The organism is Pseudoalteromonas sp. SG45-1 (assembly GCF_014164135.1).
Lineage (GTDB): Bacteria > Pseudomonadota > Gammaproteobacteria > Enterobacterales > Alteromonadaceae > Pseudoalteromonas > Pseudoalteromonas distincta.
Genome location: NZ_JACJEP010000032.1, coordinates 1 through 42,694, shown reverse-complemented (window position 1 = coordinate 42,694; position 42,694 = coordinate 1). Strand labels below are relative to the sequence as shown.

The window sequence follows — 42,694 nt, the reverse complement described above, 5'->3', positions numbered from 1 at the left end:
CTTGCTTTTGCTTTTCGGCTTGCTTAGCTTTAGCACGCTCTTTTTGCTCAATGGCACGTGCTTTTTTAGCTTCTGCCTCGGCTTGCGCTTTTTCTTTCTCTTTAGCTTTACGCTCTTGCTCTAGCTTTTTAATATTACGTGCTTCTGATTCGCGTTGCTTACGTGCATTGGCCGCTCTGCGTTCTAAATCACGGATACGTTTATCTTCAGCACTTTTTTTATCTTTTTCTTTCTTTTGAAGTTCAGCAATTTTTTGCTCAACTTGTTTTTGATCAACTGTAACGGCTGATACCGCTTTATCTGGCGTAGGTATAGCCGAATTAAGCGTTACTTCCATTACTTTAGGTGTTGGCGGATGAATATTTGCAGAAGCATACAAAAACCCACCAATCCCTAAATGAAGTACTATTGATTTTACTACTGAACTATTCATACAGCTACTTCCCCTCAAAGGATTCAGTCATTAATCCTACTGATGGTACGCCTGCATTTTTCAAAAAATCCATTAGTAATAATACTTCTTGATACGACACCTTACCCGAGCCTTTAATCATTACCGGCACGTCAGGGTTTTTCATTAGCTGTAATTTTATAACCGCCGCTACATCCAGTGCTTCCATAGGCTCTTCAGGATCAGTACCTACACTCACGTAATATTTACCTTGTGCATCTATTGAAGCAATAATAGGCGGAGTATCTTTAGTATCAACTAAATCAGACTCTTCCATTTTAGGTAAATCAACTTTTACACCATGCGTAATAAGCGGTGCTGTAGCCATAAATATTATAAGTAGTACCAACATTACATCAATGTAAGGTACTACATTAATCTCTGCGACCGGACGGCGCTTTTTACGCTGATACATTCGCTTGTGCCTCTATTTGTGTAGCTGCTTGACGGTGTAAAATATTAGCAAACTCTTCCATAAAGTTAATATAGTGAGACTCAAGCTTTTCAACACTGTTTGAAAAACGGTTATAAGCAATAACAGCAGGGATCGCCGCAAATAAACCCATAGCAGTCGCAATAAGTGCCTCTGCAATACCTGGTGCTACCATTTGTAATGTAGCTTGCTTAACTTCACCTAGTGCTATAAAGGCATTCATTATACCCCACACTGTACCAAACAAACCGATGTACGGACTTATAGAACCTACTGTTGCTAAAAACGATAGACTAGATTCCATTTTTTCAATTTCACGAGAAAGCGCAACACGCATAGAGCGGTGCGTTCCTTCCATAACAATACTCGCACTTTGAAATGTATTCTTTTTATGACGAGCAAACTCTTTAAAGCCTGAAGTAAACAAAGCTTCAATGCCTTGAGACTGACCGCTGCGTGACGATATCTCGTTATATAATTTGCTTAAATCAATACCCGACCAAAACTTTTGCTCAAATTTCTTAGCATTTATTAGCGCATCCGATATTGCTTTTTTACGTTGAAATATAATTGTCCACGACATTACAGACATGGCAACTAGCCCTAACATTACTAATTGAACAAGCAAACTTGCTTCTAAAATTAGATCTAAAAAATTAAGCCCTGATCCCACGTTAAACTCCTAAATAATTTCAAAATACGGCAAATTGGTTAATTTGTGTAAATATGACCGCTTACACGGCCAAAAGTTGCATCTAGTGTATCTAGTCCATTTCAAGCTGACAACGGTATTGCTATGAATAGGCAACAAAAAACGTTAAAAAAACAGCTTTAGTTAGCATTTCCCTTTGCCTCAGTATTTTATTTAAACTTTAAAACAAACTCGCTAACTATAAATATGCGTAAATATATACATGAAACGTCATAAAATGCGCCGTTTATTCAAAATAAGAGCATAAACACTCAAAACCTATAAGCCTCACCTCCACGTAATAGTAAAACTAATACCGAGCTATAACGAAATAAATTACTTAAGTTATAAATTTCATGAGCTTATAAATTTAACGATTAATTAACGCACAAGATTCAAACAACAATAAAATTCACTAAATTAGTTTTTCTAATCTGAAAATACAAATTTTCTAGTTTGAACAAAAAAGTAAACTTACGTATTATTCCCCCATACCGAGCTAGCGCACTGAATGAGATAGTTTCATTAAGCCAAGTTCTTAGTAATAGGATATTTTATCGTATTACATTGTTTTACTCTTTCTGGATAAAACCAAATTTAGTAAAACGTAGTTCCCCTGGATTACTTCCTTCAACTTGTTGTTTGCCCGCATTTTTTGCGGGCTTTTTTTTGCCTGCAATTTAGTGCGCTACATATTTTATTTATAAACTAATAATTGCCCTACCTAATTTACAATAAGTAATTCGCTTACTAGTTTGAATGGTACGCAGGATAGCCTCGCGAGTCTTAACGCCCTGTGAATTAACAGTTAACTATAAAGCGTATTAGTATTTTGAAATAACATTTGCAACAGTGTGTTGAGGTTTTGAGTATAATAATTTGAAACAAAGGGATACTGAAACAATTACCTGCTGCGCTATAAACCACAGCAAGTAAAGTATATAGGCTAGTCTTTTTTAGGAAGTAAACCAAAGTGATGGTATGCACTGTCAGACACTATGCGCCCGCGTGGAGTACGCTGAATAAATCCTTGCTGGATTAAAAATGGCTCTATTACATCTTCTATTGTTTCGCGCTCTTCACCAATAGCAGCCGCTACATTGTCGAGCCCTACTGGGCCGCCCATAAATTTTTCGATTATGGCGAGTAAATATTTGCGGTCCATATAATCAAAACCACTTTTATCTACGTCAATCATATCAAGGGCTTGCTTAGCTACATCGGCGTTTACTGTGCCGTCAGATTTTACTTGAGTGTAATCGCGTACACGGCGCAATAAGCGGTTTGCAATACGTGGTGTGCCGCGCGAGCGCTGGGCAATTTCGGTAGCGCCATCGTCACACATTTCTAAACCAAGATAATGTGCAGAGCGCCCTACTATGTGCGATAAATCTTCTACAGAATAAAACTCTAATCGCTGCACAATTCCAAAACGGTCACGCAGTGGCGATGTAAGCGAGCCTGCTCGTGTGGTTGCACCAATGAGTGTAAATGCAGGTAAGTCTAATTTAATAGAACGCGCAGCTGGGCCTTCACCAATCATTATATCAAGCTGGTAGTCTTCCATTGCGGGATACAGTATTTCTTCAACTTGCGGGCTTAGCCTGTGTATTTCATCGATAAACAGTACATCGCCCTCTTCTAAATTAGTAAGTAGAGCAGCTAAATCGCCTGCTTTTTCAAGTACAGGGCCTGATGTTGTTTTAATACTTACGTGTAACTCATTGGCTACAATATTTGCAAGCGTGGTTTTACCAAGCCCAGGTGGGCCAAATATTAATAAATGATCGAGCGCTTCACCACGGGTTCGGGCAGCTTCAATAAAAATTTCCATTTGCTGCTTAACATGAGGCTGGCCTCTGTAGTCGGCTAAAAGTTTTGGTCTTATTGCACGATCTATAGAGTCTTCATTTATTTTTTCAGTCGCATCAATTAAGCGATCCGCTTCAATCATGGGTTACTCACAACATAGATTTTAAAGATTCTCTAATAAGAACCTCAGTAGACATATCGGGTTTACTTATCGATTTTACTGCTTTTTGAGCTTGTGGCAATTTATAACCTAATGCAAGCAGTGCCGATACGGCATCATCCGCTGCATTATTAGCAATTGTCGCATCGCTCATTGGCTCTATTACTGCGCTGTCACTAAATGGCGTAAATAAATCATTGCCCCAATCTTTTAGTCTGTCTTTCATTTCGAGTACTAAACGCTCGGCTGTTTTTTTACCTACACCGGGTAATTTAACAAGCGATGTTGAGTCTTCGTTATTTACACAACTTACAAATTGTTTTGCCGACATGCCCGATAAAATAGCTAAGCCAAGTTTTGGCCCTACGCCATTTGCTTTTAATAGCTCTCTAAACAAGGCACGTTCAACTTTATTATTAAAACCAAATAATAGTTGAGCATCTTCACGCACTACAAAGTGAGTGTAAACAATCGCATTTTCACCAATTTTTGGTAAATCGTAAAAACAGGTCATCGGCATTTGTACTTCGTAACCTACACCACTTACTTCGAGTAATATTTCTGGTGGCTGTTTTTCGACTAAAATACCATTTAAGCGGCCTATCATAATTATTTCCTTAAACGTCCTCTAACGGTTTTGCTTGCGCTGCCCGCTAGTTTAATTAAATTTTGTTCTGAGTGGGCGTGGCAAATCGCAATAGCGAGTGCATCAGCTGCATCGGCCTGTGGCGTACCGGGTAGTTTTAAAATATTTTTTACCATGTGTTGCACTTGTGTTTTATCTGCGCCACCGTTGCCTACTACTGCTTGCTTAATTTGCCTAGCTGAGTATTCAAATACGGGTAAGTCGGCCATTGCAGCGCCAACAATCGCAGCGCCTCTAGCTTGGCCTAGTTTTAAAGCTGAATCGGGGTTGTGCGCCATAAATACTTTTTCAATGGCAAAGGTTTCTGGCGAAAACTGCTCAATAAGCTGTGTAATGCCTTGGTAGATCATTTTAAGCCTAACCGGAAAAGGATGATCGGCTAACTTAATACAGCCACTGCCTAAGTATGTAAATTTAGAACCTTGATGGGCAACAACACCATATCCGGTCAAACGTGAACCAGGATCGATCCCTAAAATGATGGCCAAACAGCGCTCCATTGTTATTATTTTTAAATTACGCTAATAATGCCAGAGCACTGTATAAATTACCAGTACAAAGAAAAACAAAAATGCCCACGTACTAGGTGGGCATTTACAGGAGCATGTTAGTTTAAGCTTACCCTAGGGCACGCACTAATCCTTGGGTATTTTGTTTAAGTGTTCGGGCAATCATTAAATAGCCTAAACCAGCCACAAATACGCCGCCAGCTACCGGACCTATAATCCATATATGTGGGTGTAACTTACCTGCTAAATCAAACATTTGTTGCTGCACAATCAAAAGCGCTATATCACTAAAAAATGCAGCCACTAAACCAGCTAAACCGCCTAGTAATAAAAACTCATACAGGGTCGCGTTTTTAATTAATCGGCTTTTAGCCCCAAGCGTTCGCAGTATTACAATTTCTTGCATACGCTCACCTAAACTAGCTTGCACTTGCGATATAAGTACAAGCGCGCCACACAGCACAACAATTGCAAGTACAAAGCCAATGGCGAGCGATACTTGCGAAATAGTAGTTTGTATTTGCTTAACAAAGTTATCAATATCAATGGCTGTAATAGTAGGGTAAGTACGTAATAACTGGCTAAAGTCACGTTTTTGATCTGGATTTATACGTACCGACGAAATATACGTCGCCGGAAAATCTGCAAGTACATCAGGGCTTAAAATAATAAAAAAGTTAGGTTTAAGCGTGGCCCAATTTACTTTGCGCACACTGGTGATTTTAGCGTCGAACGACTGCGAACCAATTAAAAATGTAAGCGTATCGCCTATCTCAACATCTAATCGCTCAAGCATCGACTCCTCTACTGAAGCCTCAGCCATCGCATTTTCACCAAACCACGTGCCTTGTGTTACTTCATTTTGGTCAGGCACATCTTTAAGCCATGTAAGGTTTAGCTCACGACCAATACCTGCACGTGCTTCTTCGTCTTTTTTCTCGTTGTCTTGCAGCGATACAGAACGTGCTACCAACTCGCCGTTTACCGCATTTACGCGCCCACGAATAGTGGGATAAAACTCTGATACCTGAATATCTTTTTGAGCTAAATATTCATTAATTGGCTCAAGCTCATTTTGCGTAATATTAACCAAAAACGCATTAGGCGCGTCGCTTGGAAGTTGCGACTGCCAATCAGATATCATGTCGTTTTTAAGTACCACTAAAAACAGCAGTAATTTAATTGCTAACGAAAAACTAATTAACTGTACCGCGTTCACATTTGCACGCTTTTGGATAGATGCAATTGCAAGCGACCAACTATTACCTGGCTTTAATCCTAGCTTTCGACCACCACCAAATATTAATTTAGATACTAAAAACAGCACACCAATTAGCGCAAGTGTTGATATAAACAAAATAAGCGTTATTTTTATGTTGTTACTAAATAACCACATTAATAAAAACACAGTTAGCGCACTCATACCTAAATGCACACGACTTACTGCCAACTTGTCACCTAAGTTACGGCGCAGTACTCTAAGCGGCGGAATATCAAATAAATCAAATAACGGTTTAATAGAAAACATAACGGCACAAATTACGCCAGTGCTTATAGCCACCAGCCAAGGTTTAAAGCCACCCAAGGGTAACTCTGTGCCCATACTTTTTGATAAGTAACTTGTTGCTATTTCTTGCAAGCCATAACCAATTAACAGCCCAATACTTACCGCCATTGCACATACAAGCAATAAATGGAGCATGTATATTTTGCGGATCATTGAACGGCTACCGCCTAGCGTTTTCATCATCGCTACTGGGTCGTATTGGCGTTCACAATAACGTTTTGCTGAAACAGCTATAGCCACTGCGGCTAAAATAATACCTAATAAGCCGGCTAGTAATAAAAAGCTCTCTGCGCGGTTTAAGCTGTTTGAAATGGGTGATTGGCGGTCTTTAACGCCATACCATTGTTGGTTTTCTTTCATTTGTGGTTTAAGCCACTCGTAAAAGCTATTTATGTCGGCCTCACTACCTGCATAAAGTTGGCGGTAATAAACACGACTACCCGGCTGCACAACTTCAGTTTTTGCCACATCGTCAATATTAATAAGCACACGGCGGCTACTCGAAAATACATTAAATGGCGCGTCTGGCTCTTCTACAATAACTTTTGAAACATTAAATAGTGCCGCGCCAAGCTCTACTTGTGCGCCTATATCAATATTTAAACTGTAAAATACCGATTCACTTAGCCACACATTACCCGGCGTTGGTCCGCTATTAGCAACTTTAGTTTCACCGGTTAGGGTATCTTTAACTTTTAACTGCCCTTTTAGCGGGTACGCATTAGATGCCGCTTTTACTGAGCTAAACTGCATTTCATCATCGGCAAACAACATAGTGTCGAAGTACACCATTTGCGCCGTTTTTAAATTTTGGCTCTGTGCTTGAGTAATAAAAGCGGTGTCCAGAACATGGTCGCTTGCAAGTACACGGTCTGCTGCAATAAAAGCACTGCTTTTTTGCGCAATACTTTGCCCTATTCGCTCAGTAACCATAGACAATGTAAGCACGGTTAACACAGCAAGAGCGATAGCTGCGCTTATAACCGTGAGCTCACCACGGCGAAATTCTCGCGAAAATAACTTAAGCGCTAACTTAACCCACATTAGCAACGTCCTCTACTTGGCTTTTTACCAGTAAACCCGCTTCTATTTGAATAATGTGCTCACATTTTTGTGCAAGCCCTTCATCGTGAGTTACCAAAATAAGCGTAGTACCGTGCTGAGTATTTAAATCAAATAATAAGGATTCAATCATTTTACCGTTTTTGCTGTCTAAATTAGCCGAAGGCTCATCAGCAAATAGTATTTTAGGTGTACCAATAAATGCTCGCGCAATAGCAACACGCTGCTGTTCACCGCCAGAGAGTTGCGACGGGTAATGATCAATTCGATGGCTCAAGCCTACTTTTTCAAGCAAAGCAATTGCTTGCTCTTTTGCATCACTTTCACCAGCGAGCTCTGCTGGTAGCATAACGTTTTCTAGTGCCGTTAAGCTTTGTACTAACATAAACGATTGAAACACAAATCCAATTTTAGCCGCGCGCAGTGCAGCACGCTCTTCTTCATCTAAATTGTGTAATGGTTCACCATCTAAAAATATTTCGCCGCTGCTTGCGGTATCCAGCCCCGCTAATAAACTGAGTAACGTTGATTTACCAGAGCCCGACGTGCCAACAATAGCAACAGACTCGCCATGCTTGACATTAAAGCTGATGTCGCTGAGGATGGGCAGCTCACCTTCAAAGGTAGAGACTACTTTAGACAAACCATTAACCTGAATTATATTTAATTGAGAAAGCGCTGACATATGACTCATTCAATCCTTCGTTTAGTATTCATTTTATTTTTAGTTATCAAACCGCTGAGCGCAGCAGCCGACAACACGATTTTAATACTCGGTGACAGTTTAAGCGCAGCCTACGGACTTCAACAAGAAGAAGGCTGGGTAAAATTGTTACAAGATAAATACGATGACGAACAAGCCGACATTGAACTTATCAACGCCAGTATTAGTGGCGAAACATCTGGTGGAGCCCTACGCCGTTTAGATGCATTGCTTGAGCAATACGAACCCACTCATGTACTTATTGAGCTAGGTGCTAATGACGGTTTACGTGGTTTCCCAGTTAAAAAAATGCAAACTAACTTAACGTCTCTTATTCAAAAAAGCCAAGCAGCTAATGCGATGACCGCCTTAATGGAGATTTACATTCCCCCTAATTACGGCCCGCGTTACAGTAAAATGTTTACTGACACTTTTTCGCGCGTTAGCGAAGAGACAAATGCGCATTTAATGAACTTTTTTATGCTAGATATTGCCAGCCAATCTGATCTAATGCAAAACGATAGTTTACACCCTAACAAAAAAGCTCAGCCATTAATACGAGATGAGATGTATGACTCGATCAAAAAGTGGCTAAATAAAGACTAGCTAATTAATACACCGCAAGGGCGCCTTTTTAGGCCTCTTGCGTAATAAACACCCAAACAAACAATCGCTTATTGATTTTTAAAAAAATACACGTACTATTGCAAACAACGTCGGTATGTAGCGCAGCTTGGTAGCGCACTGTCATGGGGTGGCAGGGGTCGAGAGTTCGAATCTCTCCATACCGACCAATTAACTACACCTATATCAATAAGTTAAACTTCTCTTCAAAATATAGCCAAAATCCATCTGTTTTGATTCTACAATTTATCCGTAGCACTATCTTATTTATCTAAGCGCACTTAATAAAACTGAGTTTAGCTGGCTAGTTTTGTGGTTTTTGAGGGGGTTATATTTAATTGTTATTAACTTGAAGTGGCCTTTGTGGAATCTATATGAAGGCATTTGATTTCAATTTATTGAAATTAAAATAAAAAAGCGCTCTAAGCGCTTTTTTATTAAAGTACTAGTGCTTGCGCCCTACACCATTACGTACCATATCTTGCCCTGTTTGGAATACATCTTCTGTAATACCGCGCGCTAAAAGTAATTTTTGATTATCGTCAAACACGGCTACAAAACGACTACCATCACTATTGTTTGTTGCCATACCAACGCCCGAAACACCCTTAAGGCCAAGACCGCCGTTTTCTACATTTAATAAAAAGCTTTCTAATTCGGCTAGACTAGAAATTACATCATTTTCTTTATTCATTTTGACACTCTTTTAGTAAGGCTTTTAAATCATTATGGTGGCTATTTTATAGAGAAGAGCCAAAAACTTAAACCCTTGGCTCAGGTTAGTCACTAAATCGATTTTATAGCTAACTCTAAATTGCTTAGCGCACAACCAAACTCTTTTGCATTTACGCGATGATACTGCGTGTCACTCGTTGCTGTAAGGCTAATTATAAACTCGTCTTGTTGGGCTACCGCACTTTGCTCTTGGCTTAGGCACATCGCTTGAGTAAGTGAACGCAGTTTTGAATTTGTTAAAATTGAGCCAAAACGCTGCACTGGCAGTGGAGGTATTTTTATAGCGGGTAACGCTTCATCTATTGTGCGTGCGCTTAATGTAAACGTATTATTGGTAATTTCAATTACACTGCTTGTAGGCCAGTACGAATAGCTATAGCTCTTACTCCCAGGTTGGGCTTTACCTTGGTTAGCCAAATGCACTACACCACTTTTGCCTATTACGGTTATTAAGCTACCTTCTGGCGATTTAATAACAACTAAGGCTGTATTTTCATCAATACCAAAACCATGTCGAATCTCTGTTTTAGTATTTTTCACTTCGTTTTTATTTAGCGCTGCTGCAAGCCTAAATGTACGGTTTTGTTCGCTAAATTGAGTATCTAGTACACCAAAGTTAAAACTGCCCAGCCCACCAGCATTAGTGTTATTTTCACTTTTACGAAGTGCCTCAAGGCTTGTCGTATTTGTAAGCATGCCCGTCACTTTACTTTGGATTGCAGCACCGGCTCCTTCACCTACAATTACTGGGCGAGTTTGCAATGCTTGCGTCCACGGGTATGGGTTATTGTTTTGATCAAATAATACCTTGTGAGTTAATGCTGTATTACCGCTATTAAACATCACACCGGTACTATTTTTAATAAGTGATACAAGTGCATTAGTGCCATTTTTACATAAAGCGTATTCGGCCTTTGTGCGATCGGGATAAATCACTTCACGGTTATACACATTCATTAATGTATTTCTAAGCGCAGGTAATTCATCGCACGAGTTACTCGTAATCGCTTTAGCAAGCGCTGGCGTTAGTGCTAACCATTGAGTGTTTATATTTGATTGTGCCAAAAGGCTTAGCGCTACATCTGCCGACTCATAAGGGTCGCGGCTCGAAGCCGTAATAGCAAGCATGGTTGGTTTTGCGTTATTAACTTTTAAACTGCCCGACACAAATTGTAAAATATTATTAGTCGCAACCTCATTATTAAAATCGGTATTTACTTGCTCTTTTACACGCTCACCGTTTTTATTAAGTAGCGGTACTTCTAGCATATCAAATACAAAGTTGTACTCTTGCTGAGTTAGACTTTCTAATTGCTGATTATTTATATCGCGCCACTGCCAGAGTAAATCTGTTTTTGATACGCTATTTGACGATTTACTTTGTATGGCTTTAAGTGTTTTTAATACAGCCGTTTTTGCCTCAACATTATTATTAGGCCAATGCTGCGCGATGTTTTTTATTTGAGAGCTGCTAAGTGTATATAAATTATGTGACTTACCATCAATAACAGGCTCTTTTTGGCAGTTATTAAGCTTGGCGCTAGTACAGGTAGTAAGCTCTGACCCCACTAAAATTAAAGTTTGGCTTTGCTCTTGAGCCACTGCATTTATTGAAAAACCGGCACCGAACAATGCCACTACCATACCCAGTAACTTTGGCTGTTGATCACGTAAAAATGCACATATCATAATGTAAACTCTAATATAAATAATAAAACTAATGTGCTGTAGTTTAACAGCTAGCCACTAGCGCCTAAATATATTTTTATAAATGTTAAATAATTCAAGTCTCTGAAAAACGTTCGGGTTAAGCACTGCATTTAAATACATTGTTTAGTTTGCCCTTCTGTCTTTGTAAATATTATCTAAACAAATTTAAACGGAGCATTTATTGACCAATTTCATTGTTTAAATTACGGTGGTGAATTATTTTATGTAACTGGGGTGAAATATGGACTTTTCTAATGAAGAGATAAATTTTTTTGCTGAGTTATTTAAGCCCAATACAAAGTCACATGCTCACAACAGTCACGTTTTAACGTTACAAAGTTCAGTACCAGCCAATATTGCTCACTTACTTAGTAGCGCTAATTTAACCCTGCTCGCAGAGGTTGCACACTATCAGTTATGGTTTCCGTTAGACTTGAAAATTGATAGCGCCGGTATAATCAAACCGATTTTAACCGCCCCCGAAGTAATAGACACACAAGGCACACTGCGCAGTTGGCGCTGGAGTGAGCTAAATATTAAAAGCCAAGGGTTTAAAATTGAATCAATATCAAACACGGGGATGTTTTTAAAACCCCTCAGAAAAGGTAACCATTTAAATAAGTCGCAGCACATGGAATTTATTTTACCTAACAAACAAAGTATTTCGATGGAAATAGAACCCGTAAGGCAAAGCACGCAAGGTATAGCCGCTAAAATAACGCAAATTCATAGCGGTCAAGAGCAATTAAGAGCTTACCTATTTGAAGAACATAAGCGTCAACATGCTAAATTATACGAGAATGGCCAATTAGTTGAGCAGCTAATTTAATAGGTGTTTACTCCGATATACTTGCATTTAGTTGGCTTTATTTAACCCCCTCTCAATGTTAATCTGTACCCTTATTAATAAATCATAAGGATATGACAATGCCAGGTGCTTTTGCGCACATCACTGCTGTTAATATTGCAACGCAAACCAAGTCACTCGCTAAAATGGATATGCCTAAAAAAGCAAAGCTTATTTTAAGCCAACGCCAAGCATACCTTGAACTAGGCTGTGTAGCCCCCGATTATCCTTACTTAGCTGTAGCGCAGCCTGGCCAAAATGCGTGGGCCGACCTAATGCACTATGAGCACACAGGCGATTTACTTAAAGCCATGATTGAACACTGTAAAACACTTGAAGGTGAAGCATTTGAGAAATGTTTTGCCTGGTTATGCGGTTATATGGCCCATGTTGCTGCAGATATAACAGTGCATCCGGTTGTTGAATTAAAAGTAGGCCCTTACGCGCAAAACCAAACGGCGCACCGTACCTGCGAAATGAATCAAGACGCGTTTATTTGGCAACGTTTAAACTTAGGTGAGTTAGGTTATGCTGACCGCGTGCAACAAAATATTGGATCTTGTACTAACAAAGACGATAATTTTGATACCGATATTGCAAAAATTTGGCGACATGCTTTATTAACGGTTCACCCAAGCTACGCAGCACAACACGCTCCTAACTTTAATTCATGGCATAACGGTTTTCAGCTTGTAGTAAATAATGTTGAAGAAAGCTATCGATTATTTGCCTGTGCACGCCATGTTGCTGCTGATTTAGGCTTGTTTTATCCTCGCCCAAACGAAGTAGACCCCACTTTTATTGAACATCTAAAAACGCCGCACGAGCCTATGCATTACAACGATATTTTTGACTTTGCCGTTAGTAACATTCAGCACTACATAACCATTATTGCCAATGCCGTATTTTTAGATACTGATTACAGTGCAATTAAAAATTGGAACCTAGATACAGGCTACGATGAACACAACACGATGACGGTATGGAGCAAATAAAATGAAACACTTACTTTATATAAGCCTCATAGTATTACTTAGCGGTTGCTACACTCCTAAAAAAAACAATCCAGAAGTGATGGCCGACTTAGCCTCACAATTAAAAGATATTGCTACAGCCGTTGATGGCACACTAAAATTTAGTGAAACACCCTATTCAACAACTGATGAATTGTTAAAAGCCGCTGTTAATAACGATTTAAGCAAACTTGCACCTTTTGGGAAATACACGCTTATCGTGAACGTACAAGATGATAACGCAGTGCTACTTTTATGTGATGCCAATACTGCTTTAATTGAAGATGCAGGCTGTACTGCTCAATCAGATATACAGCATTGGGGAGCAGGAGTTATTCATCAGTGTGAAATAACTATAAACGCCCAACAGCTCTGTAATTAGGTAATAAAATACCTGCTATACATTTAAAGTTGAGCCGTCATCTCTTTGGGGTTAAACACTAAGCCATGGCGGCTAACATGCTCTGCAAAATTTTCGGCTGACATTGGTTTCGCAAAGTAAAAGCCCTGAAATTCTTTACACCCCATTTGCGCCATTATTGCTACTTGCTCTTGGGTTTCTACTCCTTCGGCTACACACTTAATATCAAGCTCTTCACACATAACGTGCACCGCTTTAACTAAACTTTTTTGACGCGTAGAACTTGTTACTTGGCTGATTAATGAGCGATCTAACTTAAGTTTGTTAATAGGGTAATCGGCAAGGCGTGCAATATTAGAATACCCCACTCCAAAATCATCAACCGAAATAGTAAAACCCCACGATTGCAGTGTTTGCATAAGCTTTAGCGAATGCGCTTGGTTTGCCTCAAGAGAGGTTTCGGTCAGTTCTAACTCTATTTGAGTTGGCTTTACGTTGAAGTCGGCAAGGTATTTAACCAGTTTTGACATAAAATCGGTTTGGCTAAAATCAATTAGAGATATATTTATTGCCACCGGCACACTCGGTAAACCCGCCTTAGTCCAATTGGAAATTTGAGCGCAGACTTTTTGAATAATCAGATCGGTTAACCTACTGACCATTCTGTATTCTTCGGCAATAGGAATAAATACCACTGGCGACACATTACCTAGTATAGGACTGTTCCAACGCGCTAAAGCTTCAAGCCCTATACATTTACCCGTTGCATCTACTTTAGGTTGATAGTGTACCGACAAATCGCCCTGCTGAAGCGCTTCATCTAATAACATCGAAATTTCGTATTTTTCGATAAAAGCTTGTGATTGTTTTTCGTTATAACCACTTAGAGGCATATTACAGTTTGCAACTTTAAGTGCTTCGCACGCATTGCTAAGTACTGTTGTGCTGTTTTTTCCGTGATCAGGATACTTTGCAAAACCAAATAAAAATGATTGCTGACACTTAGTGCCAAACACATTATAAGTTTTATCTAATGTATTTTTTATTTGCATTAATAGCTTATCTTCAAGCTCGTTTTGCGAGTTTGCGCCAATTATAAAAGCAAGCTTTCCTACTCCTATATGGGCACACAACAACGGCCCATCTGCCATCGCCTTTAAACGCTTGTACGCGTTAATAAGTAATGCTTGAGAGTCGGCTTTAGTGAGCTTTAAATTTAAGTATTCACTATTTGCACTTTGGGTAACAACGATAAAAAAACCTTTTTGGTATTTGCTTGTTAATCTGTCGCATTGCAGCTCAAACCATTCTCTATTAGGAAGTTTTGTTTGCGAGTCTCTAAAGCGTAAACGTTTATTTTCTTGTTCCATCATCGATAAATTTTGTTTAATGAGCTGTTCTTGCGTGCAATCGTAAAAGTCGTATACACGGTAGTTTGTACTCATTGTTATTTGTTGGTAGCAGGCTTTAAAATAGCTTTTTTTGTACTTCACAATTTTATTTTGAGCATTAGGGGCGTCAAAAACTAAAGTAGGAAATAAATGAGAAAGGTTAACGCATTCTTCTTTTAATTCTTTTTTTATACCAAACATATCAATAGCGTGTTGATTAAAATCAGTAATGACAAGATTTTCGTCAACAATAATTTTGGCTTTATTTGATTCGGTGAACAGGCTTCGATAAAGCTCATTTTTATCTTTAAGGTGTGTATTAGCGCTTATCATTGTTTTGTTTAAACGCTTAGCAGCCACAATTGTGCGTGCGACAGCAAGGGGAATACAAATGTTAAAAAATAAGAATATTAGCCCTGTAATGTATAAGCTGGCATCGGGAAGTTGCTGAGCAATGCCAGTTAAGCCCGATACATCAACGTTATTGATGATCATATAAAACGGTACAATATTTAATACGCCATAAGCAAGGGCTGTTCTATAACCAAGTAGCATAAGTGCGATTATTGGGCAGGAATACATATACATAGAGCCCACTTTAGCAAGTTCTAGGTCTGTTAAAAATAAGTTCATTGACACGCTAGCAGCTACAATGGCTATTAAAAGTACATGAGCGCTGAAGTGATAAAAACGCTTACTTGCTATAAGCAAACCGCATACGGTCGCAAAAAAACTGCTTGTTAATACAACAATATAAATTAAGTTAAACTCAATAGCGCTTGCGTACGTGTGGCACACCACAGCAAAACATAACACCATTACTAATGATAGAATAATGCGCAGTGCACTTACTCGCCAATTAGCAACCTGATCAGGGGCTGAATAGTGATCGTTTAATAAAAAGAACCTATTGAAAAAATGCATAATAAACAACAGTTAAAGCTCATTCTTCTATTAGACATTGATAACTTGTTAAAATCAATCAAATGAATATAATTTCTATTTACATTGTTCTATAAAATAGACAGGTGTAAACCTGCTCGTTAGCCATTAAACATTCATTTTTCGAGTGTTTTTACAGTTATCCTCTTTAAGCGCGAAACCACTGCACCCTAAAAATTCACCGTGCTTAGATTTACGTTTACGCATTTCGCGACCACACTTTTCACAAATTGGATGCTGCGTTTTACACTCTGTATTCACACATTGTGAATACGTGCTTTTATCAACTGATGGGCTACTACAGCTTTTACACACTCGTAGTTTAGTTTCGCAAATCTGCGTATTAGTACAGCTATAATAATCACCATACTGACCCGTTTTTGGCACAATTAATCCGTCGCTGCACGTATTACACTCTCTTTGCTTTAGTTGCGACTTGTTAAACAACGTGGAGCCGATTTGAATAGGATAATCGTCATTTACTAGTTCTTTTACAAACGCTGAGCATGCATAAGGGTCTGCAATTAAATACGCTTTATGTTTTGCGCGCGTAATACCTACATAAAGCAAACGCCTTTCTTCTGAGTGAGTGAATTCATCTTGCACTGGTAATAACGACTCCACCAGGACGTTATTTTGATTATCGCTAGGAAACCCTAATTTACCTTGTTCAAAACCAATAATAATACAGTAATCGGCTTCAAGCCCCTTAGCGCTATGCAATGTCCAAAAATAAAGAGGGTTTGTATGCTTTTTATCTTTTAAATGCTGCTGCACGCTATTTAACATGTATCGGTATCGACTAAGTATGGCAATGCTCGCTGATGCATCGTTTTTTTGAATAGTGCTTATGCTCTGCTGTACTTTTATTTCTATCGATTTAGTGCCTTGGTATAAATCGTCTAACAAAATAACTTGTGGTGTGGTTACTTGCGTATGTGTGCTGATCTGCTTTTTATATTGCTCAGGGTTTTGCATTACAAAGCGCCCCGCTACATCACTAATACTATTGTTATATCTAAATGTTTTTTGCAACATAGTAAGTGAGTGGCTGCCCACTAATTCATTAAAGCGTGTAGTAAGCGCTAAATTACCACCCGAGAACCGATAAATTGCTTGCCAGTCATCACCTACCGCAGTAAAGCGTATTCCTTTGCCATATTTTAATATGGCATTTAAAAAAACCATACGCGCACTTGATATATCTTGAAACTCATCAACTAAAATGTGGCTCCATGGAATATTAAAATCTCCGCTTACTATCGCCTTTGTTGCTTGAATAATCATGTCGTCAAAATCAATGGCATTTTGCGTGCTTAGTTCATTTATATAAGCGTCATGAATTTGCACTAACAAGTTTGCATATTGTTGATAGTTTTTAATACCACTTTGCTTGATGCGCTGCGCTATTTGCTTATTACTTAGTTGCTCCACTCGAATAGCTTGTAAGCATTTTATGTACTTATCAATGCCTTGCTGTAACTGTCCTGAGTTATTTAAAGTATGAAATATTTCGTCGTTACTTAAAGGTGTTAATTCAACATTATGCTGCTTTAATTGTTTAGCGAGAGTTTGCTCTAGCTTTCCTTCTACCCAGTTGTAATGAAAGGTTTCGAGTAAAGTGGTGCCATTTTGTTTATGTAACTTACGCTTAAATGCAATTTGCTCGTTATAGTGTTTTTTATCTATATCGGCACGAGTATTCCCTTGCCTATCAATGCCAAAGTGCTCTAAGTAAATATCGTATTGAGGTATATAAAAGTCTGGTTGGTATTGCCCACTTAGCTCTGCGCCTTGATTAAAGTGATAATTCACCTCATAACTGTGCGCCACGCAATTCAAATGTAGCCAGTTTGAAATAAGCACTTCCTGATAACTTTTTACTTTATGACCCGCAAGGCTACGGTATTCGTTATCGCGTACGTACCGCTCGTACTGTGCATTATCTTTAAAGCTAAATATATCAATCGGCTCATGGAGTAAATCTACAAATGCTTTTAAAAACTGTGGCTCGGTTTGTATTTTTTTACTTACCCACCCAGTTAACCAACTATTTAATTGAACTGGGTCGGTTGCAAATTTTGACAATTCGATTGGCTTTTTAGCACTTTGTAATAATTTAAGCCCAAGCGCATGAAACGTTAAAATAGTGGGTGCTTTGGTATGCAATTTTGCATACGTGGCGCGTTTAATAAAGCGCTCTTTAAGCTCATTTGCTGCTGTTTTATTATAGGCCAGCACCAAAATTTGCTCAGGCTTGGCAATATCACACGCTATTAGATCTAACGATTTTGCGACCATCACAGATGTTTTACCTGTGCCTGCTGCCGCTAATACTAGGTTTTTATCGTTATCGCGTATAACCGCTAAGCGCTGCTCTGTTGTTAATGGATTTGACTCTACTTGATTAAAAAAGTCATTTTTAAGAGTTAGCTGTTTTTTTTCATATTTATGGCGCAGCTGTGCGATTGCATCGTGAGTATTGGGTGTGGAGCTCAGTATATTTAAAAATTTAATACTGCTTGGCGATAAGTGTTGTTGCCATGTATTTGTACTTTGAGCGTATTGTTTAGCAAGTAAAAATACATCGTTATTAAGTATTTTCATGGAACTATCACGTAAAAACTCATCTAAAGCATAACGCTTTAGCAAAGCCTTGGCGTTATTTACTTTTTGCTCAAGCATGGCTGAAAATTGCGTATTAAGGGCGGTATTTAAAGACTTAGCTTGTGCTTTGTTTAAAAAGCTAATTGATGTATTGCTACTATCGCACAAATTAATTTTGGCGCTAAATAAACGATTTTTAAGTATTGAGTAATTATCAAAGTCTTTAATTAAAAATGTCCGTGCGGGAGCACTTCTAAAATGCACAACAAGGCGCTCTTGCTCAATAGTTACGTGTTTAATACGGGTAAAAAAACGGCCTAGCCAACTTGGAGTAGCAATATACTGCGCCATAATACTCAATATGAAGATATGCTTTGACTTGATTGTAACATACTCTTTTATATTGCATTTAACGCTAAATAGTAGTCATTTATAAAGCAACCTCTTAGCAGGCTGACTTTTAAAACTTAATGTTATCATTTTACTCACAACCATTAACAATTTTAAACATTTACAGATAGTGTGTTGTGTAACAATGCACAAATACACTTAATATATTTACCAGGTATATCCGCAATTAAACAATTACTTATAGCTAATTCAGTGGTTAAAAGGAGCTAACATGCTTAAAAAGTGCATTACCACAACTGCTTTAATTTTATTATTATGCGCCTGTACAACAGAAACAGAGTCGAATTTAGTAAAAACAAAAGGAATTTGGGCAGGCTTTGAACTGATTTCTGACGGTAACCGCACGCGTGTTAACGCAGAGCTAAATGCGGGAGATGCTAATGGCTCAAACATTATTTTAAGCGATAGCGACTCATTGCAAGCTGTTGTTAATAACACTGCTATTGTACTTACAAAAGATACCGACTTTTTAGACGTTGATTACCAAGCGTATATAAATGCTACTGATGATAACCAACAGTTTGATATAAAATTTAAACGAGACGATGGCATAAATGCGAATTCAGGTGTGGAACTACCTTTAAATTTTATTATTTTAACCCCGAGTAACAACCAAACTTTTAGTATTAATAGTCCCCTTACAGTTCAGTTAGATGGCACTGATCCCAATAGTACTAGTCAAGTAGAACTTAGCAGTAGCTGCACTAACAATAATAATGAAACACTTTTACAATCAATGCTTTTTGCGCTTGGCACTTCGCGCCTTGAAATAGATTTGCAAAGCTTAGATATGTTTAGCAGCTCGCAAGTAGATCAAAGTAAAACGTGTAGTTTAACAGTTAGTGTAAAGCGTGAACGACTAGGTAGTATTTCGGGTGAGTTCGCAAACCAAAGTTATATTAAAGCCCAGCAATCACGCGCTATTAAAAATATGACTTTAACGTTTTAATTTGCACGCTAATTTACTCAGCGTTAAGCTACGCCTTTATTAAGTAATTTTACCAATTGTAATTGCCCTCCTTATTTATAGGAGAACAAATAACAGTTGATATAAAGGTTTATTATGACTAACAGCACATACCCTATTGGCACACTAGGCAAAAAATGGAATAACAACGATAAAGCCCAGTGGTTAGCACGCCAAAACATTAAACGCAGTTACCAAAACGAAGTCGTAACGCTAATTAATGACCTTAAAAGCACCTTAGATATAGAGCAATACGGCGAGCTTAATTACGCCGCTGGTACTTACCCATTATATATATTAAAAACGCCTAACTTTAATGCCAATAAACCAACTGTTTTAATCACAGGTGGTGTACATGGCTACGAAACCAGTGGCGTACATGGCGCACTTAGATTTGCTAAAACATCTGCTATGCAACACTCAGAGCAGTTTAATATTGTTGTTGCGCCCTGTATTAGCCCTTGGGGATATGAAACTATAAACCGCTGGAACCCTGATGCTATTGATCCTAACCGCTCATTTTACGAAGGCAGCCCAGCACAAGAGTCAGCAGCTATTATGGCGTTTGTAAAATCACTCAATGTAGACTTAGTTGCTCATATTGATTTACACGAAACAACCGACAGCGATAACAGTGAATTTAGACCCGCACTTGCTGCCCGTGAAGGCACAACAAACACTAATTGGAACATACCTGATGGGTTTTATTTAGTGGCCGATACCAATAAGCCTGAGCCTGAATTTCAAAAAGTAATTATCGAAGATGTAGCAAAGGTCACGCACATTGCACCGAGTGATGAAAATAACCAGCTAATAGGCGTCCCTCAAGAGCAATTTGGCGTTATTAATTACGCAGCACGCGATTTAGGTTTGTGTATGGGCTTTACAGATGCACCCTATGTAACCACAACAGAGGTATACCCTGATAGTCCAACAGCCACAGATGAAGAATGTATTTTGGCGCAAGTAGCGGTTATTAAAAGCGCCCTTAACTATATTAAAGCACTTTAATAAGTTTGCAGCCGCTTGTACCCTATTGGCTGCTAAACTAAATTTAGATAAAAAGCTAATTTAGGAGGTATTAATGGAATACAAAAATGAAAACGGACACGTTAATTTATCGCTTGAAAATAATATAGTTATTGCACAATTTAGCGGAAACCTAGAACTTGAGCTTTTAAGTAATTTTAAAACAGCGCTTTTTGAAACCATTCAATCATTTAAAGGCGAGAAATGGGGTTATATAAGTGACTCATCAAACGTTGTAGCTGCAACCCCACAGGCCGAGCAAGAAATGGTAGCCATAAGCCACAGCATGCAGCAAAACAACTGTTTAATTAGCGCGTTTGTGCTTACATCACCTATTGCTATAAGCCAAATGCAACGAATAATGCAAAACGCCAAAAGAGACGTTACTTTCAAAGATTGTCTTTTTGATAATCTAGAATCTGCAAAGCATTTTATTTTAAATGAATTAAACAATGACTTGAGCTAGGTAGAGCTCAAGTCGTTGTTTATATAGAGCTTATATACTGTACTAATTTTTATAAAATTGGCTGTCTTTGGTTATAGTAATGCTGGCATCTTCTTGCGCTGTTACTATAAATTGTAACTTACTCACTTTGTGCGCAATATTGTAACCATCGGCTGTTACAGTAACGGGGACTCTTTTCATTGCACCTGGCTGTATAAGTGTAGAACTTGGACTTGAGAGTGTTGCTTCTGGCAAGCCCTCTATGGCAATACTGTAATGCAGTGCTTGCTGCGTTTTATTAATAATAGTAAGTGTATAAGGGTTTTCTACCAAGCCCTCGTAGTTCACTCTATAAAGCGCATTCCTATCGCGTAGTACTGAGGCTTCTATTGGTGTGCGTTGCAGCATCCATGCAAACATAGAAATGATTAACAAAGCCGTTAATGCGCCGTATCCTATTAGTTTTAATCTAAATGGATTGGTTTTTTTGCCTTCCATTTGTTTTTCGCTGGCGTATTTAATTAAGCCTTTTTGATAACCAAATTTCTCCATGGTATCGTCGCAAGCATCAATACATAAGCCACAGTTTATACATTCATATTGTAAGCCATTTCGAATGTCTATACCTGCAGGGCATACCTCTACACACAAGTTACAGTCTACACAGTCACCTAAGTTAAGCTCTTTTGGATCAGCTTTGCGTTTACGTGGCCCTCGGCTTTCACCGCGCGTGCTATCATAGGTTACAAGCAACGTATCTTTATCAAACATAACAGCCTGAAAACGAGAATACGGGCAAGCAATCGTGCACATTTTTTCGCGTAAAAACCCTGCATTACCGTAAGTGCAAAAAGCGAATAAAAACACCCAAAAGCTCGTAATACCTGACCATTCAAATGTAAGCATTTCCATATACAAACTTTTTGCTGGAATAAAATACGCCATAAACGAGGTGGCGGTTAAAACTGAAATAATAATCCACGCACTGTGCTTAGTTATTTTTTTGCGCCAAGTACTTAGCGTCCACTGAGATTTATCTAATTTAATTCGCTGATTTCGAGTGCCTTCTATGCGCTGCTCTACCCACGAAAACATGAGCATCCATATTGTTTGCGGGCAGGTATAACCACACCAAACCCGACCAAGCCAGTTGGTTACAAAAAATAACGCAAAAGCCCCCACCATGAATAGCAGGGCTAAAATCATAAAATCTTGAGGAAGGAGTGTTAAACCAAAAATAGTAAAGGTTTGCGTTGCCACATTAAGCAGCACAGCTTGTTGACCGTTATATTGGATCCACGGTATTGCAATAAAAGTGAGCATTAGCAGCCAACCTAAATTACGGCGTATGCGCTGAAAAAATCCTTTTTGCTCGCGGATATAAATTGGCCCTTCTGTGTTATAGGGCTTAATGATCATGTCTTCTTCTTTAATATCAAACTTCATAGTACTTGCTTCATAATGACGGGTGTTACGCAAGCATTTGCAACTTTCAGACCAAGCTGAAACTTAAATTACTTCATTGATATTAAAGAAATTATTTCAAAAAAATAAAAAGCAACCTCGCGATATAAAGCGTACTTCGCGATATATCACGAATTTTTAGCGATCCCTAACTTTCGCATTTTTGAGCGTAGTGTACTCTCAGGTAAGCCCAATTTAACTGCCGCTCCTTTATCACCTGATATTTGCCAGTGCGATAACGCGAGAACAGAGGTTATATGCTGCTTTTGCGCTTCATCGAGCGTAAGTGAAGGATTAATAACAACTTCACCACCCGCTTGCAAAGGCTGACTTAGCTGAAGTACCGCTTGATTAGATAAAATAGCTTCACGTTCAAGTACATTTTGCAGCTCTCTAATATTGCCTGGCCAATCGTAAGCCTGCAGCTGCGTAATTGCTTTTTTACTTAGCCCTTTTAAGTTTTTCCCGAGCCGTTTATTTAGCTGCGCAATCAAATTAGCGCATAAATAAGGAATATCTTCTTTTCGATCTTTAAGGGCGGGTACTTTTATAGGAAATACATTGAGCCGATAATACAAATCAATTCTAAACGTGCCTTTTTGTACCATTTCCCACAAGTCGCGATTAGTCGCTGCAATTACTCTAATGTTTACTTTTAGCGTGTTGCTGCCACCCACACGCTCAAACTCTTGTTCTTGCAGGACTCTCAGTAATTTACTTTGCGCCTCAAGTGGAAGCTCTGCTATCTCATCTAAAAACAAGGTGCCTTTATCAGCAAGTTCAAAGCGCCCTTTACGGCGGTCATTGGCACCTGTAAACGCGCCCTTTTCATGACCAAACAATTCCGATTCTAGCAAGCTTGGGGTAAATGCGGCGCAATTTACTTTTATAAAAGCTTGTTCGCTACGCTTGCTTAGTCGATACAAATTACGGGCTACTAATTCTTTACCCGTGCCATTTTCGCCAAGTATAAGCACTGTGCTGTCGGTTTCACTTACCAGTTTTATTTGATCTAACATGGTTTGAAATATATGGCTTTGTCCAACTAGCCCTGAGTCTTGCCAGTCTTCGTTGAGCTCTGCAATTAAGTAGTTGTTTTCATCTTTTAGCTGCTCACTTAAGTGCTTTACTTGAGTAAGTGCCTCTTGCAGTGCATTTTGTGTTTGCTGTTGCAGTGATATATCGCGAAATACCGCTACAGCACCAATTAACTTATCATTTTGATAAACCGGTGTTGAAGTGTATTGAACTGCAAATGAGCTACCGTCTTTACGCCAAAAAACTTCATTTTTAACTTCACGACGCTTTCCGTCAAACATGGTGCAGTAAATTTGGCATTCATCTGCGGGATAAGGTGTGCCATCAGCATGAGTATGGTGATGATATTGGTGTATTTTTTTACCTAATAGTTCCTCAGCGCACCAACCTGTCATGCGCTCAGCGGCAGGATTAACAAACACCGCATTACCCGATAGGTCAAAACCGTATATGCCCTCACCTACTGCGTTTAGCAATAATTTAGGATCGTTTAAAAATTGTTTTATCATAAATACACCTCGCGAAATATCGCGAGCATTATGACAATTTTATACGCTAAGTGCACTCATTACTTAAAGTGCACTTACGCGTAAGTTAAAACGCTATAAATAGTGCTTAAATAACGTTTTTACATCTATTTTTGCACCTAGCCTTGCGGCTATTAAATAAAGTCCTGCAAGTTTTCGGTGAATAAATAACGCATCAACGGGCGGTGTATGCCATTGTTGAGATTGCGCACTAAGGGCAAGCCCTGCATTTTTAATTTTGAGCGCGAGTTCGCTATTTTTAAAATCAAATTCCCCTTCTGCTCTTAGTGGCTCGCACGCCATTAAAAATAAATCAATGACGTTGTTTTTATACTCATCAACTAAGTCATTTTTAAAATAACCTATGTGTGATGCCGCTTTAAGTACACCTTCTCGGTTGTTTTCGCTACCCGCTTTAAATAAGGCTAAGTACGCTAAGCTAAGCTCGGTTGATATTTCTCGCGTTGCACCAAAATCAAATAAAACAATTTTTTGTGTATCAAGCTGATAATGAAAGTTGGCAAAGTTAGGGTCGGTTTGAATTAATTTAAATTCAAACATTTCTTTAAAAAACAAATCAATCAGTTGCTCTGCAACAAAGCTTTTTTGACTATCTGGTAGCTCTGTAATGCTCTCAATAGGTTCTGCTTTTATATACTCCATAGTTAGCACTTGTTGTGTGCTGTGCTCTGGATATACGTTGGGTACTTTAAAGTGGGGATTAGTTGCTAATGCATTTTTATAACGTATTAAGTACTGAGCCTCACGTTTATAATCAGCCTCAGCTAATAACTGTGCCTTAGCCTCACCAATAAGTGGTTTAATATTAAGATCTTTTGGCAATAATCGAGAAATCGTTAATAACGAAATAACGTTATCGACATCACTTACTACACTTTTAGCAATACCAGGATATTGAATTTTAACAGCAAGCTGATCGCCATTTTCTTTATAAGCTAAATGAACTTGCCCTATAGAAGCCGCTGCAAAAGGTCTTAATTCAATATGAGAAAAACGCGCTAGCCACTCATCCCCCCATTGCTCTTTTAACACTTCAACAAGCTGCTTATGAGGCATTGGATTCGCGTCTGAGCGCAGTAAAGCAAGTAACTGAGCCAATTCAGGACTAAGTAAATCACCGGCATCCATTGAAAGCAATTGCCCCAACTTCATTGCAGCGCCACGTAAATGAGATAGCTGTATAGCTAGTTTTTCAATGTTTTTAGGTTGTAGCAGTAAGCTTTTATTGTCCCAACCTTTACCTGTTAGCGCGCTCTTAGCGCCATCAACTAACATGTTGGTAGCAACACCTGTGGCAAGTGAGCCTAATTTTGCAAAGCGAGAAAGCCTAGAAGTGGGAACAGTACGAGGAGCCGCCATAATATTAAAACCTAATTAGCCTGAAAGTCAGGCTAATTAATACGTCTATTATAAGTAGGTAGATCTACTTATAGACGAGGTACTAGCTTAATTGCGCCTTCAACCACTTTCATATCAAGTGGAAGCTTACTAAGTAGCATCATTTTAGGGTCATCCATATTTAGAGTATAAACAGGGTTAACCGCTAAAAAAGCATTAATAACATCCATTGCTTGGCTATCAAGTGCACCTAAATTACCTTTGAAACCACCAGCATCAACACTCGAATCAAGTAATTTAATATTACGTAAAAATACCGCTTTTTTCTCACTGTCGTAAAATGGGCTACCTTCAATTTGTAGCTTTAAACGCACTGGGTATTTAAGTGCGAATGCATTAATTTCAGCGCTCGAATCGGCACCAAGCACAACAACATCGCGGTTATCAGGCCCAATATTTACACTTAAATCGTTTACATCAAACTGAACCGGCAAACCCATTAAGCTTACTTTTTCACTTAACTTTGGTAATTGCTTACCCAGTACAGACTCAACCTCAGAGTTAGTAAATGAATATACTGATATGCCTTGCGTGGTATTACAGGCAGTTAAAAATAACGCTGCAATAATAACTAAAATTCTCATGAGAACCCTTTTGTTTATGAATTAGTGATACATAAAAAAGCCGCTATTAAAGCGGCTTAGTAAAATAGTAACCAGCACATATTGTGCTGGTTCTAGGGAGTGTTGACCTTTGTGGATTGAAATTTGTTCAATCTAGGGTCGATTTAATCGCGGCGTGAGGTTTGTAACCTAGCGGGCTAAGTCAAAACCGAGCAACAAAGAGTTAATCGTCCCTAGAAAGAACCCAAAGGGCAGCGCATGTTTGGCATTTATGCTGCGTTATCGCCTATTTATGGGGAATAACCACACTACATAGACACTGCCTTGCCTAAATACCAAACAGTCTGCTGCAAATTCAACCACGAAAGGTCAACACCCCCTAGTGTATTAAGCTGCAAGTGTCGCTTTAAGTCGCGTTAGTGTGTCAGGTTCAACTGAACCGTCACTGAGCGCTAATAACTGTTTTAAATAATAGTTTAAATCAGCATGATCGCCACGATGTTTGTCATCTAGCATGGCTACTTGTTCTGCCATTCTAAGTGACTTATCGGTTGAACTTACGTTCGCTAGTATTTCCATACGAGTAATAAGTTGCTCTTTACTTAATGTTGTTTTAAGCGGTGCTTGATACTGACTTGGTAACGCTTCATTGTTTTCAAGTGCAGTAATTAATGCATCTAAATTAGCTTGCTCAGATTTACTTGTAAGCAATGCAAGTTTATCTTCAATAGCAGCTAGTAGCTTAGTAACCTTTGGCGCTAACGATCTAAATTGCGTGTACCCTTTCACTTTTGTTTCTAGGTCGTGCAACTGCGCTCTTTGATTAACATCACTAAGTGCTGCTTCAAGCTCAGCAAGTTCTGCAATTGCTTGTTTATCTGACTCGTTTTGCTCGAGTTTTTGCTGCTCAAACTCACTACTACGCTTAGTAAATGTTTCATCGTTATACTGACGAAACTTTTGCCATAACGCATTTTCAGCTTTTAAACCAGCAAAGCCAATGGTTTGCCATTGCTGCTGCATTTGCTTCAACTCTTGGCAGGCAGCGGCTAAATCATCGCTTTGTGATAATTGCTGCGCTTTTTCTACTAACTCATTTTTAAGTGCTGCATTACTTTTATGAAATGCGTTTAATAAAGCCAGTACTTGTTGTTGCTCATTTTTATAACGATCGTTTAGTGTACGGTATGTTTTAGGGTCAACTTTACCCACACTGCGCCACGCTTTATTTAAACGATTGTATTGGCTTTCATATTGTTTCCAATCAAAATCATCCTCAGCAGTTGGCTGTAAATGGAGCGCATGCATGTCGTTAATAATACTTTCACGCTGTGCTTTTGATGCTTCACGTTGCACTTCTTGCTCTGCGAAGTAACTACGGCAAGGCGCAAATAACAACTCGATTTGTTCATCAAACTGCACACCTTGTAGCTTTTCTTCATCTGTATCTAAACGACCTAACTCATTCCAGCGTTTACGTAGCGCTTTTACTTGCTCTGCGCGTTGTTGTGGGTCTGTACACTCTTCGCTTACTAATGCACTTACTTCTTCTAATAAAGCTTTACGCTTTGGTGCTGCAGCGTATTTTTGCCAATCTTTCGCATCTGCAAGTTGCGCTTCAAGGTCTGCTTTTATGTTCACAAGTGGCTGCTGATATTGCTCAGTAAGTGTATTAAATAACTCTTCAAAGCCTTTAAACACGCCAAAAGCAACATTAAAACGACCTTCTTCAATTAGGCGCTTAACATCACGAGCTTTGCGCTTTGCTTGGCTTTGGTTTTTTTCAAGTGGCTTAACTAGCTCATTCATTGATGCTAAAAATTGCTTTTTATGCCCATTTAACTGTGTTTTAAAGGTACTTTGCAGTGCGCCATCTAAAATATTCAAATGATTACGCGCTGCTTTAAAGCCATTATTAAATTCAGTTAGAGTTGCATCGTATTGTGCTAAATCCTCTGCTGGCTTAATTTCGCATAATGCTGCAAAAGCGAGTTTGTACTCTTTAATAGCCGTTGTTAGCTCGGGTAACTTAGCAACTTGAGTAAATAGTTTTTCTAACTTGCTTACAGCGAGTTTTGATTGTGCATTATTAGCAAGTTCTGTTTCGCTAATAGCTTGCTTAGCTTGCGCTACTTTTGCATCAAGCCAATCTTGTTGAATTTGCTCTGGAGTTTCAAGACCAAGCTGTAAGGCATTTTCAATTTCTTCACCTAAAGCTTCAAGTGTTGCAAGTGCTAATAATTGACGCTGTTGTTGCGCTAATTGCTGCTGCTCTTTGTCATGTACCGCTTTTAGCTGTTCAATGTGTGCATCTAACTTAGTGGTAATCGAAGTGTATTTTTCATCAAGAAGCTTTACACGTTCATCACTTAACCATTTGAGCTCAAGTGCTTGCCACTGGGCCATTAATTCGCCGGCTTGTGAATTTACAACACCAAAATCTGTTTTTTCACGTAAAGCATTTAACTTAGCTAAAATAACACGTGTTGAACTTTCAACCTGAAGTGGCATTTCAATTGCTAAACGCTCATTTTCAATATGCGTTTCAAGAGCTGTTTTTGCATCACCTTTTGCATGTTTTACTAATGGCTTAATTAATTGATGGGTAATAACAAGTTCAACTAACTGAGTTTGTAGCTCTTCGCTACCTTCTTTAAATGCTTTTTCTACTAATTTTGGATTTGCTAAACGTTTTAATAATTTAACGCGTACTTGCAGTTCTTTTTCTGCAAATGCTAACTTTTCGAGTGTTTTAACAGGTGCAAAACGCTCTATGTATTCACTTTTGATTTGCGCTGTTAGTGTACTTTCGCTATTTAAAACAGCATTAGATATTTGCAGCTCTGCTATATCTTTTAATGCTTGATCTTGTTTATACGCTTTCCACCATAGCGGCAAATTGTTTACCTTTTGCAGCGCTTTACGGCGAATTTCAGCTGAGCTATCTTCAAGTGCTAACGTGTTTAATATGGTTGCATCACGTTCAATGTCTAATTTTTCGATAGCATCAAGACGTACTTGTTGCTTTGGGTGTTTCCACTTAGGTGTAAAAAGGTGCTTAAAGATCATGTTCACTAAACCTAGCTATTTCGTTGTCTGATTTGAATTCTTTTTGTAGTTGAGCTTTTGTCTTTTGGATCATTTCACCATTAGCACCAATCGTAAATTGCTCGTTTGATTGAGCCACCTTTGCTTGATACAACATAACCAACTGCACTGTTTGTTGCTTTTGTTCATCTGATAAAACGGTACCGTCTGGCCACTTGCCAGTAGAAGCACCGTATTGTAAGCGTTCGAATAATTCGGGAGTAATATTTTGTACAAGATTGTCGATGTTCATGTCATTTTTTCTTTTTTAGAGTCACTAAAATAATACGATTTATAAGGTACCAGATACAGCCTATGCCTATTGCGGCAGTGTAAGCATACCACTGAAGTGTTTCTTCTTGCGGTTGTAAAAAGTACAAGCAGAAAAAACCACCTAAAAATAAGATAAGCGCCAAAAAGGAGTGATTTATAAACATCTGCTTTTTTTTAATTCGCTGTTCGCGCTGAAGTTGTAAAACTTGCTCGTCGTTTAGCTCTGCAATGTTGCTTTCGCAATGCGGACATTGCTTATGTTTATCTGAAATTGATTTTGCACATTTTGGGCAACGAATAATCGCCATACTTCTCTCCATACTACGCATAAAAAAAGCGCCTTTCGGCGCCTTTATTGTACTTGTTTTATTTCTCGTTGTCTTTTTTGAATTCAAACCAACAACTGATTTAGGGGCTATAATTTTCTAAGTTGCCCACTAAGTTTAATTACTCAGCGTCTTTTGACTGTTTCTCTAGACGCTTTTCCCAAAACGAGGCGTTTTTAATCCCTAATTTAACTGGGTCAAATGTGATTTTTCCGCCTTTTTTCTTCTGATCCTCATAATCGCTCAAACATAACAAAGCTGGCTTAGCTACAAAGAAAATAGCTAAAATACCCAATATGTTAATCCAAGCCATTAAGCCAACGCCAATATCTCCAATAGTCCAAATATAACCTGAATTATTAACCATACCGTATGCAACCATGAACATAATCACAAATTTCACAAGGACAAGCGGGATATTGCCTTTAAAGTAACGATTTAAGTAAGCAATATTTGTCTCTGCAATGAAGTAATAAGCAAGTATTGTGGTAAAGGCAAAGAAGAATAATGCAATACCGACAAATGCTTGTCCAAAGCTGCCAAATACACTAAATAAAGCCATTTGAGTAAAGGCTGCTGAGCCTACTTCAGTCGCTGCATCGACATTTTGTACAATAAACTGTCCTGCTGGTAAATCACCCACAACATTATATTGCTGCGTTATTAAAATCATTAATGCTGTTGCAGTACACACAAAAATGGTATCAACATAAACCGAAAAAGCTTGCACTAAACCCTGTTGAGCTGGGTGATCAACCTCTGCAGCGGCTGCAGCATGAGGCCCACTACCTTGGCCAGCTTCATTAGAATATATACCACGCTTTACGCCCCAACCAATAGCGGCACCAAAACCAGCCTGTGCAGTAAATGCATCACTAATAATTAAATAGAATATATCAGCTACTTTATCTAAATTTAAAAATACCACGATTAATGCCAGTACTATGTAACCCAGTGCCATAAATGGCACTACTACTTGCGTAAAGTTTGCAATACGCTTTATACCGCCAAAAATAATAAACGCTAAAACAATAAGGATGATTGCTAAAGCGACTAACTTAAAGCTACCTACGTCACCAAAGCTAGTAGTAACCATGTTGCCACTGCCAAACACTTGGGTAAACGCATTACCTACTGCATTTGCTTGTACACCAGGTAGAAATACACCACAGGCAATAATCGCCGAAACAGCAAATAAAACAGCTAGCCACTTTTGCCCTAAACAACGGTCAAAATAATACGCTGGGCCACCACGGTATTGCCCGTCTTCTTCTGTTTTATAAATTTGGCCTAAAGTAGACTCTGCGTATGCAGTGCTTGCACCTAAAAATGCAACAACCCACATCCAAAAAATAGCACCTGGCCCACCAAAACCGATAGCTGCTGCCACACCTGCGATATTACCAACGCCTACGCGTCCAGACAATGATACTGCAAGGGCTTGAAAAGATGAGATACCTTTATCAGACGTGTTAGGACTAAATAATAACTTACACATTTCTTTAAAATGTCTAACTTGAGCAAATCGAGTTAATACTGAATAAAACAAGCCTGCGCCTAGGCATAAATAGATGAGTGCATTACTCCAAACAACATCATTAACAGCACTTACAAAAGCTTCCATGGATATCCTCTATAGTTATATTTATTATTTTTAATTACGAGACTCTGCTTTAGCTACTACGCTACATAAGCTTTACGAAATAAGGTTTTACCTCTCCCGTCCCGACTCATGATTTAATTAATCTTAACTTAAGTAACCTAACTTTGTTAACACTTAATTTTCAAAATATATAATTACACACTTGGCGAAAGGCATTACATCTGTAGTATTTAAATGAAAGTAGATTGATTTGTACCGATACGGTGATGATACGCAGCGAAGAAGCGTTGAAAACGTTTTAAGAATAAAGCTGCTATATGATTATTATTTTTTATACAAAGGGTTTTATTAAAAGCAAAAAGGGTATCAAAACTATTGATACCCTTTTAGATAAACGTTTTATCTTAAATCATCAACAACATTAACAATAGCCGCTAATGTATCTTGACCAAATTGATACGAACGACGATCTGACCAGCCGTAATCTGGATCAGGTAAATCGTTGTTGTCTTTAAATGGCATTTCAATTGTGTACGTTAATGCTTTGAATTCTTCAGCCGTAGCTGATGAACCTACCGTTAGGTTAGCTTGACCTGGCTCATCTTTTGGATAGCCATGCTCATCTTGAAACTCAGGTGTAATAGTTAAAAGCGCAGCTTTAAAGCTATCTTCTAAGCCTTTTAAGCGTTCATCGTAACTTGGAATACCTTCACTGCCTGCCACAAAGTTATATGGGATAGCTTCATCGCCGTGTATGTCTAAGTGCATATCTAAGCCAGCTTCGCGCATTTTATTAAGCACTAAGTAAACCTCAGGGCTATTTTCCATGCTTGGTGTTTGCCATTCACGGTTTAAGTTAACACCTTTAGCGTTAGTACGAAGATGTCCGCGTGCGCTACCGTCTGGATTCATATTAGGCACAACGTAAAAAACTGCTTTTGATAGAAGCGCAGCTGCATGTGGGTCTTCGTCATCAAGAAGTTTGTGCAGTAGACCTTCAACATACCACTGCGCCATTGTTTCACCTGGGTGTTGACGTGCTGTGATCCAAATGGTTTTCTTGTCTTCACTTGGCTCACCAATTTTAAGCACACTCATATCGCGGCCATCGAGTGTTTCACCAAGCGTTATTAATTGGCAAGCGCCTTGGCTTTGTGCCCAAGATAATAAATCTAAATGGCGGTCGTAACTGTATGGCGCAAAGTAAGCAAAATATACGCTGCCGCACTCTGGTTCAATTTCAAAGCTTAATGTGCCATTTTCATAGCTTGATGGTACACGAAACCATGTTTGGCGGTCATATGATGCAACGGCTTGGTACCCTTCCCAACCATCTGGGTAAGCTGATTTATCAAGCTCATTAATATTTAACTTATGCAATTGGTAAGGTGTTGTTTCAAGACGAAAGTGAAACCACTGATAAAATTCAGACTGGTGATCTTTATTAATTTCTAATTGAATATTTAAAGGATCGGTGGCTTCAATAACTTTGATATTACCACTGTCGAAATTGCTGCTGATTTTCATGAAAAAACCTTTAGGTTGAATAAGTTTATCTGCTTATTAATTCACAGAACTGACATTATTTTATAAATAGTAAAACGAATGTGCATCTTCTTAATTAAAGCCTATCACAAGGCATACGCTTTAAAAATAATACACGACCAAAAAAGCCAGCAACATGCTGGCTTTTAAGTCACTGCAAATAAATTAGCGAGGTAAGCTTGGGAATGACACTTCGGCCATATCGCGCATACAACGAACTACTTGGCAGCTGTAACCAAACTCATTGTCGTACCATACATATAAAACGATACGGTTATCTTCAACAATCGTTGCTTGTGAATCAACAACACCTGCGTAACGGCTACCTACTAAATCGGTAGATACAATTTCCGTTGATGCGGTGTAATCAATTTGGTCACGTAAGTCTGAATGAAGTGCTGTATCGCGTAAAAATGCGTTTAGCTCTTCAACTGATGTGCTTGTTGCTAAGTTAAGATTTAAAATAGCTAGCGACACATTAGGTGTAGGTACGCGGATTGCGTTACCTGTTAACTTGCCTTCAAGCTCTGGTAATGCTTTTGAAACCGCTTTTGCAGCACCTGTTTCAGTAATTACCATATTAAGTGCTGCGGCACGGCCACGGCGCTCTGCTTTGTGGTAGTTATCAATAAGGTTTTGATCGTTCGTGTACGAGTGTACAGTTTCAACATGGCCATTATTGATACCAAACTTATCGTTCAATGCTTTAAGCGTTGGTGTAATTGCATTGGTTGTACAGCTTGCTGCACAAACAATTTTATCTTCAGGTAAAATATCTTTGTTATTAACACCATATACGATGTTTTTGATATTGCCTTTTGCAGGAGCTGTTAATAATACTTTTGCAGCGCCCTTACACTCTAGGTGCTGGCCAAGGCCCGCTTCGTCTTTCCAAATACCGGTGTTATCAACAATTAATGCATTGTCGATACCGTATTGAGTGTAATCAATTTCGCTAGGAGAGTTAGCGTAAATAACTTGAATGTAGCTACCGTTAGCTTTAATTGCATTGCGTTCTTTATCAATCGTGATTGAGCCATTGAATGGACCGTGAATTGAATCACGACGCAGTAAGCTTGCACGCTTTTCAAGATCCCCATCTTTACCACCACGCACAACAATAGCGCGCAAACGTAAATCTGAATATGGACCTGATTTTTCAATTAATAAGCGCGCTAATAAACGACCGATACGACCAAAACCATACAATACTACATCGCGTGGCTCTTTCGCTGGTGAGTCTGTTATTTCTGCAAGTTCATCTTTTACAAACTCTTCTACTGAACGACCTTTTGCGGCTTCAGTGAACAAATAACTATATGCAAGCTTACCAATATCAATACGTGCTGAGTTTAATTCCATTTTGCTGATAGCTTCTAAAAATGGGAAGCTTTCGCGCAAACGTAATTTAGTGCCTTCAAACTGAGCAACGGTTTTGTGAGATTTGATAATATCGATAGTACTGGCATTTACGAGAGGACGGCCATATACAGCGATTTCGATACCACGATTACGGTAAAGCTTACCAATGATTGGTTGCATGCTTTCTGCGTAATCTTGGCGCTCTTGCCAACTATTTGTGTATTCTAACTCGTGAGATGAGGTCATTTTATTTACCTAAGTTTATCATTTTGAACGGATAGCCTTTAAAAATGCACTATATTTTGAGAGTAATGCACTTCAGGCAGGGCTATTCTAATTTAAACTGAAGTTATTCTCTACTGTTAGGCGTTAAATGATTGCGTTAGAATAACAAAGTAAATATTCATTTGGGGTTAAGGAATGCTTAAAAAAGCAAGTGTACTATTGGGTTTGCTAACATTGGCAGGGTGTGAAGAGCCGTTAACACTCGCACAAGTGTGCAAAGAAACACCTGGTTTTTGTAGCGACTTAAACAAAGACAGTCACTGCAAGGATGAGCGTTCTGATGTAATTATCAAACGCTACATAGAATACAAAGACCCTACTGATGAAAATAAATACCAATTACTCAAGGACTTTGAATCTTATAACCAATGCATAACTTTGGCCGCTAAAATTGAACATATTAAGTTAAAAGCTAAAAAAACGTCACGTATTGATGGTCAATTAACGAGTATCAAAGAAATGACTCGGTTATATCAAGATACCCAAAATACAAACCACCCAGGTTTGCTCTACTACCAATGGTCACGAAATAACAACCAAAGTGCGTTGACTAAATTATTGGCTATAGAAAATGATAAAAGTGTAACGCAAAGTGCCGAAATGCAATTTTTTTTAGCATCGTACTATATTAAATTTGATGATGAAAAAACCATTGATTTACTTTATAAAACTCTAGAGCTCAATAAAAAAGACAACATACCGAATCCGGAAGTGTATACATCACTTATTAGTCTTTTTTATAAACATGATAAGTTTAAGCACGCATATATATTTTCTAAAGTAGCGCAAATGTCGGGGATTGAAAATATTGATGTATTTGAAATTGAGCAGAAATTAGTCGCAAATGGTAAAAGCTTAGATAGCCTAGATGTACTTGCAGAGCAAACATTTCAGCAAATAATGGCAGGTGATTTTGTATCTCCTCGAGAGTTTTAATTTATAATCGCAAAAATAACCTAATACCAATCTGCTTATGTATGGGGTCTATTTAACGTTAAGGAAATTACGCTAGAACTAGGCAAAAATCTTGTATCTAGTTGTTCTAGATAAAAATATTTTAACGACGTTATAGTGTTATTTAATTCGTTAAATTGATCAAAGATTTATGCAGGTTGGTATAATTTAATAACTAGGTTATTCAGGCAAATAAAAAGGCAGCTTACGCTGCCTTTTTTTATTTTGCTTTGCTTGTGCCCACTTCTACGCGGGTTTTAAGCTTTTGACCTGGTCGAAAAGTCACCACGCGACGTGCCGAAATAGGAATATCTTCGCCTGTTTTCGGGTTGCGGCCTGGTCTTTCTTTTTTGTCTCGAAGATCAAAGTTACCAAATCCAGAGAGCTTAACTTGCTCGCCTTTTTCTAGCGCTGAGCGGATTTCTTCAAAAAACGCTTCAACTAAATCTTTGGCATCTTTTTTATTGATCCCGAGCTTTTCAAATAGGTGTTCAGCTATGTCGGCTTTAGTAAGCGCCATATCTAGTCCCTCAACGATGCATTAAACTGTTCGGCCAATTCGGCCACCACGTTATCAACTACTAGATTGATATCTTTCTCTTCGAGTGTTCTATCAACCGCTTGCAGTGTTAGAGCAATCGCCAAACTCTTATAATTTGGCTCAATACCTTTGCCCTTATACACATCGAATAAGTTTAGGTCAACCAATTGATTTCCGCCAACTTTTTCGATCACGCTTAAAATGTCGCCAGATTTAACGCTGTCTGCCACTAAAATCGCGATGTCGCGGCGATTTGAAGGGAATTTAGACACCCCTTCGGCTTGCGGTAAATTTCTTTTTTCTATTGCTGACATTTCAATTTCAAAAACAAAAGTTGCGTTGTTGATATCTAACGACTTTTGAGCTTGAGGATGTAAAGCACCAAAAAAACCAACCTTTTTACCATCAACATATATTACTGCTGATTGACCAGGGTGAAGTCCATCTGACTGCTCGGCTTTAATTTCAAAGCGAGTAATGTCATTGGTAATTGCAAGTAAGGCTTCAACATCACCTTTTAAATCGTAAAAATCAACATTGCGTTTTTCTTCAACCCAATGTTCACCATTTACAAGACCCGTAATAACACCGCCAATAACCGGTACTTGGTAAACACCATTTTCTGCACTTTCGTCGCTTATAAATTTAAGACCATGTTCGAATAAACGAATACGAGGCTGTTGGCGATTTTGGTTATACGCTACAGACGCTAATAAACCCGGCATTAAACTTACACGCATTGCTGACATTTCAATTGAAATAGGATGCGGTAATACCATTGCTTTACACTCTGGGTGTAAAATAGCTTGTGCTTTAGGGTCTACAAAGCTGTACGTAATTGCTTCTTGGTAACCACGAGTCACTAACGTATTGCGGAACTTGCTAAGCGCAATAGTTGCTTCGTTATGTGTCGTCATTTTAAGTTTTGCAGTTGGTGCAACATTTGGAATGCTGTTGTAACCGTAAACACGTGCTACTTCTTCAATTAAATCTTCTTCGATGCGAATATCAAAACGGTAGCTTGGTACGTCCGCACTCCAGCTTTCATTTTCTACTTTAACATCAAGACCTAAACGCGTAAGAATATCTGTTACTTTAGCATCTTCAATATGATGACCAATAACACGGTCTAAACGTGCACGACGAAGACGTACTTCAGTCACTTTTGGTAGTTTATCAGCCGCAACAGCTTCAACTACTGGACCTGCTTGACCACCCACAATTTCAAGAAGAAGTGCTGTTGCACGTTCCATTGCATCGTGTTGTAGAGCAAAATCAACACCGCGTTCATAACGGTGTGAAGCATCAGTGTGTAAACCGTAGCTACGTGCTTGTCCTGCAATTGCTACAGGATTAAAAAATGCGCTTTCAAGTAATATATCAGATGTTTTATCTGTAACACCTGATTGCTCCCCACCAAAAATACCCGCAATTGCAAGTGCTTTATTATGATCGGCTATCACAAGTGTTGTGTCGTTTAATTTAGCGGTATTACCATCTAATAAAACAAGTTCTTCGCCTGCGTTTGCACTACGAACTTTAATACCACCTTCAATCGCATTTAAATCAAACGCGTGCATTGGGTGGCCAAGTTCAAGTAATACATAGTTAGTAACATCAACTACAGGATCGATAGAACGTACGCCACTACGACGTAATTTTTCAACCATCCAAAGTGGTGTTTCAGCATCAAGGTTAATGCCCTTTATCACACGGCCAAGGTAACGAGGACATGCATCTTCGTTAACTAGCTCAATTGATACTTTGTCATCAATTGTTGGCGTAACCGCTGGGATATCTAATACATTTACGTCAATGCTATTTAAAACACCTACTTCACGAGCAAGGCCTTTAATACCTAAACAATCACCACGATTTGGTGTTAAGTCAACATCTATAATATTGTCATCAAGACCTAGGTAGTCACGTAAATCAGTGCCTACTGGTGCATCGCTTGGCAATTCCATAATGCCGTCGCCTTCTTCGCTAATACCTAGCTCAACAAAAGCACATAGCATTCCGTTTGAAGGTTGGCCGCGTAGTTTGGCTTTTTTAATTTTAAAGTCACCAGGAAGTACAGCGCCCACAGTTGCAACAGCAACTTTAATACCTAAACGACAATTTGGTGCACCACACACGATATCAAGTAGCTCATCGCCACCTACGTTAATTTTGGTAACACGAAGTTTATCTGCATCAGGGTGTTGACCACATTCAACAACTTCACCAACAACTACGCCATTAAATTTGGCAGCAGCAGGCTCAACACCATCAACTTCTAGACCAGCCATTGAAAGCTGTTCCGAAAGAGCTTGCGTATCAATAGCAGGATTAACCCACTCTCTTAACCACTTTTCACTAAATTTCATTTTATTGTTTCACTCTTAACGGAACTGGTTCAGGAATTTTAAGTCATTTTCGAAAAATGCACGCAAATCGTTTACGCCATAGCGCAACATTGTTAAACGCTCTACACCCATGCCAAAGGCAAAGCCGGTGTATTTTTCTGGGTCAATGCCCACAGACTTAAGTACATTGGGATGTACCATGCCGCAGCCTAGTACTTCTAACCACTTACCGTCTTTACCCATAACATCTACTTCAGCTGAAGGTTCTGTAAATGGGAAGAATGAAGGACGGAAACGAATTTCCATATCCTCTTCAAAGAAGTTACGTAAAAAATCATGCAAAATACCTTTTAACTCCGTAAAGCTAACATCGGTATCAACCATTAAACCTTCAACCTGGTGGAACATTGGTGTATGTGTTTGGTCGTAATCGTTACGGTATACACGTCCAGGTGAAATAATGCGCAGTGGTGGCTGCTCAGTTTCCATAGTACGAATTTGCACGCCACTAGTTTGTGTGCGTAGTACTAATTTAGGATTGAAATAAAAGGTATCGTGATCAGCACGTGCTGGATGGTGCTCAGGGATATTTAGCGCATCAAAGTTATGAAAATCGTCTTCGATTTCTGGACCAGATTTAACTTCAAAACCTAACTCACCGAAAAAGCTTTCTATGCGCTCAATAGTGCGCGTAACAGGGTGTAAACCGCCGGTAGGCATAACACGCCCTGGCAGAGTTACATCTATAGTTTCAGCAGCTAGCTTTTCTTCAAGTGCTTTACCTGCAAGCAATTCACGCTTTTCGTTGATAGCAGCTTGTACATCTTGTTTAGCTTGGTTTATAACTTGGCCTGCTTCTTTACGTTCTTCAGGTGCTATTTTACCTAACGTTTTAAGTAAGCTAGTGATTTCGCCTTTTTTACCAAGGTAATTAACCCTGATATCTTCTAGCTGCGCTATTTCACTGGCACTGGCTACCGCCTCAAGTGCTTGCGCTAATATGTTTTCTAAGTTCATTCGATACCTGATCTTTCACAGAAGGTGATTGCTTAAGAGCGTGTTGGCCTTTCAAGATTGCTTTACAACAGTGTGGTTGGTTATTAAATAAGGTTAAGCATTGGGCTGTAGTTTCCTACATAAGTGATGCAATAACGCTAAATAAAGACCAAACACATGCAGTTTGAAGTGTTTATCTTGTGGCTACTCTCTTTGTTGTTCGGGTATTGCATATAAAAACTATGCTAATGTCCTCACGACGCGATTAAAGCCCACTTAAATTAAACAAATTCCAATCAGGAAAGGTAAACACGCTCTGATAATAGCTTATGATAACTGAAAGCAGGGTCTAGATTCTAGACCTACTACAGCTTTAACGTTGATTTTATAAAAGGAATAGTTAATTTTCGCTGTGCAGCCATAGATGCATGATCTAATTTGTCGAGTACATCTAATAAAGCTCGCATATCACGGCTTAAACGGGTTAATAAAAAGCGTGCACACTCATCACTTAATTCAAGGCCGCGCATGTGAGCGCGCTTAACAAGTGCTTGTGCTTTATCGTCATCACTCATAGAACGAATTTGAAAGGTTGTTCCCCACGTTAAACGAGACTCTAAATCAGGCAGAGATATATTGAGCATGCTAGGAAGTAAATCAGCAGTTACTACTAACATTTTACCGGGTTCGTTAAATCGGTTAAAAAAGTTAAATAGTGCTTTTTCCCACGCATCATTCCCTGCAACTAAATGCACGTCATCAATACATAGAACATCAAGTGCTTCTAAACCGTCTAATACCATAGGTCCAAAGTCAATTACTTCGCGCATAGACAGCAACATATTAGATAAGCCACGCTCTTGTGCTTTTATGCAGGTTGCATATAAAAGATGAGACTTGCCCGAATCACCTAAACCACATAGGTATGTATACTGAAACGTTTTTGCTAATTTGGAAAAGCTATCTTTTAGGTGATTAACCTCCAAAGAGTCTTCTCCCCCAAAATACGATGCAAATGTTTCGTCATCCGGTAAAGTAACCGGTAGTGCCATTTGCATCGGCTCAGACATTAGCATTATGGTGTTACCCATTGATACTCTAAGCTATTTTTATCAACAACATGATAAAATGCGCGTGGATCCTCATAATCTTTAAATGAAGAGTCTAGCCCTAACCCTTTTTTAAGATCACTCAAGTTACCAGTATGATTTAATTTAAATTCAACAAATTCCGGTGTTTTACGAACAATTTTGACTTGCGTAACAACACTTAGGCTCAATAATCTTCGTTTCGCTAATTCTATATCAACAAAACTTTGTGTGCCTTTTAGCGTGAGCGTAGCAGTTGCTTGTTCATAATAAGCATTTGGGTCAATTGCATACTCGCTTGCAAGACCTCGTGCTAAGGTATCAATCATCTGGCTCACTATTTGCTGCTTATCGCCCGTTAATCTATTTGAATCAAATTGATCGTCATTAGTAAAACGCCAATCTAAAATCCAATTTTCGCTATCAGCTTCTTTATACATTCTTGCTGTAATACTTCGCTCAGCACTGTAGCGTCTAGAGGCCTCTTCTACTGGTTCAGAAAAGTTACCCCACACCTCAGGAATACCTACTAGACGTCGATCTTGTAAATCAAGTAATGGAACAACGACAGGTAAACCACGACGCCCTGCTTTGTCATAAATTAACTGCTCTAACTGCGGGTAACTTTCTTGTGTTACTAATTCTCTGCGCCAATTGTCTTCAATACCTAACCATATTGCGACTAATGGACGTTGTACTCCCCATAAAGGTAAGTTTAACTCTTTGATTAGCGCGTTGATCTTTCGAGCTTCAAATTTAACAACGAGTTTCAATTGTCCATTTGCTCTCTCGTCATATTCAAACTTAAGCATATAATCAGAAATATCTTTAGTACGTTGCTGCGCTAATTTATTTTGATCCGCAGTTTCATCACCGCTTACTTTCACTAAAACATTAAGCAAAGCTTTTCGACTCGCAGCTAATCGAGTATCTCGTGTTTTGTCATCCACTTTTAAAATATCTTGATATAGATCAGTTACTTCAACTGCCGACACAGAAAAACAAAATAAAATGGATATGGCGCTAATTAATAATCTATACACAGGCTGTTAGTTCTTGGTTTTAAACTGATTTGATCCTAAATCAAAGACAGTAACAAAGCAAAATTAAATTTGTTATCTAAGGAAATGAGAGTAATTAGCTTTTATAAAAAATAAAAAAAATTAAATTAACTTCAGGAGTCGCTGCGCTTGCCTGACCTACGTGATGGGTGATGCTGTGAGTGGATGCTAATTACGTGTATTTCACTTTTCTGCAGACGTAAAAAAGCCCGACTATTTCTAGTCGGGCTCTCTACAATTTGAAGTCGGTGCGCTACGCAGTAGGATGTCGTAGTGCCTACAGTGGTAGAAAGTCACGTAGCAAATACTACTTTATTGGCCGACTGAGATATTAAGGGATTTTTCTGTGATTTCTGCGTCGGGAGTCGCTGCGCTTGCCCGACCTACGTGATGGGTGATGCTGTGAGTGGATGCTAATTACGTGTATTTCACTTTTCTGCAGACGTAAAAAAGCCCGACTATTTCTAGTCGGGCTCTCTACAATTTGAAGCCTGGTAATGTCGTAGTGCCCACAGCGGTGGAGAGCCACAGTGAAATGCTACACTATCTTTGTGTCGCGATATGAGTGTGTGTTAATTGCGCACATTTCACTTTTCTGCAGACGTAAAAAAGCCCGACTATTTCTAGTCGGGCTCTCTACAATTTGAAGTCGGTGCGCTACGAAGTAGGATGTCGTAGTGCCCACAGCGGTGGAGAGTCACAGTAAAATGCTACACTCTCTTTGTGTCGGGAGTCGCTACGCTCGCCCGACCTACGTGATAGGTGTTGCTGTGAGTGTGTGTTAATTACGCGTATTTCACTTTTCTGCAGACGTAAAAAAGCCCGGCTATTTCTAGTCGGGCTCTCTACAATTTGAAGCCTGGTAATGTCGTAGTGCCCACAGCGGTAGAAAGTCGCAGTGAAATGCTACACTATCTTTGTGTCGCGATATGAGTGGGTGTTAATTGCGCGTATTTCACTTTTCTGCAGACGTAAAAAAGCCCGACTATTTCTAGTCGGGCTCTCTACAATTTGAAGCCTGGTAATGTCCTACTTTCACATAGCAAATGCTACACTATCATCGGCGCTGTTTCGTTTCACTACTGAGTTCGGCATGGA

At 38.9% G+C, this 42,694-nt stretch carries 35 protein-coding genes and 1 tRNA gene; 9 read left to right on the top strand and 27 right to left on the bottom strand.

Going from position 1 to position 42,694, the window contains the following annotated elements; all coding sequences use genetic code 11:
• The 8 genes from tolA to H5117_RS18540 all read right to left on the bottom strand — a co-directional run.
• Positions 1–433, bottom strand: a 433-nt coding sequence (tolA, locus tag H5117_RS18575) for a cell envelope integrity protein TolA (RefSeq protein WP_182738847.1), incomplete at its 3' end; no start/stop codon positions are given.
• Positions 434–437: 4 nt separating this feature from the next.
• Positions 438–866, bottom strand: a complete 429-nt coding sequence (gene tolR / locus H5117_RS18570) for a protein TolR (protein ID WP_002960641.1) — start codon at positions 864–866, stop codon at positions 438–440.
• Positions 853–1,557, bottom strand: coding sequence for a protein TolQ (gene tolQ / locus H5117_RS18565; protein WP_002960643.1), 705 nt, complete (start codon positions 1,555–1,557; stop codon positions 853–855). Before tolQ ends, tolR begins: the two co-directional genes overlap by 14 nt.
• 964 nt (positions 1,558–2,521) lie before the next feature.
• Positions 2,522–3,529 (bottom strand): Holliday junction branch migration DNA helicase RuvB, encoded by a 1,008-nt coding sequence (ruvB, locus tag H5117_RS18560; protein WP_182738846.1) that lies wholly within the window; start codon positions 3,527–3,529, stop codon positions 2,522–2,524.
• Positions 3,530–3,536: 7 nt separating this feature from the next.
• The gene (gene ruvA, locus H5117_RS18555; RefSeq protein WP_002960647.1) at positions 3,537–4,154 is read right to left on the bottom strand and encodes a Holliday junction branch migration protein RuvA; all 618 of its coding nucleotides are present in this window, start codon (positions 4,152–4,154) and stop codon (positions 3,537–3,539) included.
• A gap of 2 nt (positions 4,155–4,156) precedes the next feature.
• On the bottom strand, positions 4,157–4,681 hold the full coding sequence (gene ruvC, locus H5117_RS18550) for a crossover junction endodeoxyribonuclease RuvC (RefSeq protein WP_002960649.1): 525 nt from the start codon (positions 4,679–4,681) through the stop codon (positions 4,157–4,159).
• A 130-nt stretch (positions 4,682–4,811) separates the two neighbouring features.
• A complete protein-coding gene (locus H5117_RS18545; protein WP_002960651.1) occupies positions 4,812–7,313 on the bottom strand; it encodes an ABC transporter permease in 2,502 nt (833 codons plus the stop codon).
• Positions 7,303–8,016, bottom strand: a complete 714-nt coding sequence (locus H5117_RS18540; RefSeq protein ID WP_008137049.1) for an ABC transporter ATP-binding protein — start codon at positions 8,014–8,016, stop codon at positions 7,303–7,305. Before H5117_RS18540 ends, H5117_RS18545 begins: the two co-directional genes overlap by 11 nt.
• On the opposite strand from H5117_RS18540, the gene H5117_RS18535 reads away from it, so the two are divergent.
• Together H5117_RS18535 and H5117_RS18530 are read left to right on the top strand one after the other, a co-directional pair.
• Positions 8,017–8,640 (top strand): arylesterase, encoded by a 624-nt coding sequence (locus H5117_RS18535; RefSeq protein WP_002960656.1) that lies wholly within the window; start codon positions 8,017–8,019, stop codon positions 8,638–8,640.
• Between the two features lie 111 nt (positions 8,641–8,751).
• Positions 8,752–8,828 (top strand) — tRNA-Pro (locus H5117_RS18530).
• Between the two features lie 275 nt (positions 8,829–9,103).
• On the opposite strand, the gene H5117_RS18525 is transcribed toward H5117_RS18530, so the two are convergent.
• Both H5117_RS18525 and H5117_RS18520 read right to left on the bottom strand, forming a co-directional pair.
• Entirely contained in the window at positions 9,104–9,352 is a 249-nt protein-coding gene (locus tag H5117_RS18525) for a hypothetical protein (RefSeq protein WP_024596835.1), read from the bottom strand.
• A 92-nt stretch (positions 9,353–9,444) separates the two neighbouring features.
• Complete coding sequence (locus H5117_RS18520) at positions 9,445–11,082, bottom strand: cyanophycinase (RefSeq protein ID WP_182738845.1); 1,638 nt, start codon at positions 11,080–11,082, stop codon at positions 9,445–9,447.
• A 262-nt stretch (positions 11,083–11,344) separates the two neighbouring features.
• Here H5117_RS18520 and H5117_RS18515 point away from each other — a divergent pair, with 262 nt between their 5' ends.
• The 3 genes from H5117_RS18515 to H5117_RS18505 all read left to right on the top strand — a co-directional run bounded on the left by H5117_RS18515 (position 11,345) and on the right by H5117_RS18505 (position 13,345).
• Complete coding sequence (locus H5117_RS18515; RefSeq protein ID WP_024596834.1) at positions 11,345–11,932, top strand: hypothetical protein; 588 nt, start codon at positions 11,345–11,347, stop codon at positions 11,930–11,932.
• A 98-nt stretch (positions 11,933–12,030) separates the two neighbouring features.
• Positions 12,031–12,945: a zinc dependent phospholipase C family protein gene (locus H5117_RS18510; RefSeq protein WP_182738844.1), complete on the top strand. Its 915-nt coding sequence runs from the start codon at positions 12,031–12,033 to the stop codon at positions 12,943–12,945.
• Position 12,946: 1 nt separating this feature from the next.
• Complete coding sequence (locus H5117_RS18505) at positions 12,947–13,345, top strand: hypothetical protein (RefSeq protein WP_165724314.1); 399 nt, start codon at positions 12,947–12,949, stop codon at positions 13,343–13,345.
• Between the two features lie 23 nt (positions 13,346–13,368).
• Here the strand turns inward: H5117_RS18505 and H5117_RS18500 are convergent, their stop codons facing one another.
• Entirely contained in the window at positions 13,369–15,639 is a 2,271-nt protein-coding gene (locus tag H5117_RS18500) for an EAL domain-containing protein (protein WP_182738843.1), read from the bottom strand.
• A gap of 126 nt (positions 15,640–15,765) precedes the next feature.
• Positions 15,766–18,615 carry a UvrD-helicase domain-containing protein gene (locus H5117_RS18495; RefSeq protein WP_182738842.1) on the bottom strand — a complete coding sequence of 950 codons (2,850 nt, stop codon included), beginning with the start codon at positions 18,613–18,615 and terminating at the stop codon, positions 15,766–15,768.
• Positions 18,616–18,886: 271 nt separating this feature from the next.
• Here H5117_RS18495 and H5117_RS18490 point away from each other — a divergent pair, with 271 nt between their 5' ends.
• The 3 genes from H5117_RS18490 (at position 18,887) to H5117_RS18480 (ending at position 21,137) form a co-directional block, all read left to right on the top strand.
• Positions 18,887–19,624 carry a hypothetical protein gene (locus H5117_RS18490; RefSeq protein ID WP_182738841.1) on the top strand — a complete coding sequence of 246 codons (738 nt, stop codon included), beginning with the start codon at positions 18,887–18,889 and terminating at the stop codon, positions 19,622–19,624.
• A 114-nt stretch (positions 19,625–19,738) separates the two neighbouring features.
• Positions 19,739–20,653, top strand: coding sequence for a M14 family metallocarboxypeptidase (locus tag H5117_RS18485; RefSeq protein WP_182738840.1), 915 nt, complete (start codon positions 19,739–19,741; stop codon positions 20,651–20,653).
• Between the two features lie 73 nt (positions 20,654–20,726).
• Positions 20,727–21,137, top strand: coding sequence for a hypothetical protein (locus tag H5117_RS18480; protein ID WP_182693656.1), 411 nt, complete (start codon positions 20,727–20,729; stop codon positions 21,135–21,137).
• 42 nt (positions 21,138–21,179) lie between these two features.
• Here H5117_RS18480 and ccoG read toward each other — a convergent pair whose 3' ends face one another.
• From ccoG to H5117_RS18430, 10 genes are all read right to left on the bottom strand, one after another.
• Complete coding sequence (gene ccoG / locus H5117_RS18475) at positions 21,180–22,562, bottom strand: cytochrome c oxidase accessory protein CcoG (RefSeq protein ID WP_182738839.1); 1,383 nt, start codon at positions 22,560–22,562, stop codon at positions 21,180–21,182.
• A 146-nt stretch (positions 22,563–22,708) separates the two neighbouring features.
• Positions 22,709–24,127: a sigma-54-dependent Fis family transcriptional regulator gene (locus H5117_RS18470; RefSeq protein WP_182696238.1), complete on the bottom strand. Its 1,419-nt coding sequence runs from the start codon at positions 24,125–24,127 to the stop codon at positions 22,709–22,711.
• 93 nt (positions 24,128–24,220) lie between these two features.
• The gene (locus H5117_RS18465) at positions 24,221–25,525 is read right to left on the bottom strand and encodes an AarF/ABC1/UbiB kinase family protein (protein WP_182696239.1); all 1,305 of its coding nucleotides are present in this window, start codon (positions 25,523–25,525) and stop codon (positions 24,221–24,223) included.
• Between the two features lie 68 nt (positions 25,526–25,593).
• Positions 25,594–26,148: a DUF1439 domain-containing protein gene (locus H5117_RS18460; RefSeq protein WP_002960677.1), complete on the bottom strand. Its 555-nt coding sequence runs from the start codon at positions 26,146–26,148 to the stop codon at positions 25,594–25,596.
• Positions 26,149–26,514: 366 nt separating this feature from the next.
• Positions 26,515–29,196, bottom strand: a complete 2,682-nt coding sequence (locus H5117_RS18455; RefSeq protein WP_182738838.1) for a DUF349 domain-containing protein — start codon at positions 29,194–29,196, stop codon at positions 26,515–26,517.
• The gene (locus H5117_RS18450) at positions 29,186–29,467 is read right to left on the bottom strand and encodes a YeaC family protein (RefSeq protein WP_007378333.1); all 282 of its coding nucleotides are present in this window, start codon (positions 29,465–29,467) and stop codon (positions 29,186–29,188) included. The genes H5117_RS18455 and H5117_RS18450 overlap by 11 nt, the downstream gene beginning before the upstream one ends.
• 1 nt (position 29,468) lies before the next feature.
• The gene (locus H5117_RS18445; RefSeq protein WP_002960680.1) at positions 29,469–29,795 is read right to left on the bottom strand and encodes a hypothetical protein; all 327 of its coding nucleotides are present in this window, start codon (positions 29,793–29,795) and stop codon (positions 29,469–29,471) included.
• Between the two features lie 139 nt (positions 29,796–29,934).
• The gene (locus H5117_RS18440) at positions 29,935–31,437 is read right to left on the bottom strand and encodes a sodium:alanine symporter family protein (RefSeq protein WP_002960681.1); all 1,503 of its coding nucleotides are present in this window, start codon (positions 31,435–31,437) and stop codon (positions 29,935–29,937) included.
• 378 nt (positions 31,438–31,815) lie between these two features.
• Positions 31,816–32,943, bottom strand: coding sequence for a M14-type cytosolic carboxypeptidase (locus H5117_RS18435; RefSeq protein WP_002960683.1), 1,128 nt, complete (start codon positions 32,941–32,943; stop codon positions 31,816–31,818).
• 183 nt (positions 32,944–33,126) lie between these two features.
• A complete protein-coding gene (locus H5117_RS18430) occupies positions 33,127–34,569 on the bottom strand; it encodes a glyceraldehyde-3-phosphate dehydrogenase (protein ID WP_002960684.1) in 1,443 nt (480 codons plus the stop codon).
• Positions 34,570–34,743: 174 nt separating this feature from the next.
• Between H5117_RS18430 and H5117_RS18425 the strand changes: the two genes are divergently transcribed.
• The gene (locus H5117_RS18425; RefSeq protein ID WP_024596170.1) at positions 34,744–35,544 is read left to right on the top strand and encodes a DUF2989 domain-containing protein; all 801 of its coding nucleotides are present in this window, start codon (positions 34,744–34,746) and stop codon (positions 35,542–35,544) included.
• 238 nt (positions 35,545–35,782) lie between these two features.
• Here the strand turns inward: H5117_RS18425 and ihfA are convergent, their stop codons facing one another.
• The 5 genes from ihfA to H5117_RS18400 all read right to left on the bottom strand — a co-directional run bounded on the left by ihfA (position 35,783) and on the right by H5117_RS18400 (position 41,578).
• The gene (ihfA, locus tag H5117_RS18420; protein WP_002960690.1) at positions 35,783–36,082 is read right to left on the bottom strand and encodes an integration host factor subunit alpha; all 300 of its coding nucleotides are present in this window, start codon (positions 36,080–36,082) and stop codon (positions 35,783–35,785) included.
• A 2-nt stretch (positions 36,083–36,084) separates the two neighbouring features.
• Positions 36,085–38,472: a phenylalanine--tRNA ligase subunit beta gene (pheT, locus tag H5117_RS18415; protein WP_002960691.1), complete on the bottom strand. Its 2,388-nt coding sequence runs from the start codon at positions 38,470–38,472 to the stop codon at positions 36,085–36,087.
• 15 nt (positions 38,473–38,487) lie between these two features.
• The gene (gene pheS, locus H5117_RS18410; protein ID WP_182734245.1) at positions 38,488–39,468 is read right to left on the bottom strand and encodes a phenylalanine--tRNA ligase subunit alpha; all 981 of its coding nucleotides are present in this window, start codon (positions 39,466–39,468) and stop codon (positions 38,488–38,490) included.
• Between the two features lie 344 nt (positions 39,469–39,812).
• A complete protein-coding gene (gene hda / locus H5117_RS18405; protein WP_002960693.1) occupies positions 39,813–40,523 on the bottom strand; it encodes a DnaA regulatory inactivator Hda in 711 nt (236 codons plus the stop codon).
• Positions 40,523–41,578, bottom strand: coding sequence for a DUF2066 domain-containing protein (locus tag H5117_RS18400; protein WP_024596168.1), 1,056 nt, complete (start codon positions 41,576–41,578; stop codon positions 40,523–40,525). The genes hda and H5117_RS18400 overlap by 1 nt, the downstream gene beginning before the upstream one ends.
• Between the last annotated feature and the right edge of the window lie 1,116 nt (positions 41,579–42,694).

Excerpts from the sequence above, each read along its gene's own strand:
- tolR (WP_002960641.1), bottom strand. The coding sequence starts at position 866 with ATGTATCAGCGTAAAAAGCGCCGTCCGGTCGCAGAGATTAATGTAGTA.
- ruvB (WP_182738846.1), bottom strand. The coding sequence starts at position 3,529 with ATGATTGAAGCGGATCGCTTAATTGATGCGACTGAAAAAATAAATGAA.
- ruvA (WP_002960647.1), bottom strand. The coding sequence starts at position 4,154 with ATGATAGGCCGCTTAAATGGTATTTTAGTCGAAAAACAGCCACCAGAA.
- H5117_RS18545 (WP_002960651.1), bottom strand. The coding sequence starts at position 7,313 with ATGTGGGTTAAGTTAGCGCTTAAGTTATTTTCGCGAGAATTTCGCCGT.
- H5117_RS18540 (WP_008137049.1), bottom strand. The coding sequence starts at position 8,016 with ATGTCAGCGCTTTCTCAATTAAATATAATTCAGGTTAATGGTTTGTCT.
- H5117_RS18535 (WP_002960656.1), top strand. The coding sequence starts at position 8,017 with ATGACTCATTCAATCCTTCGTTTAGTATTCATTTTATTTTTAGTTATC.
- H5117_RS18525 (WP_024596835.1), bottom strand. The coding sequence starts at position 9,352 with ATGAATAAAGAAAATGATGTAATTTCTAGTCTAGCCGAATTAGAAAGC.
- H5117_RS18520 (WP_182738845.1), bottom strand. The coding sequence starts at position 11,082 with ATGATATGTGCATTTTTACGTGATCAACAGCCAAAGTTACTGGGTATG.
- H5117_RS18515 (WP_024596834.1), top strand. The coding sequence starts at position 11,345 with ATGGACTTTTCTAATGAAGAGATAAATTTTTTTGCTGAGTTATTTAAG.
- H5117_RS18510 (WP_182738844.1), top strand. The coding sequence starts at position 12,031 with ATGCCAGGTGCTTTTGCGCACATCACTGCTGTTAATATTGCAACGCAA.
- H5117_RS18505 (WP_165724314.1), top strand. The coding sequence starts at position 12,947 with ATGAAACACTTACTTTATATAAGCCTCATAGTATTACTTAGCGGTTGC.
- H5117_RS18500 (WP_182738843.1), bottom strand. The coding sequence starts at position 15,639 with ATGCATTTTTTCAATAGGTTCTTTTTATTAAACGATCACTATTCAGCC.
- H5117_RS18495 (WP_182738842.1), bottom strand. The coding sequence starts at position 18,615 with ATGGCGCAGTATATTGCTACTCCAAGTTGGCTAGGCCGTTTTTTTACC.
- H5117_RS18490 (WP_182738841.1), top strand. The coding sequence starts at position 18,887 with ATGCTTAAAAAGTGCATTACCACAACTGCTTTAATTTTATTATTATGC.
- H5117_RS18485 (WP_182738840.1), top strand. The coding sequence starts at position 19,739 with ATGACTAACAGCACATACCCTATTGGCACACTAGGCAAAAAATGGAAT.
- H5117_RS18480 (WP_182693656.1), top strand. The coding sequence starts at position 20,727 with ATGGAATACAAAAATGAAAACGGACACGTTAATTTATCGCTTGAAAAT.
- ccoG (WP_182738839.1), bottom strand. The coding sequence starts at position 22,562 with ATGAAGTTTGATATTAAAGAAGAAGACATGATCATTAAGCCCTATAAC.
- H5117_RS18470 (WP_182696238.1), bottom strand. The coding sequence starts at position 24,127 with ATGATAAAACAATTTTTAAACGATCCTAAATTATTGCTAAACGCAGTA.
- H5117_RS18465 (WP_182696239.1), bottom strand. The coding sequence starts at position 25,525 with ATGGCGGCTCCTCGTACTGTTCCCACTTCTAGGCTTTCTCGCTTTGCA.
- H5117_RS18460 (WP_002960677.1), bottom strand. The coding sequence starts at position 26,148 with ATGAGAATTTTAGTTATTATTGCAGCGTTATTTTTAACTGCCTGTAAT.
- H5117_RS18455 (WP_182738838.1), bottom strand. The coding sequence starts at position 29,196 with ATGATCTTTAAGCACCTTTTTACACCTAAGTGGAAACACCCAAAGCAA.
- H5117_RS18450 (WP_007378333.1), bottom strand. The coding sequence starts at position 29,467 with ATGAACATCGACAATCTTGTACAAAATATTACTCCCGAATTATTCGAA.
- H5117_RS18445 (WP_002960680.1), bottom strand. The coding sequence starts at position 29,795 with ATGGCGATTATTCGTTGCCCAAAATGTGCAAAATCAATTTCAGATAAA.
- H5117_RS18440 (WP_002960681.1), bottom strand. The coding sequence starts at position 31,437 with ATGGAAGCTTTTGTAAGTGCTGTTAATGATGTTGTTTGGAGTAATGCA.
- H5117_RS18435 (WP_002960683.1), bottom strand. The coding sequence starts at position 32,943 with ATGAAAATCAGCAGCAATTTCGACAGTGGTAATATCAAAGTTATTGAA.
- H5117_RS18430 (WP_002960684.1), bottom strand. The coding sequence starts at position 34,569 with ATGACCTCATCTCACGAGTTAGAATACACAAATAGTTGGCAAGAGCGC.
- H5117_RS18425 (WP_024596170.1), top strand. The coding sequence starts at position 34,744 with ATGCTTAAAAAAGCAAGTGTACTATTGGGTTTGCTAACATTGGCAGGG.
- ihfA (WP_002960690.1), bottom strand. The coding sequence starts at position 36,082 with ATGGCGCTTACTAAAGCCGACATAGCTGAACACCTATTTGAAAAGCTC.
- pheT (WP_002960691.1), bottom strand. The coding sequence starts at position 38,472 with ATGAAATTTAGTGAAAAGTGGTTAAGAGAGTGGGTTAATCCTGCTATT.
- pheS (WP_182734245.1), bottom strand. The coding sequence starts at position 39,468 with ATGAACTTAGAAAACATATTAGCGCAAGCACTTGAGGCGGTAGCCAGT.
- hda (WP_002960693.1), bottom strand. The coding sequence starts at position 40,523 with ATGCTAATGTCTGAGCCGATGCAAATGGCACTACCGGTTACTTTACCG.